55 protein-coding genes (2 of these 55 only partly in view) are annotated in these 56,378 nt (G+C 67.2%); 31 read left to right on the forward strand and 24 right to left on the reverse strand.

The genetic code is table 11. From position 1 onward, the window contains the following. The 10 genes from J2739_RS11110 to dctA all read left to right on the forward strand — a co-directional run. Positions 1-235, forward strand: the 3' portion of a protein-coding gene (locus J2739_RS11110; protein ID WP_309901488.1) for an amidohydrolase family protein. It extends 1,208 nt beyond the left edge of the window; the window shows 235 of its 1,443 coding nt (coding positions 1,209-1,443); its start codon lies off the left edge, out of view; its stop codon occupies positions 233-235. Next, on the forward strand, positions 232-945 hold the full coding sequence (locus J2739_RS11115; protein ID WP_309901490.1) for a TSUP family transporter: 714 nt from the start codon (positions 232-234) through the stop codon (positions 943-945). The genes J2739_RS11110 and J2739_RS11115 overlap by 4 nt, the downstream gene beginning before the upstream one ends. A gap of 298 nt (positions 946-1,243) precedes the next feature. Next, the gene (locus J2739_RS11120) at positions 1,244-2,569 is read left to right on the forward strand and encodes an MmgE/PrpD family protein (RefSeq protein WP_309901492.1); all 1,326 of its coding nucleotides are present in this window, start codon (positions 1,244-1,246) and stop codon (positions 2,567-2,569) included. A gap of 319 nt (positions 2,570-2,888) precedes the next feature. Beyond that, positions 2,889-4,382 (forward strand): aldehyde dehydrogenase family protein, encoded by a 1,494-nt coding sequence (locus J2739_RS11125; protein WP_309901493.1) that lies wholly within the window; start codon positions 2,889-2,891, stop codon positions 4,380-4,382. Positions 4,383-4,391: 9 nt separating this feature from the next. Then, positions 4,392-5,717, forward strand: coding sequence for an NAD(P)/FAD-dependent oxidoreductase (locus J2739_RS11130; protein WP_309901495.1), 1,326 nt, complete (start codon positions 4,392-4,394; stop codon positions 5,715-5,717). A 257-nt stretch (positions 5,718-5,974) separates the two neighbouring features. Then, positions 5,975-6,835, forward strand: coding sequence for an HTD2 family dehydratase (locus tag J2739_RS11135; protein WP_309901497.1), 861 nt, complete (start codon positions 5,975-5,977; stop codon positions 6,833-6,835). A 34-nt stretch (positions 6,836-6,869) separates the two neighbouring features. After that, positions 6,870-8,060, forward strand: a complete 1,191-nt coding sequence (locus J2739_RS11140) for a CaiB/BaiF CoA transferase family protein (protein WP_309901499.1) — start codon at positions 6,870-6,872, stop codon at positions 8,058-8,060. Positions 8,061-8,070: 10 nt separating this feature from the next. Beyond that, a complete protein-coding gene (locus J2739_RS11145; RefSeq protein ID WP_309901501.1) occupies positions 8,071-8,901 on the forward strand; it encodes an HpcH/HpaI aldolase/citrate lyase family protein in 831 nt (276 codons plus the stop codon). A gap of 38 nt (positions 8,902-8,939) precedes the next feature. Continuing rightward, a complete protein-coding gene (locus tag J2739_RS11150) occupies positions 8,940-10,286 on the forward strand; it encodes a class-II fumarase/aspartase family protein (protein WP_309901503.1) in 1,347 nt (448 codons plus the stop codon). Between the two features lie 76 nt (positions 10,287-10,362). Continuing rightward, positions 10,363-11,697, forward strand: a complete 1,335-nt coding sequence (gene dctA / locus J2739_RS11155) for a C4-dicarboxylate transporter DctA (protein ID WP_309901505.1) — start codon at positions 10,363-10,365, stop codon at positions 11,695-11,697. Positions 11,698-11,737: 40 nt separating this feature from the next. Here the strand turns inward: dctA and J2739_RS11160 are convergent, their stop codons facing one another. Beyond that, entirely contained in the window at positions 11,738-12,667 is a 930-nt protein-coding gene (locus J2739_RS11160; protein WP_309901507.1) for a LysR family transcriptional regulator, read from the reverse strand. Positions 12,668-12,825: 158 nt separating this feature from the next. On the opposite strand from J2739_RS11160, the gene J2739_RS11165 reads away from it, so the two are divergent. After that, positions 12,826-13,797: a Bug family tripartite tricarboxylate transporter substrate binding protein gene (locus J2739_RS11165; protein ID WP_309901509.1), complete on the forward strand. Its 972-nt coding sequence runs from the start codon at positions 12,826-12,828 to the stop codon at positions 13,795-13,797. A gap of 28 nt (positions 13,798-13,825) precedes the next feature. Further along, a complete protein-coding gene (locus J2739_RS11170) occupies positions 13,826-15,823 on the forward strand; it encodes a 4-oxalomesaconate tautomerase (protein ID WP_405053880.1) in 1,998 nt (665 codons plus the stop codon). Positions 15,824-15,933: 110 nt separating this feature from the next. Here J2739_RS11170 and J2739_RS11175 read toward each other — a convergent pair whose 3' ends face one another. Next, complete coding sequence (locus J2739_RS11175) at positions 15,934-16,119, reverse strand: CsbD family protein (protein WP_309901513.1); 186 nt, start codon at positions 16,117-16,119, stop codon at positions 15,934-15,936. Positions 16,120-16,428: 309 nt separating this feature from the next. On the opposite strand from J2739_RS11175, the gene J2739_RS11180 reads away from it, so the two are divergent. After that, positions 16,429-17,475, forward strand: a complete 1,047-nt coding sequence (locus tag J2739_RS11180) for an exostosin domain-containing protein (RefSeq protein ID WP_309901515.1) — start codon at positions 16,429-16,431, stop codon at positions 17,473-17,475. A 19-nt stretch (positions 17,476-17,494) separates the two neighbouring features. Here the strand turns inward: J2739_RS11180 and J2739_RS11185 are convergent, their stop codons facing one another. Genes J2739_RS11185 through J2739_RS11195 form a run of 3 tightly spaced genes read right to left on the reverse strand, consistent with a single transcriptional unit; the run spans position 17,495 to position 20,525 of the window. Beyond that, positions 17,495-18,529: a Zn-dependent oxidoreductase gene (locus tag J2739_RS11185; RefSeq protein ID WP_309901517.1), complete on the reverse strand. Its 1,035-nt coding sequence runs from the start codon at positions 18,527-18,529 to the stop codon at positions 17,495-17,497. Positions 18,530-18,572: 43 nt separating this feature from the next. After that, a complete protein-coding gene (manD, locus tag J2739_RS11190) occupies positions 18,573-19,781 on the reverse strand; it encodes a D-mannonate dehydratase ManD (protein ID WP_309901519.1) in 1,209 nt (402 codons plus the stop codon). A 24-nt stretch (positions 19,782-19,805) separates the two neighbouring features. Next, positions 19,806-20,525 (reverse strand): GntR family transcriptional regulator, encoded by a 720-nt coding sequence (locus J2739_RS11195; protein WP_309902121.1) that lies wholly within the window; start codon positions 20,523-20,525, stop codon positions 19,806-19,808. A 247-nt stretch (positions 20,526-20,772) separates the two neighbouring features. On the opposite strand from J2739_RS11195, the gene J2739_RS11200 reads away from it, so the two are divergent. From J2739_RS11200 to J2739_RS11210, 3 genes are read left to right on the forward strand one after another with little or no spacing between them, the layout of a single operon-like run. Further along, positions 20,773-22,251 carry a mannitol dehydrogenase family protein gene (locus J2739_RS11200; protein ID WP_309901521.1) on the forward strand — a complete coding sequence of 493 codons (1,479 nt, stop codon included), beginning with the start codon at positions 20,773-20,775 and terminating at the stop codon, positions 22,249-22,251. 38 nt (positions 22,252-22,289) lie between these two features. Next, positions 22,290-23,309 carry a TRAP transporter substrate-binding protein gene (locus tag J2739_RS11205; RefSeq protein WP_309901523.1) on the forward strand — a complete coding sequence of 340 codons (1,020 nt, stop codon included), beginning with the start codon at positions 22,290-22,292 and terminating at the stop codon, positions 23,307-23,309. A 17-nt stretch (positions 23,310-23,326) separates the two neighbouring features. Next, positions 23,327-25,195, forward strand: coding sequence for a TRAP transporter large permease (locus J2739_RS11210; protein ID WP_309901525.1), 1,869 nt, complete (start codon positions 23,327-23,329; stop codon positions 25,193-25,195). Positions 25,196-25,303: 108 nt separating this feature from the next. On the opposite strand, the gene J2739_RS11215 is transcribed toward J2739_RS11210, so the two are convergent. Together J2739_RS11215 and J2739_RS11220 are read right to left on the reverse strand one after the other, a co-directional pair. Next, positions 25,304-25,774 carry an NUDIX hydrolase gene (locus J2739_RS11215; protein ID WP_309901527.1) on the reverse strand — a complete coding sequence of 157 codons (471 nt, stop codon included), beginning with the start codon at positions 25,772-25,774 and terminating at the stop codon, positions 25,304-25,306. 113 nt (positions 25,775-25,887) lie between these two features. Continuing rightward, on the reverse strand, positions 25,888-26,157 hold the full coding sequence (locus J2739_RS11220) for a GlsB/YeaQ/YmgE family stress response membrane protein (RefSeq protein ID WP_309901529.1): 270 nt from the start codon (positions 26,155-26,157) through the stop codon (positions 25,888-25,890). Positions 26,158-26,410: 253 nt separating this feature from the next. Here J2739_RS11220 and J2739_RS11225 point away from each other — a divergent pair, with 253 nt between their 5' ends. The 5 genes from J2739_RS11225 (at position 26,411) to J2739_RS11245 (ending at position 29,880) form a co-directional block, all read left to right on the forward strand. After that, positions 26,411-26,839: a hypothetical protein gene (locus J2739_RS11225; protein ID WP_309901531.1), complete on the forward strand. Its 429-nt coding sequence runs from the start codon at positions 26,411-26,413 to the stop codon at positions 26,837-26,839. Between the two features lie 9 nt (positions 26,840-26,848). Continuing rightward, a complete protein-coding gene (locus J2739_RS11230) occupies positions 26,849-27,052 on the forward strand; it encodes a hypothetical protein (RefSeq protein WP_309901533.1) in 204 nt (67 codons plus the stop codon). A 167-nt stretch (positions 27,053-27,219) separates the two neighbouring features. Then, positions 27,220-28,068, forward strand: coding sequence for a YihY/virulence factor BrkB family protein (locus J2739_RS11235; protein ID WP_309901535.1), 849 nt, complete (start codon positions 27,220-27,222; stop codon positions 28,066-28,068). Between the two features lie 129 nt (positions 28,069-28,197). Further along, positions 28,198-28,653 carry a carboxymuconolactone decarboxylase family protein gene (locus tag J2739_RS11240; RefSeq protein ID WP_309901537.1) on the forward strand — a complete coding sequence of 152 codons (456 nt, stop codon included), beginning with the start codon at positions 28,198-28,200 and terminating at the stop codon, positions 28,651-28,653. 12 nt (positions 28,654-28,665) lie between these two features. After that, a complete protein-coding gene (locus tag J2739_RS11245; RefSeq protein ID WP_309901539.1) occupies positions 28,666-29,880 on the forward strand; it encodes an MFS transporter in 1,215 nt (404 codons plus the stop codon). A gap of 38 nt (positions 29,881-29,918) precedes the next feature. On the opposite strand, the gene J2739_RS11250 is transcribed toward J2739_RS11245, so the two are convergent. Next, on the reverse strand, positions 29,919-30,275 hold the full coding sequence (locus J2739_RS11250) for a cupin domain-containing protein (protein ID WP_309901541.1): 357 nt from the start codon (positions 30,273-30,275) through the stop codon (positions 29,919-29,921). Between the two features lie 40 nt (positions 30,276-30,315). Here J2739_RS11250 and J2739_RS11255 point away from each other — a divergent pair, with 40 nt between their 5' ends. Further along, positions 30,316-30,957, forward strand: coding sequence for a carboxylesterase family protein (locus J2739_RS11255; protein WP_309901543.1), 642 nt, complete (start codon positions 30,316-30,318; stop codon positions 30,955-30,957). 10 nt (positions 30,958-30,967) lie between these two features. Here the strand turns inward: J2739_RS11255 and fba are convergent, their stop codons facing one another. From fba to J2739_RS11305, 10 genes are all read right to left on the reverse strand, one after another. Beyond that, positions 30,968-31,996: a class II fructose-bisphosphate aldolase gene (fba, locus tag J2739_RS11260; RefSeq protein ID WP_309901546.1), complete on the reverse strand. Its 1,029-nt coding sequence runs from the start codon at positions 31,994-31,996 to the stop codon at positions 30,968-30,970. Positions 31,997-32,058: 62 nt separating this feature from the next. After that, positions 32,059-34,095, reverse strand: a complete 2,037-nt coding sequence (gene tkt / locus J2739_RS11265) for a transketolase (protein ID WP_309901548.1) — start codon at positions 34,093-34,095, stop codon at positions 32,059-32,061. Positions 34,096-34,105: 10 nt separating this feature from the next. Continuing rightward, the gene (locus J2739_RS11270) at positions 34,106-34,984 is read right to left on the reverse strand and encodes a phosphoribulokinase (protein WP_309901550.1); all 879 of its coding nucleotides are present in this window, start codon (positions 34,982-34,984) and stop codon (positions 34,106-34,108) included. A 38-nt stretch (positions 34,985-35,022) separates the two neighbouring features. Next, the gene (locus J2739_RS11275; RefSeq protein WP_309901552.1) at positions 35,023-36,099 is read right to left on the reverse strand and encodes a class 1 fructose-bisphosphatase; all 1,077 of its coding nucleotides are present in this window, start codon (positions 36,097-36,099) and stop codon (positions 35,023-35,025) included. After that, the gene (locus J2739_RS11280; protein ID WP_309901554.1) at positions 36,072-36,815 is read right to left on the reverse strand and encodes an HAD-IA family hydrolase; all 744 of its coding nucleotides are present in this window, start codon (positions 36,813-36,815) and stop codon (positions 36,072-36,074) included. Before J2739_RS11280 ends, J2739_RS11275 begins: the two co-directional genes overlap by 28 nt. Beyond that, positions 36,812-37,498: a ribulose-phosphate 3-epimerase gene (rpe, locus tag J2739_RS11285; protein ID WP_309901556.1), complete on the reverse strand. Its 687-nt coding sequence runs from the start codon at positions 37,496-37,498 to the stop codon at positions 36,812-36,814. The genes J2739_RS11280 and rpe overlap by 4 nt, the downstream gene beginning before the upstream one ends. A 22-nt stretch (positions 37,499-37,520) precedes the next feature. Next, complete coding sequence (locus J2739_RS11290) at positions 37,521-38,321, reverse strand: HAD-IA family hydrolase (protein ID WP_309901558.1); 801 nt, start codon at positions 38,319-38,321, stop codon at positions 37,521-37,523. After that, a complete protein-coding gene (cbbX, locus tag J2739_RS11295) occupies positions 38,318-39,295 on the reverse strand; it encodes a CbbX protein (RefSeq protein ID WP_309901560.1) in 978 nt (325 codons plus the stop codon). The genes J2739_RS11290 and cbbX overlap by 4 nt, the downstream gene beginning before the upstream one ends. A gap of 19 nt (positions 39,296-39,314) precedes the next feature. Further along, the gene (locus tag J2739_RS11300; RefSeq protein WP_309901562.1) at positions 39,315-39,734 is read right to left on the reverse strand and encodes a ribulose bisphosphate carboxylase small subunit; all 420 of its coding nucleotides are present in this window, start codon (positions 39,732-39,734) and stop codon (positions 39,315-39,317) included. 24 nt (positions 39,735-39,758) lie between these two features. Further along, positions 39,759-41,225: a form I ribulose bisphosphate carboxylase large subunit gene (locus J2739_RS11305; RefSeq protein WP_405053871.1), complete on the reverse strand. Its 1,467-nt coding sequence runs from the start codon at positions 41,223-41,225 to the stop codon at positions 39,759-39,761. A 110-nt stretch (positions 41,226-41,335) separates the two neighbouring features. Here J2739_RS11305 and J2739_RS11310 point away from each other — a divergent pair, with 110 nt between their 5' ends. Next, positions 41,336-42,310 carry a LysR family transcriptional regulator gene (locus tag J2739_RS11310; protein WP_309901564.1) on the forward strand — a complete coding sequence of 325 codons (975 nt, stop codon included), beginning with the start codon at positions 41,336-41,338 and terminating at the stop codon, positions 42,308-42,310. A 76-nt stretch (positions 42,311-42,386) separates the two neighbouring features. On the opposite strand, the gene J2739_RS11315 is transcribed toward J2739_RS11310, so the two are convergent. The 6 genes from J2739_RS11315 to J2739_RS11340 are packed head-to-tail and all read right to left on the reverse strand — an operon-like array spanning position 42,387 to position 49,490. Further along, positions 42,387-44,681, reverse strand: a complete 2,295-nt coding sequence (locus J2739_RS11315; protein ID WP_309901566.1) for a TonB-dependent receptor — start codon at positions 44,679-44,681, stop codon at positions 42,387-42,389. Between the two features lie 13 nt (positions 44,682-44,694). Then, entirely contained in the window at positions 44,695-45,687 is a 993-nt protein-coding gene (locus tag J2739_RS11320) for a tripartite tricarboxylate transporter substrate binding protein (RefSeq protein ID WP_309902125.1), read from the reverse strand. Next, complete coding sequence (locus tag J2739_RS11325) at positions 45,687-46,589, reverse strand: ABC transporter permease (RefSeq protein ID WP_309901568.1); 903 nt, start codon at positions 46,587-46,589, stop codon at positions 45,687-45,689. The genes J2739_RS11320 and J2739_RS11325 overlap by 1 nt, the downstream gene beginning before the upstream one ends. Continuing rightward, the gene (locus J2739_RS11330) at positions 46,571-47,749 is read right to left on the reverse strand and encodes a type 1 periplasmic-binding domain-containing protein (RefSeq protein WP_309901570.1); all 1,179 of its coding nucleotides are present in this window, start codon (positions 47,747-47,749) and stop codon (positions 46,571-46,573) included. Before J2739_RS11330 ends, J2739_RS11325 begins: the two co-directional genes overlap by 19 nt. Next, positions 47,746-48,729, reverse strand: coding sequence for a PQQ-dependent catabolism-associated beta-propeller protein (locus tag J2739_RS11335; RefSeq protein ID WP_309901572.1), 984 nt, complete (start codon positions 48,727-48,729; stop codon positions 47,746-47,748). Before J2739_RS11335 ends, J2739_RS11330 begins: the two co-directional genes overlap by 4 nt. 47 nt (positions 48,730-48,776) lie before the next feature. Further along, entirely contained in the window at positions 48,777-49,490 is a 714-nt protein-coding gene (locus J2739_RS11340) for an ATP-binding cassette domain-containing protein (protein WP_309901574.1), read from the reverse strand. A gap of 574 nt (positions 49,491-50,064) precedes the next feature. On the opposite strand from J2739_RS11340, the gene J2739_RS11345 reads away from it, so the two are divergent. From J2739_RS11345 to J2739_RS11380, 8 genes are all read left to right on the forward strand, one after another. After that, complete coding sequence (locus tag J2739_RS11345; protein WP_309901576.1) at positions 50,065-51,837, forward strand: methanol/ethanol family PQQ-dependent dehydrogenase; 1,773 nt, start codon at positions 50,065-50,067, stop codon at positions 51,835-51,837. Positions 51,838-51,924: 87 nt separating this feature from the next. Next, positions 51,925-52,329, forward strand: coding sequence for a c-type cytochrome (locus J2739_RS11350; RefSeq protein WP_309901578.1), 405 nt, complete (start codon positions 51,925-51,927; stop codon positions 52,327-52,329). Further along, on the forward strand, positions 52,326-53,216 hold the full coding sequence (locus J2739_RS11355) for a substrate-binding domain-containing protein (RefSeq protein WP_309901580.1): 891 nt from the start codon (positions 52,326-52,328) through the stop codon (positions 53,214-53,216). The genes J2739_RS11350 and J2739_RS11355 overlap by 4 nt, the downstream gene beginning before the upstream one ends. Positions 53,217-53,228: 12 nt before the next feature. Then, positions 53,229-53,912, forward strand: a complete 684-nt coding sequence (locus tag J2739_RS11360) for a hypothetical protein (RefSeq protein WP_309901582.1) — start codon at positions 53,229-53,231, stop codon at positions 53,910-53,912. Positions 53,913-53,916: 4 nt separating this feature from the next. Then, entirely contained in the window at positions 53,917-54,300 is a 384-nt protein-coding gene (locus tag J2739_RS11365) for a hypothetical protein (RefSeq protein WP_309901584.1), read from the forward strand. A 9-nt stretch (positions 54,301-54,309) separates the two neighbouring features. Continuing rightward, positions 54,310-55,305 (forward strand): YncE family protein, encoded by a 996-nt coding sequence (locus J2739_RS11370; protein ID WP_309901586.1) that lies wholly within the window; start codon positions 54,310-54,312, stop codon positions 55,303-55,305. 63 nt (positions 55,306-55,368) lie between these two features. Beyond that, positions 55,369-55,911: an SRPBCC family protein gene (locus J2739_RS11375; RefSeq protein ID WP_309901588.1), complete on the forward strand. Its 543-nt coding sequence runs from the start codon at positions 55,369-55,371 to the stop codon at positions 55,909-55,911. Positions 55,912-55,930: 19 nt separating this feature from the next. Further along, on the forward strand, positions 55,931-56,378 hold the beginning of the coding sequence (locus J2739_RS11380) for an AAA family ATPase (protein ID WP_309901590.1). The gene runs 572 nt beyond the window's last position; the window shows 448 of its 1,020 coding nt (coding positions 1-448); the start codon lies at positions 55,931-55,933; its stop codon lies beyond the right edge, outside the window.

Here is a 56,378-nt window from a genome sequence, read left to right on the forward strand (position 1 = left end):
GACCTGGGACCTGGTCAGACTGGGCAACCGTGACCAGATCGACGCTGTCTTCGTCGCGGGGCGCCTGCGCCTGTGGAAGGGCTGGCCGACCGACTGGGATGCGCGCGCACTGATGCGAGAGGTCTCGCGCATGGCCGGGGAAGCCATCGCACGTGCACCGATCCAGCGCCTTCATCCGACGGCAGCGCAACATCGCACGCTCGGCGCCATGGTGGCAGGCGGGGCCGCGCAGTGAGCATCGAGCACCTCGTCCTCATTTCGCTGGCCGTGCTCTTCGCCGCCTTCGTCCAGGGCGCGACCGGCGTCGGCTTCGCGCTGATCGTCGCCCCGGTGATCGGCATCCTGCGGCCGGAGCTCTTGCCCGTGTGCGTGCTGGTGCTGATGTTGCCCCTGAACTTCTACGTGGCGTGGCGCGAACGCGCGGCGGTCGATCGCATCGGTGCGAGCTGGATCACGGGCGGGCGCATCCTCGGGACGGCGGGCGGCCTGTGGGTGCTGGCGGCGCTGAGCGCGAACCACCTGGCCATTTTCGTGGGCCTGTCGACGGTTGCCGCGGCGCTCGTCACGCTGATGATGCCGGCCTTCGCGCCCGGTCGACGCGCCTTTGTCGCGGCTGGACTCGTCACCGGTGTCACGGAGACGGCCACGGGGATCGGCGGGCCACCGCTGGCATTGGTCTACCAGCACCAGGCGCCGCCGACCATGCGCTCGACGATTGCCTTGTGCTTTCTCGCTGGCGAACTGGTATCGCTGGCCACCTTGCTGGTTGCGGGCCGCATCGGATCATCCCAGCTCATCGCCGCGGCGAGCTTGCTGCCGGCGCTGCTCATCGGCGCCTGGCTCAGCCGGGTGGTGCATCACCGCATCGGCGGGCGCTTCCTCCGGGCCTTCGTGCAGGTGTTCGCCATCGTCTCAGGGGTCGCCTTGCTGGTGCATGCGGCCTGAGATCGGCGGGGCCACGAACGGGCCCCAGCCGCCGCTGCATTTGCACCCACCGAAGCAGGCCCGAACACAGCGCTGGCGCCGGCGTCTGCAACCCCAGGTCGATTTCCAATGAGTGGAATGGGTGGGGTTACTCTTCAGCCAATTCTTCCTAAGCTTCGGACGCGGTGAAGCGCCGCAATACTGCGGGCCCAAAGAGCCCTGACCTGCCCACCGGTCACCGGCGCGCCTGCCTGAGGCTGGCCGGAAGGCCCGCCCCGCCACCACCACGCACCGAACCCTCATCGCAGGAAACACCGCCATGCACGCCACCGACGTATTCGGCCGCTACGCCCAGGACTACCACCAGACCGCCCTGCCCGACGAGGTCGTCCACCACGCCAAGCGCGCCGTGATCGACTGGTACGCCTCGCTCTTTCCTGGCCTCGCCGCGAACCCGCTGGCCCAGTTGCAGGACGTGCTGGCCGAGGACCTGGACCGCGGCCGCGCACGCCTGGGCAACGGGCGCAGCGCCACGGCGCGCGCTGCCGCGCTGTTCAACGGGACGGCGGCCCACGCGGCCGAGGTCGACGACAGCTTCCGCGACGCCATGTACCACCCCGGCGCCGCCACCATCGCCGCCGCACTGGCGGCCAGCCAGGACGCCGGTGCCGATGGAATGGCGTTCCTGCGTGCGCTGGTGCTCGGCTACGAGGTGTCCACGCGCATCGGCGTGGTCATGGGCCGGCCGCATTACCGCTTCTGGCACAACACCGGCACCGTTGGCACCTTCGGCGCGGCGGCCGCCGCAGCCGGCGTGCTGCAACTGCGCGCCCGACCCTTCGCGCACGCGCTGGCCACGGCGGCCACGTTCGCGGCGGGGCTGCAGCAGGCATTTCGCATGGATTCGATGTCCAAGCCGCTGCACGCCGGTCGTGCAGCCGAGGCCGGCCTGCTCGCGGCGCAGATGGCGGCACGCGGCGTGACGGGCTCGCTCGACGCGCTGGACGGCGAGGCCGGCCTGGGCCAGGCCATGAGCAACGGGCCCGATTGGTCGCAGGTGGGCGCCACGCTGGGTCGCGACTTCCACATCACACGACTGACCTTCAAGGACCACATCGGCTGCGGCCACACCTTCGCCGCCATCGACGCAGCGCTGGCGCTGCGCGCGCAGTACGCGCTGCAACCCGGCGACATCGCGCACGTGCAGGTCGACACCTATCGACCCGCGCTCGACATCGCCTGCTACGAACGGCCCGCCACGGCCAACGAGGCCCGCTTCAGCCTGCATTACGTGGTCGCCACTGCACTCGCGCACGGCAGTGTGCGGCTGGCAGCCTACGAGCCGGCGCAGTTGGATGACAAACGCACGCGCGAACTCATGGCCCGCGTCGACGTGCGGGTCGACCCCGCGATCGATGCGGCCTTCCCGGGCCAGCGCGCGGCGCGCCTGGAGATCACCACGCACGCCGGCGCCAAGCTCGTGCACCTGCAACCCAATCGCAAGGGCGATCCGGAACTGCCGCTGTCCGATGCTGAACTCGAGAGCAAATTCCTGGAGTTGTCGGGACCGGTGATCGGTGCTGCGGGCGCCAAGGACCTGTTGGCGCGCCTGTGGACGCTGGAACGGGCAGTCGCGCTGCCCTGAGCACGCATCCATCGATAGCGTGTCGATCCGCAGGGGCGCTGGTGCACGAACTGAGCGTGCCCCCTTCAGCTCAGCCTGCTACCCGTGACCCATGGCCTATGCGCGTGGCAGGATCTGCTGTAGCGACTCGCACAACCGCAGCCTGCTTTGAGAAAGGCCCTCATTGCAGCACCGGCGCGAAGTGCAGGCGGCCTAGACTTTTGGTCATCCAAAGGCCGCCACATCATGACGCACTTCACCGTATTGCCCAGCATCCATGGCCACGCTTCGAGGGATGGCCATGCGCAACCCTGACGCCATTTTCAAAGGGACCCACGCCGTGAACTCCTCCATCGTCGAGCACCTCCGGAGCGCGGGCCGCCTGGATCGCATGTTCGTTGACGGCGAGTGGGTCGTGCCCGACACGCAAGCTCGTGCCGCCGTTGTCGATCCCTCGACCGAAGCGCCTGTCGCGGAGATCGCGCTCGGCAGTGCAAGCGATGTCGCCGCAGCCGTAGCGGCGGCGCGGCGCGCCTTCCCGACCTGGTCCGTGAGTTCCGCCCAGAGCAGGGGCCTGTTTCTCGATCGCATCCACACCCTGATCCTCGAACGCGCAGAACTGTTCGCTCAGGCGATCTCGCTGGAGATGGGCGCTGCCATCGGCTTTGCGCGCAGCACACAGGTGCCGTCTGCGGCACAGCACATCCGCGTGGCGCGGGACAACCTCGCAAGCTACGCGTTTCTCACCCATCGCGGGGACATGGCCATCCTGCGCGAAGCCATCGGCGTGTGCGGCCTGATCACGCCATGGAACTGGCCGCTCTACCAGATCACCGCCAAGGTCGGCCCCGCCCTGGCAGCGGGATGCACGGTCGTCTTGAAGCCCAGCGAGCTGTCGCCCCTGAGCGCCTTGCTGTTTGCCGAGGTGATGCAAGACGCCGGCATCCCGCCGGGTGTGTTCAACCTGGTGAACGGCAGCGGACCGGAAGTCGGCGCTGCCTTGGCGGGGCATCCTGACGTCGACATGATCTCGATCACCGGTTCGACGAGGGCCGGCGTCCTGGTGGCCCAGGCGGCGGCGCCGACAGTGAAGCGCGTGGCCCAGGAACTGGGCGGGAAATCGCCCAACCTCATCTTGCCGGATGCGGACCTGGCGCGTGCCGTGCCGCCAGGCGTGGCGGCCGCCTTTCGCAACGTCGGCCAATCCTGCAGCGCGCCGACTCGCATGATCGTGCCCCGCGCGCGCCTCGAGGAAGTTGAACGCATCGCGCTCGAAGCGGTGTCCAGGATCGTCGTGGGCGATCCGCGCTCCGAGCGGACGACGCACGGTCCGGTGGCGAATCGCGCCCAATTCAATCGGGTTCAGGAAATGATCGGCGTCGGGATCGCCGAAGGCGCGCGGCTCATCGGTGGCGGCCTCGGGCGGCCAGAGGCTTTGAGCCGTGGCTTCTACTGCCGTCCGACCCTCTTCACCGCGGTGCATCCTCACATGCAGATCGCGCAGGAGGAGATCTTCGGACCGGTGCTCGCGTTGATCCCCTACGACAGCGTGGACGAGGCGGTGGAGATTGCCAATGGCACTGTCTACGGCCTGGGCGCCCACGTGCAAGGCGAGGACCTCGGCGCTGCGCGCGCGGTCGCGGCACGCATCCGCTCCGGGCAGGTGCACATCAACTATCCGGCCTGGAATCCCCATGCCCCGTTCGGCGGATACAAGCGCTCGGGAAATGGCCGCGAATACGGAATCGAAGGGCTCGAGGAGTATCTGGAAACCAAAGCCATTCTTGGCTTTCAGGATGCCTCGACTGCGCCGACGCGAAGTACCGCTTGCTGAGTTTTCGTCATGTCCCCTCCGCTGCACCCTATCCACACCTCCCCGACGCCGCCGACTTCCGCTGACGTCGTCGTGATCGGCGGCGGCATCGTCGGCGTCTTCAGCGCCTACTACCTGGCCCAGCGCGGCCTCTCGGTCGCCCTGGTCGAAAAGGGAAGGATCGGCGCCGAGCAATCGAGCCGCAACTGGGGCTGGTGCCGACAGCAGAACCGCGATGCGCGCGAACTGCCGATGGCGAGCAAGAGCCTCGATCTCTGGGAACGGTTTGCCGCCGAAAGCGGGGAAGACACGGGTTTTCATCGCTGCGGGCTCTTGTATCTCAGCAACGATGAGGCAGAGATTTCGCGTTGGGCCCAATGGCGTGAATTTGCGAAGACCGCCGGCGTGACGACCCACATGCTGAGCAGCCGCGAGGCCGCTGAGCGGGGGCATGCGACCGGCCGCGCCTGGAAAGGCGGCGTCTTCTCGCCCACCGATGGCACCGCCGATCCTGCCAAGGCTGCGCCCGCGGTGGCAGCCGCGCTCATCAAGCTTGGCGGCAGCGTCCACCAGAATTGTGCTGCCCGTGGCATCGAGACCGAAGGCGGACGTGTCAGCGGCGTCATCACCGAAGCCGGGGTCATCAAGACCAGGACGGCCGTGCTCGCAGGCGGCGCCTGGGCGTCGTCGTTCTGCCGCCAGCTCGGCATCCGTTTTCCCCAGGCCTCGGTTCGCCAATCGATCCTGAGCGTGTCTCCTGTGGAACATCGCTTGCCCGATGCCGTGGTGAGCGCGAACGTGTCCGCCACGCGCCGCAACGACGGACGCTACGCACTGGCCATCAGCGGCCGCGCGCGCGTGGACGTGACGGGCCAGTTCATGCGATTCGCCCCGCAGTTCGTGCCGATGTTCGCCAAGCGCTGGCGCAACCTTCGTCCGGGCGGCCTGGAAGGCGTGCGGGGTGGCCACGAAACGCTGGCGCGGTGGCGGCTCGATGCGCCGACGCCCATGGAGCGGGTGCGCATCCTCGACCCGAAGCCCGATCTGCCGACGATCAGGGAGACCCACCGCCGCGCCATCGAACTGCTGCCCCAACTTCGCGACGCAAGGATGACGCACGCATGGGCCGGCTACATCGACAGCACGCCGGACGGTGTGCCCGGCATCGGCGAACTGGCATCCATACCGGGCTTCATCCTGGCTGCGGGCTTTTCCGGACACGGCTTCGGCATCGGCCCTGGCGCCGGCCACCTCATCGCGGATCTTGCCAGCGGTGCCGAACCGATCGTCGATCCCGCACCTTACAGCCCGGAGCGGTTCAGCGGCTCGGCATGGGGCAAGGTCGCCGATTTCTAGGCCGCGCCGGCGACGGGTGGAGCGGGATCGGAGGCCCCCATGTTCTCGCCAGGCGTTCGAGCCGGATCTCGCTGCGCATGGGGCTCCTCGCTGGAGGGCGGTGGCCGGCTGGCCTTCGAGGCATTTGAAAAGCCTCCGGTCTATTGCGCTGCATGCATCAATATGACCAAACATTGCAATTCCGCTAAGGCTTCCTGAGTCGCAAACTTGCTCTCCAGAACTGCAGCCGTTTGGCGCAGTCGACCAAGGAGACGCCAGTGGAAGCACAGAGAGACCCGTTGCAGTCGTGGATCGGACGCAGCGAGACATTCGAAGACACCATCAACCCCACGCCGGTCATCGCACTGACCGCGACGCTGGACCACCCGGCGACGCCGGTCAGTGCCGGCACCCCTCTTCCGCCCCTTTGGCATTGGCTCTATTTCCTGCCGATGCATCGGCAGAGCGAAATCGGCGCCGATGGCCATGCCAAGCGCGGCGGCTTCCTTCCGCCGGTTCCCCTCCCCCGGCGCATGTGGGCCGGTAGCCAGTTCGAGTTCCGCTCCCCGATTCGCGTGGGGGATCGCGTCGTGCGAACCTCGACCATCGATGACGTCACGACGAAGACGGGCCGCACGGGCAAGCTCGTGTTCGTGAAGGTGCGCCACGAGGTGTTCTGCAACGATGCCGCCGAGCCGGCGTTGGTCGAGTTCCACGACATCGTCTACCGTGAAGCTCAAGGTCCCGACGATGTGGTGCCGCCGCCCCAAGCCGCACCGGTGGAAGCCGCGTGGCGCCGCCAGATCGTGCCGGACGATGTGCTGCTGTTTCGCTATTCGGCGCTGACGTTCAACGGCCACCGCATCCACTACGACCGCCAGTACGTGACGCAGGTCGAAGGCTATCCGGGCCTCGTCGTGCACGGTCCGCTGATCGCCACGCTGCTGATGGACCTCCTGCGCCGCAACCTGCCCGATGCCGACGTGGCGAGCTTTCGCTTCAAGGCCATTCGCCCGACCTTCGACCTGAACGCATTTCATGTGAGCGGCCAACCGCAGGCGGACGGCAAATCGATCCGTCTCTGGGCTTCGGACCACGAAGGCTGGCTGACGATGGATGCCACCGCGGTGCTGCGCTGAGGCCCTCCCCCACAACATCGAAAGAGAGCCAAGCATGCAACCCCTCAAGGGAATCACCGTCGTGACGCTGGAGCACGCGATCGCCGCGCCCTTCGCCACGCGCCAGTTGGCCGACCTCGGCGCCCGCGTCATCAAGATCGAGCGTCCCGGGACGGGCGACTTCGCCCGCGGTTACGACGAACGCGTTCGCGGTCTCGCGTCGCACTTCGTCTGGACCAATCGCTCCAAGGAAAGCCTCACGCTCGATGTGAAACACCCCGAGGCTGCCCGCGTGCTCGAGCGCTTGGTGATGGAGAAGGCCGATGTCGTGGTTCAGAACCTGGCACCAGGCGCTGCGACGCGCCTCGGCCTGGCCCATGACAAGCTCTCCGTCTCAAAGCCAGGCTTGATCGTTTGCGATATTTCCGGCTACGGCGACGACCCGCAACGTCCCGGCCCCTACCGCGACAAGAAGGCCTACGACCTGCTGATCCAAAGCGAGGCCGGCTTTGTCTCCGTCACGGGCACGCCCGAAGAGCCTTGCAAGGCCGGCCCGTCGATCGCCGACATCGCCGCCGGCATGTACGCCTACAGCAGCATCCTGGCGGCGCTGTTGCAGCGCGGCCAGACCGGCAAGGGTCAACGCATCGACATCTCGATGCTGGAGTCGCTGGCGGAGTGGACCAGCTATCCGCTGTACTACGCCTTCGAGGGCGCCGCGCCGCCGCCGCGTACCGGCGCCAGCCACGCGACGATCTACCCTTACGGCCCGTTCCCGGCCGGCGACGGCGCCACGGTGATGTTGGGCCTTCAGAACGAGCGCGAATGGGTCAGCTTCTGCGACAAGGTGCTGGAGCAACCCGGTCTCGCCAAGGACCCGCGATTCACCGCCAACTTCAAGCGTGTGGCGGAGCGGGTCGCATTGCGCCAGATCATCGTGGACGCTTTCAAGCCGCTGACCGGCAGGCAGGTGGTCGAACGGCTGGAGCTCGCGCAGATCGCCAACGCGCAGGTCAACACCATGAAGGAAGTCTGGGCCCATCCGCAGCTCGAGGCACGCGGGCGCTGGACCGAGGTCGGAACCGCCGTTGGACCGGTGCCTGCCATGCTGCCGCCGGGCACCTGGGACACCGGGCCGCGGATGGATCCGGTGCCCGCACTCGGTGAACACACGGACGCGATCCTGGCCGAGCTCGGCTACAGCGCGGCCGAGATCGCCGGGCTGCACACCTCCAACGCCGTCTGAGGCCGTTGTCATGTCCGCCGAATCGCTGCATCCTGCTCGCACCTACCTCTTCGTGCCCGGCACGCGCCCGGAGCGTTTCGACAAGGCCCTGGCCAGCGGCGCCGACAGGGTCGTGCTCGACCTCGAGGACGCCGTGGCCGCCGACGACAAGGCCACCGCGCGCGGCGCGATCGCGACGTGGCTGCAGGGCGCAATGCCCGCCGACCGGTCGCGCATCGTCGTGCGCATCAACGACGCCGGCTCGCCCTGGTTCGCCGCCGATCTGGCTGCGCTGGGCGGCGCGCAGGGCATCGACGTGCTCTTGCCGAAGGCCGAGCGGGCCTCGCAGATTGCCGAGACCCGGGCTGCGTTGCCGAATGCCGGCATCCTCGCGCTCATCGAGAGCGCACGCGGTGTGTCCGAAGTGGACGGCATCGCGGCCGCCGGAGCACAACGCCTGGTGTTCGGCACGCTCGATTTCGCACTCGACCTCGACATGGACATCTCGACGGATGCCTGCGGCCTCGGCTATGCCGCCAGCCGTATCGCGATCGCGTCGCGCCTGGCCGGCCTGCCGTCCCCGGTCGCAGGTGTCACGCCGCAACTCGAGGACGAGGCACGCCTGCTGTCGGATCTTGCAGAGGCTCGACGGTTCGGCTTCGGCGCCAAGCTGTGCATCCACCCCCGCCAGGTCCGGCCGATCCACGCGGCGTTGCATCCGAGTGCGCAAGCGCTGGACTGGGCCCGGCGCGTCCTGGCCGCCGATGCCGCATCGCCCGGCGCCGCCCGGCTCGACGGCCGCATGGTCGACCGGCCGGTCGTCCTGCAGGCGCAGCGCACGCTGGACCTGGCTCGCCACTGAGCTCATTCATCACTTCCACGCAGAAAGAGACAAACACCATGGCCTCCACCATCATCGACTCACGCATCTTCGGCGACATGTTCAGCGACGCACGCATGCGCGACGTCTGGTCCGACGAGAACCGTACCGCCAAGTACCTGGACATCGAGCGTGCGCTCGCCAAGGTCCAGGGTGAACTCGGCATCATCCCGAAGGAAGCGGCGGACGAGATCGTCCGCAACTGCAACCTTTCGCAGATCGATTGGCCCAAGTTGAAGGCCAAGACCGAGCAGATCGGCTATCCCATCATTGCCGTCGTCAACCAGATCAATGCCAACTGCCGCGACAAGCTCGGCGAGTTCTGCCACTGGGGCGCCACCACGCAGGACATCACGGACACGGCGGCGGTGCTGCAGATGCGCGAAGGCCTCGCGCTGGTCGAGCAGGATCTGGACGAGATCGGCGATGCGCTCGCCGCGCTGGCAAAGAAATACCGCGATACGCCGGTCATCGGCCGCTCCAACCTGCAGCAGGCCACGCCGATCACCTTCGGCTACAAGATGGCGAGCATCCTGGCCGGCATCGACCGCCATCGCGAGCGCCTTCAACAACTCAAGCCGCGCGTGCTGATGGGAGAGTTCGGCGGTGCGTCGGGCACCTTGTCCTCGCTCGAGAAGGGTGCCATGGAAACCCAGGCCGGGCTGATGAAGGAACTGGGACTGGCCCAGCCGCCGATCTCGTGGCACACGGTGCGCGACACCATCGCGGAGGTCGGGGCCTTCCTCGGGCTGGTCGGCGGCTCGCTCGGGAAGATCGCGATGGACGTCAAGCTGATGATGCAGACCGAAGTGGCGGAGGTCTTCGAGCCCTTCGCGCCGGGGCGCGGCTCGTCGTCGACCATGCCGCAGAAGCGCAATCCGATTTCCTGCCTCTATATCCACGCCAACATCTCGGTGGCGCGGCAGCATGCCGCCGCCCTGATGGATGCGATGGTGGCCGACCACGAACGCTCGACCGGGCCGTGGGAAATCGAGTGGGTGTCGCTGCCGGAGATCTTCTGCCTGATGTCGGGCGCGTTGAAGCAGACCAAGTTCATCCTCAAAGGCCTGGAGGTCGACGCCAGCCGCATGCGCGCCAACATCGACATCACCAATGGACTGGTGATGTCCGAGGCCGTCATGATGGGCCTGGGCCCGCACATCGGCCGCGAATATGCCCACGACCTCGTCTATGACCTGTGCCGCCAGGCGCTGGCCGACAACCGCCCCCTGATCGAGATCCTGGTCGCCCACCCGGAGATCAATAAGCACGTGACACGGGCTCAACTCGAGGCCATGTGCGACCCGGCCAACAACCTGGGCCAGGCCGGCGTCATGGTCGACCGCGTGCTCGGCGCGCGCAGCTGAGCGCAGCCTCTTCCCACGCTTTCGGCCGAACCGGCGCAGACCGGGACGCACTCGTGCCCCTCAAATGGAGACAACCGTGAACATCCGCAAACTTCTGAAACTGCTCTACGTACAGGTCCTGATCGGCCTGATCCTCGGAATCATCGTGGGCCACTATGGTCCCGAATTCGGGGCCGCGCTCAAGCCTCTCGGCGACGGCTTCGTCAAGCTGGTCAAGATGATGATCGCGCCGGTCGTGTTCTGCACCATCGTGAGCGGCATCACGTCGCTGGGCGACTCCAAGGAGATCGGCAAGACCTTGCTCAAGGCGATGGGTCTCTTCTACGCTCTGACGATCCTCGCGCTCATCACGGGCCTGGTCACGGTATTGCTGATGCAGCCGGGCACCGGGATGCACATCGATCCGAAGAACCTGGACGCCTCGGTGGCGACGCGCTTCGCCAATCAGGTGCATATCCACGGATTCACGGACTTCGTCATGCACATCATCCCGAACGCCTTCGTCGGCGCATTCGCGGAGGGCGAGGTGTTGCCGGTGTTGCTGCTCGCGGTGCTCTGCGGATTCGGCCTCACGAAGATCGGGGCCGCCGCCAGGCCGGTGCTCGAAGGCATCGAAGGCTTCTCGCACATGCTCTTCGCGGCCTTCGGCATCATCATGCGGCTGGCGCCGATCGGCGCCTTCGGCGCGATGGCTTTCACGGTGGGGCGCTACGGCATCAAGTCGATCGGATCACTCGGATTGCTGATCGGGACTTTCTACGTGGCCTGCATCTTCTTCGTGGTCGTCGTGCTGGGGGTGCTCTCGCGATTGCACGGGTTCAAGCTGTGGCAGCTGATGCGCTACATCAGGGAAGAGCTGCTGGTCGTGCTCGGCACCTCGTCCAGCGAACCCGTGCTTCCCCGTCTCCTGCTCAAGCTCGAACGGCTCGGCTGCAAGAAGGGCGTGGTCGGGCTGGTGCTCCCGACCGGCTATTCGTTCAACCTCGACGGCACGGCCATCTACCTCACGCTGGCGTCGATGTTCATCGCCCAGGCCTGCGACATCCATCTGTCATGGCTCCAGATCGGCTCGATGCTGGGCATCATGCTGCTCACGTCCAAGGGGGCGGCGGGTGTGACAGGCAGCGGTTTCGTCGCGTTGGTCGCAACGCTCACGGTCATGCCCGATCTTCCGGTGGCCGGCGTGGCGCTGATCGTCGGGATCGATCGCTTCATGTCCGAGGCGCGGGCGCTCACCAGCACCATCAGCAATGCAGTGGCCTGCGTCGTGGTCTCGATCTGGGAGAACGCTTGCGACCGGGACGTGCTGCAGCGCGAATTGGCCGCGAACTACGCCAACACCGAGCACGATCTCGAAGAGGGCTCCGGGGAGCTCCCTGCGCCGCTCGGCCACACAGGTCCGGCGCACTGAAAGCAAGGGTCGGGCTCGGGACCCGACCACTTCCGGCTATTCAGCTCACCGCGCGGCGGCCTTCCGGCTTGCCGCGCTTTGCCTTCATCCCGGAGAAGAAGGCGTAGAGCTGCTGCGCGGCGGGGGACAAGGTCCGGCCCTTGCGCCGGATGAGGCCGATCTTGCGGGTGATCACCGGGTCATGGAGCGGAACGCTCACGAGCAGGGGATGGTCCGCGTCGGGCATGGCGATCGAAGGCACTGCAGCCACGCCGAGGCCAGCCTCCACCAGCCCGAGCATCGTGGTGACGTGCTGGGTCTCGTAGATGCTCTGCGGACGGCCGGGCAGGCTGGAAAGCGCCTGGTCCAGCAGCAGCCGGTTGCCCGAGGACTTGCTGACCGAGATGTAGTCGTACTGCGCCAGTTCGGTCCAGCTCACGCGGCGCTTCCTGGCGAGCGGATGGTCGCGCCTGCAGGCGGCGACGAAACGTTCCTCCAGCAAGGGTTTGAACTCGATGTCCGGCTCCTTGACGCCGACGAAGTTGAGCCCGAAGTCGGCCTCGCCGCGCGACACCGCCGAGAGCACCTCGTTGGCGCTGGCGTCGAAAACCTTGACCCGGATCTTCGGGTAGCGCTCGTGGTAGCGCGAGATCACCTGCGACAGGAAGTAGTAGACGGTCGAAGGCACGCAGGCGATGGTGACCTCGCCCATGCGCGTGGCGGCCACGCCGCGGATGCCCAGCAGGGTGTGATCGAGGTCGTCCAGCAACTGCTGCACCTTGCGATCGAAGTCGCGTCCTACCGAGGTCAGGCTCACGCGCCGGGTGGTGCGGTCGAGCAGGCGCACGCCGAGTGCTTCCTCGAGCTTTTCGATACGTCGGCTGAAGGCGGGCTGGGACACGTGAAGCGCCTCGGCCGCCTTGCGAAAGCTGCTGAGCTCAGCCACCGCCCGGAATGCCTGCAGATCGTTGAGATTGAAGTTGATGGCCATGACGAGAGCTCCTGACGACGCCTCAGTGATCGACAGTGTGCATCAATCGATCATAAACATGCAATTCACAGAAGTCTTCGAAGAGCGGAACATTCAATTCCGGGCCGAGCAAGAGCCTTCCGAACATCCAGATTTCGATCATCCACCGGAGTAGACAATTGAAGTTCCAGAAAACCCATCTCGTTGCCGCCGTCGCGCTGGCGGCATCCCTGGCATGCGGGAACGCAGCCGCCGCTTTCCCGGAAAAGTCGATCACCCTCGTGGTTCCGACAGCGGCAGGGGGTGCGAACGATGCCATGGCGCGCGTCATCGGCCAGGGCATGTCGGCCATCCTCAAGCAGCCCGTCATCGTCGACAACAAGGCGGGCGCCAATGGTTCGATCGCCAGCGAGTACGTGATGCGGGCCGCCCCGGACGGCTACACGCTGATGTTGGGCTACATCGCCACGCATGCCATGAACCCGGCCCTGCAAAAGCTTCGGTACGACCCGGTCAAGGACTTCGAACCTGTCGGCATGGTGGGCTCCTCGGCCACGGTGATGGTGCTCAATCCCGCCGTCAAGGCCGGCAATGCGAAGGAGGTGGTGGCCATGCTCAAGGCGGCGCCCGAAAAGACCAGCTACGCTTCGGCCGGCAACGGGACGGCCCCGCATTTCGCCGCGGAGATGTTCAAGCTTTCCACGGGTACCAGCATGCTGCATGTGCCTTACAAGGGTTCAGCGCCGGCCATCACCGACACCATCGGCGGCCAGACGCAAGTGATGTTTCCCAGCCTCTTCACGGCCATGCCGTACGTCAAGGCCGGCAAGCTGAAGGCCGTGGGGGTCGCGGGCGCCAAGCGCTCGGCGCTCATGCCGGACGTGCCCACACTCCAGGAGCAGGGCATCGCCGACGTCGATGTCTCGCAGTGGTATGGCATCTTCGCGCCGGCGAAGACGCCCAAGCCCGTGATCGAACAGCTCAACAAGGTCCTCAACGAGGTGCTGGCCGACAAGAGCGTGATCAAGCGCCTCGAGGACCACGGTGCCGAAGTCTCGACCATGACGACCGACCAGATGCGCACCTATGTGGCACAGGAGCAGGTCAAGTGGAAGAAGGTGGTCCAGGCCGCCAAGATCACCGCGGATTGAGATGAAGCGCTCGATCCCTTGCGTGCTGATGCGCGCCGGTACTTCGCGCGGCCCCTTCTTTCTGCGCGAGTGGTTGCCCGACGGCGACGAGGCGCGTGACCAGGCGCTGATCGGCGCCATCGGTGCCTCGGACCCGCTGCAGCTGGACGGCGTGGGCGGCGGAAGCACGCTGAACAGCAAGGTCGCCATCGTGTCGCGCTCGTCGCACCCCGGGTGCGACATCGACTATCTTTTCGCGCAGGTAGGCGTCGGCCACCGGTCGGTCGACACGCGGCCGAACTGCGGCAACATGCTCTCTGGCGTCGCGCCCTTTGCGATCGAGCAGGGGCTGGTACCTGCGGCGGATGGCACGACCAGCGTGCGGGTCTACAACGTCAACACCGGATCGCGTATCGACATCACGGTGCTCACGCCCGGCGGCCGCGTGACCTACGAAGGCGACGCGCGCATCGATGGCGTGGCCGGCACGGCGGCGCCCATCCTTCTCAACTTCCTCGACGCATGGGGATCGGTCACGGGGAAGGTCTTCCCGACCGGCGAGCGGATCGACACCATCGACGGCGTCCAGGTGACCTGCATCGATGCGGCCATGCCGCTGATGATCGTTCGCGCCGCCGATCTCGGCGTGACCGGAGGAGAAAAGCCAGCGGCGCTGGATGCGAACATCGCGCTGCTCGAGCGGCTGGAAAGCCTGCGTCTGGAAGCCGGCCGCAGGATGGGTCTCGGGGACGTCTCCAACAGCGTCATTCCGAAGCCGGTGCTGATCAGCGTGGGCCCGTCGAATGACAGCATCAGCTCACGCTACTTCACGCCGCACAAATGCCATGCATCGCACGCCGTGACGGGAGCCATCGGCGTCGCCAGCGCATTTGCATTGCCGGGAACGGTCGCCAGCGGAGTGGCGCGCGAACCGGGCGCCCACAAACTGGTCGTGCTGCATCCGGCCGGACAGATCGATGTCGAAGTCGAACTGAAAGGCAGGGCCGGCGCCGCCACCGTGGAACGCGCCGCGCTCGTTCGCACGGCAAGAAAGATCATGCAGGGCGAACTGCACCTGCCTGACTATGTTTTTTCACCGCCGCAGGCAGGGGACGCCGGGTCGTCGACCTTTCCGCGCCGAACCATGACCCTCATCGTGCCGACGCGCGCCGGGGGCGGCAACGACACGATGGCGCGCATCATCGCCGCCAAGCTGGGGCCGCTGCTCGGCCAGGATGTGGTGGTCGACAACCGGGCCGGGGCGAACGGCGCCATCGCCAGCGAGTACGTGGCACGCGCTGCGCCGGACGGCCACACCTTGATGTTCGGCTATCTCGGTACGCACGCGATGAATCCGGCCCTGCAAACCCTGGGCTACGACCCCGTGAGCGATTTCGAGCCTGTCGGGCTCGTGGGTTCTTCGCCGACCTTGATGGTCACCCATCCTGGAAAGGGCGCCCCCGACGTGCACACGCTGATCGCCCGGTTGAAGGCCGCGCCTCGCTGCTTCAGCTACGCATCCGCAGGCGATGGGACGCCGCCGCACTTCGCAGCCGAACTGTTTCAGCTCAGCAGCGGCACGTCGATGGCCGGCGCCACGTTCGAAGGGGCCGCACCTGCGATTGCCGACACGGCCAGCGGCCGATCGCAAATCATGTTTCCCAGTCTCTTCACGGCATCCCCTTTCATCCGTGCAGGACAGTTGCGTGCCCTGGCCGTGGCAGGACCGAAGCGGCTGGATGACCTTCCTGCCCTGCCCACGCTTGCCGAGTTGGGCTTTCCGGCGGTGGACGTCGTGCAGTGGTACGGGCTCTTTGCGCCGGCCGGCACGCCGGCAGCCGTCCTCGATCTCCTCAACCGGGCGCTGAACGAGATACTGGCCGATCCACAGGTCGTCGACCGCTTCGAGAGCCATGGCGCTCACCCCGAACCGGGAGGCCGCGACGCGCTGGCGCAGCGGGTGAAGGCGGATCTTGCCCGCTGGCGCGAGGTCGTGGCGCGGGCAAAGCTTGCACCGAAGGAGTCGCGCAGTCTTGTCCTGGATTGACTCGCTGCCTGCAACCGAACTGCTGCAGGCGCGCGAGGAAGCGCAGCGAGGCCTGAGACCGGGGCCCGGTGTCTGCCTCAAGTCGCGAGTCGGCGGTGCCCTTGCGCCACTCAAGGCTTCTTTGTGATGTTCTTGGCCGCTTCCTTGACGTCGCCGACCTTCTTCTGGACCGCCCCGGCTGTCTTGTCAGCAGCGCCCTCGGTCCGCAATCTTTCGTTGCCCGTCGTCTTGCCGACGCTTTCCTTGACACTTCCCTTGGCCTTCTCGAGGCCGCCTTTGACTTGATCCTTGTTCATCTCGGTTCCCCTTCAAGTTGCCGGGCCGCGGGTGCCGAAGCACCCCCGTACCGTTGCCACTGCCGCTGCCATCTGGCAGCAGTCGATATGTCAACCCCCGGTGGGGCGGAAAAGGAACTCCTTCGCCCCGTTTTCCTGTAGTACACGCCTGACTTTCCAGGGGGCCCGCGTCCGTCCCTTCCTCGGAAGCAACTCAGTCGATCGTCAAGAAACTCCAGCGTCACTTCCTGGAGAAACTTGAGCTCGGCCGAATCGATGCTAGTCTGGGTTACAGCAGTCCCATGATGTTTCGCATGTAAAGGAAACTCGATGGCCAAGGTGTTGCTGTATTCCGTGACCTTAGACCCCGCTTTCCCCGGCCGTGAACCCGTCCATCCTGACGATCCCCATCAAGGCAAGTTCACGCAGGGAGCACAGATGTTGTTTGCGCAGAGCGCAGCTTCCGATTCCTTTGGCGTTCACACCCTCACGGATGATCCCGAGCAGGCGGACCTGATTGTCTTTGCCGAACTGGGGGCCGAAGGCCTTTTCTCCGAGTGGGTTCGGCATCACCCCTGGGTGAAAAGGTATCGCGAAAAGACTTTTATTTTTGACGTGGGCGATTCTTCCCTGCCTTTTCTTCCCGGGCTGTATGCATCCTTGCGGAAGAGCTATCACAGCGAGGGACGAACCCGTACCGGCTACTACCTGCGACTTGACGAGAATCCCCACATCGATTTTCGCCCGCCTCCGGAGGAGTATCGCTACCTGGCCTGCTTCGTCGGCTCCCTGGCCAACCACTCGGTCCGAGCGCAGTTCAGGCAAATCGCATCCGACAGGATGTTCATCCAGGACACTTCCGAGTTCGCGCAACGGATGCTCTACATGTCGCCGCAGGAGAAGCAGCAGGGTTTCTGGCCCGATTACGCGAACGTCATGGCCTCCGCGGCATTCGCACTCTGTCCGCGCGGACGGGGGCCCGGCAGTATCCGGCTGTTCGAAGCTTTGCGCATGGGACGGTGTCCGGTCATCATCGCGGACGAGTGGATCTATCCCCGGCGTGTCGACTGGCCTGCTTGTAGTCTCTCGGTGGCCGAAGCAGACATTCCGCATCTGGGCGAGATCCTGGAGAGCAACCTGGAAAGAGCGCCCGAACTCGGGCTGCAGGCACGGAAAGAATGGGAGAAATACTATTCTCCCGAAGTGCGTTTCCACTGGCTGGTCGAAGACTGCCTCTCCATCTTGCAAGCGCGGCGCCTGCCGGAAGCAATCGCCGGCCGATGGGCATGGCGGCATCTGTTGAACAAGAGCAATCTCAGGATGTACTGGCTGAGCAAGAAGCAGATCTACAGACGATCCCGCCGCATCGTGTTCTGAAGGCCCATCGGTCGCGTGCCTACGAATCGACGCCGAAGTCCAGGAGCACCTTGCAGCTGTAGCGCGGGTTGCGCTCGGTCTGTTCGAAAGCGCCGGCCACATCGCGGAAGTCGAACTTGTGGCTGATGATGCGGCCGGGGTCGACCAGCCCTCGGGTGATCCAGTCGATCACCGTCGGGAACATCGCGCAGTTGAGCCGCGATGCATACAGCGTCAGCTCCTTCTTGGTGAGCTCCTGCTGGGGAATGGCCGATGGTTTGGCCGAGAAGCCGAGGATGCCGATGCGTCCGGCAGGCGCCGCGATGCGCACGGCTTCCTCGATGATCGACGGATGGCACACCGCGTCGTAGACGAGCGTCGGGCCGCCCTCGACACCGCGCGCGGCCAGGGCCTCGGGCAGTGATTCGTTCAAGGTGTTGATGGTCTCGTCCTCGGCCGCACCGCACGCCCGCGCCAATGCCAGGCGCTCGTCGAAATGGTCGGTGATGAAGGCCCGGATGCCGTAGACGCGCTTGAGCACCTGCATCAGGTTGAGGCCGACGGGGCCGGCACCATAGATGAGTGCCACATCGCTCGGGAACACGCCGGTGCGATGCGTCACGTTCGCCGCAACGGCAAAGGGCTCGATCACCGAAGCACTGGCGTGCGCGAGTCCCTTGGGAATCACATAGGCGTTTTTCGCCGGCGCGCACGCATACTCGCTGAAGCCGCCGTCGCGATGCACGCCGATGACCTGCAGCCGGCTGCAGACGTTCTGCCGGCCGATCAGGCAGGCATGGCATTCACCGCAGCTGATGACCGGGTCGACGACCACGGTCTCGCCCACACGCGACGAGCTCACACCCTCGCCGACCGACTCGATCTGGCCGACGAACTCGTGCCCGATGACACGAGGGTAGGACACGAACGGGTTCTGGCCATGAAAGATGTGCAGGTCCGACCCGCAGATGCCCGCGAAGCGCACGCGCACGCGCACCTCGCCGGCGGCAGGCTCGGGCATGGGCCGCTCGACGACGGCCATGCTGTTGGGTTGATCGACGACGACGCTCAGCATTCGCATATTCCTTCGTTTGAGATGAGGCAGCGCAAGCGCGCGCCTACCAGTTCCACATCGAGCCGTCGGCGAGTCGTGCGACCGGCAGGTAGGCTCTCTCGTAGGGATACTTTGCGGCCAGCACCTCGTCGATGTCGACGCCAAGGCCGGGCACCTCGTCCATGACCAGGTAGCCGTCCTGGTAACGGTAGTTGTGCGGAAACACCTCGTCCGTGAGCGCGCTGTGGGGCATGAGTTCCTGCACGCCGAAGTTGGGCACCCACATGCCGAAGTTGACCGCCGCCGCCATGCACACGGGCGACAGGTCGGTCGCGCCATGAAAGCCGGTGCGCACCTGGTACATGGCCGCGAAGTCGGCAATGCGACGCACGTGCGTGATGCCGCCCGCATGCACGATGGTGGCGCGGATGTAGTCGATGAGCTGTTCGCTGATCAGCTCCTTGCAGTCCCAGATCGAGTTGAAGATCTCCCCGACCGCAAGCGGTGTGGTCGTGTGCTGGCGGATCAGTCGGAAGGCCTCCTGGTTCTCGGCCGGCGTGGCGTCTTCGATCCAGAACAGGTTGAAGGGCTCGAGTTCCTTGCCGAGCCGAGCGGCCTCGATCGGCGTCAGGCGGTGGTGGGCGTCGTGAAGCAGGTGCGGACCGAAGCCCACGGCCTCACGCACCTTGCGGAACAGCTCGGGCGTGTGGCGCAGGTAGAGCGAGGTGTCCCACGGCTCCTCGGGCGGCAGGCCTTTTTCTGCAGGTTCGTAATGGCCCTGGGTCTTGCCGACGCCGTAGGTCTTCGCCAGGCCGGGCACGCCCGACTGCACGCGGATGGCCTTGTAGCCTTGCTCGATGTGCTGCTGCACCGCCTCGATCGCCTCGACATGGTCGCGTCCGTTGGCATGGCCATACACCATCACCCCGTCACGGCTCTTGCCGCCGAGCAACTGGTACACCGGCATGCCGGCGAGCTTGCCCTTGATGTCCCACAAGGCCATGTCGATGGCTGCGATGGCGGTCATGGTGACCGGGCCGCGACGCCAGTACGCACCGCGGTAGAGGAACTGCCAGATGTCCTCCAGGTTGCGCGGGTCGCGGCCGATGAGGCACGGGATCGCGTGCTCGTCGAGGTACGACTTGACGGCCAGCTCGCGACCGTTGAGCGTGGCGTCGCCGAGGCCGTACACCCCGCTGTCGGTCACGACCTTCACGGTCACGTAGTTGCGACCCGGGCAGGTCACGATGGTTTCGATGCGTTCGATCTTCAAGCTTGTCTCCATGGCGTGCGCCGCTCAGGCAGCGAAGTAACTGTCCGGCGCCTGCTCGCGCAGGGCGGCGATGTGCGCCGTGATGTGATTGATGTGGGATGCCACGCTCGCGCCCAGGCCCGCGACGTCGCGTGCGGCCATCTGCGCGAGCATCTGTTCGTGTTCCTGCAAGGCGCGATCGGCATGCCCCGCGACGTGGCCCAGCAGCAGCCAGCGCACACGGTCGAACTGGCGCTTGATCGGTTCCAGCATGGTCCACACGTGCTCGCGACCGGCAAACTCGAACAGCCGCCGATGCATGAGCTCGTCGAGCTCGGAGAACTGGTCGATCTGGCCGCTGCTCACCGCGTCGCGCTGGCGTTGCACGATCTGCCCGAACTCCTGCAGCTGCGCGGGCGTGATGCTCAAGGCCAGCTGCACATGGCTCGCGCATTCCAGCGTGCTGCGCACGAAGCGCCCTTCTTCCAGCAATGACAGCCGGACCGGCGCCACCAGCGTGCCGACCTGCCGATAGATCACGACCATCTGCTCCTCGGCCAGCTGGGCCAGCGCCTCGCGAACGGGCGTGCGACTCACGTTGATGAGCTTCGAGATGGTCGCCTCGGACAAGGCAGTGCGCGGCGGCAGCTTGCCGCGCACGATGGCCTCGAGCAACTGATCATGGACCTGGCCGGCATACGACTGCGCGGGATCGAGCTTGAACTGCGCCAGCGCGCTGACGAGCGGGTTCTCCGCGGCAGGCATGGATTGACCGTCCATGGGCTGGCCGGTGGGGAGGGCGTTGGACGCCAAGGCTTGGGTGGACATCGATGAGGGCCTTTTGTGCGCTGGAGCGACTTTATCACCATGGTAGTGCCCTGCAAAATGAACCGAACCTAGGGGTTTGTACTGGCTCAAGGCGGCCATCCGAGCCCATAGACTCCCCCGGCAGTTGATTACTACCATGGTAGATGCCCATTCACAGGCCCGGCAAAGATCCGAGCCAACGAACATGCCAGAGACAGACACGTGCCTTCCCCCCCTTTCGGCTAGCGCCTTGCGTGGCTTGCCGCCGAGCGTCGCGACACCGGCCTACGACCGCTCGCGCCTGGTGCCGGGCATCGTGCATCTGGGCCTGGGCGCCTTCCACCGTGCACACCAGGCGCTCTACACGGAAACGCTGATCGCGCACGGTGACATGCGCTGGGGCATTCTGGGCGTGAGCCTGCGTGACGCCGGCGTGCCGCGGATGCTGGCGGCACAGGATCACCTCTATTCGGTCACCGAGCGCCACGGCGAGCAGGCCCGCACGCGCGTCGCCGGCGCGCTTCGCGGTGCCCTGCATGCACCCAGCGAATTGCAGGCGGTGCTGGCGGCCATCGCCCATCCGGCCGTCTCCATCGTCACGATGACGGTGACCGAGAAGGGCTACAGCCAGAACCCGGCGAGTGCCGAGCTCGACATCGACGACCCCGCCATCCGCCACGACCTCTCGGCGCCGAACCAGCCGCAGAGCACGCTGGGCGTCATCGCCGCCGGCATTCGGCTGCGCCCTGCGTCGGCGCCGCTGACGCTCGTGTGCTGCGACAACATGGCAAGCAACGGCGACACGCTGCGCAAGCTGCTGGTGCAGTACGCATCGCAGGTCGACGTGCCACTGGCCAACCGCATCGCATCGGACGTTGCCATGCCCAACAGCATGGTCGACCGGATCGTCCCTGCCGCCACGCCGACATCGCTCGACTGGGCGGCGCGGCGGCTCGGCGTGCGCGACGAAGCGGCCGTCGTGTGCGAGCCCTTCACGCAGTGGGTCATCGAGGACCGCTTCGCCGGTGTGCGTCCGGCATGGGAAGACGCCGGCGCGCTGCTCACCAGCGACGTCAGGCCCTACCAGGCGATGAAGCTGCGCCTGCTCAACGGCACCCATTCCGCCATTGCCTACGCCGGCCAGCTGCGCGGCCTCGACAGCGTGTCCGATGCCATGGCGGACCCGCTGGTCGGTGGCTTCGCGCGCCGGCTGATGCTCGAGGACCTGCGTGCCACGGTGGCCGCACCGGCGGGCTACGACGTCCTTGCGTACTGCCACGATTTGCTCGCGCGCTTCGAGAATCCGACCCTGGGCCACCGAACCCGGCAGATCGCCATGGACGGCACGCAAAAAGTGCCCGTACGCTGGCTGCCTGCGCTGCGCGAGAGCCTGGCGCAAGGCATCGAACGCCCCTTGCTCGAACGCGCCCTGGCCGCGTGGCTGCACTACCTGCGCAGCGGCGTGTCCGACAGCGGCACGGCGCTCGTGATCGGCGATGCCGGTGCGCCGGCGCTGGCCGATCGCCTGCGCCAGGCCGCCAACGACACCGATGCGGCCAAGGCTGCGCTGGCGCATGCGAGCGTGTTCGGCAGCGATGCATGGCCGTCCGCCTTCGTCGAACGGCTCGCGTCTCACCTCTCGAAGCTTCGTCAAGGTGGCATGACATTGCTCCTGGCCGGCTGACCTTTCGAAGAACCCTCAAGACCCAACGGAGACCCACCATGATCTTTCAGCCCACCCGCCGCCAGTTCGCCGCCACACTCGCCGGCGCCGGCGTTGCCGCCACCCTGCCCACCCGTTTCGCATTTGCGCAAAGCGAGATCAAGCTCAAGTACGGGACGGCCTTCCCGGCCGATCATCCGGGAACGCTGCGCATCAAGGAAGCCGCCGAAGCCATCCGCAAGGACACCGGGGGCAAGGTCGACCTGCAGGTGTACCCCACCAGCCAGCTCGGCAGCGAGCCCGACATGATTTCGCAGACCCGTGCCGGCGCCATCGACTTCATGTCCACGGCGGGCACGAACCTGCAGACCCTGGTGCCGACCGCCGGCATCAACGGCGTTGCGTTCGCATTCAAGGACTACGACACCGTCTGGGCTGCCATGGACGGCGAACTCGGCGCGTACGTGCGCGCGGCGCTGAGCAAGGTCAACCTCTACGCCTTCGACAAGGTGCTCGACAACGGCTATCGCAACATCACGTCGGCCAGCAAGGCCGTCAACTCGCCGGACGATCTCAAGGGCTTCAAGATCCGCGTGCCCGGCATTCCGCTCTGGATCTCGATGTTCAAGGCGCTGGGCGCGTCGCCCACGGCCATTCCGTTCGGGGAGCTGTACTCGTCGCTGCAGACCAAGGTGGTCGATGGCCAGGAGAACCCGCTGGCCCTCATCCAGAGTGCCAAGCTGTATGAAGTTCAGAAGTTCTGCTCGCTCACCGCTCACACCTGGGACGGCCACTTCATCTTCGGCAACGGCAAGAAGTACCAGGCGCTGCCCAAGGAAGTGCAGGAGGCCTTGAACAAGCACTTCAATGCCGCGGCACTCAAGGAACGCGAAGACATCGCCAAGCTCAACGCCGACGCGCAGGCCCAGCTCACCAAGCTCGGCATTGTCTTCAACAAGCCCAACCCGGCGCCCTTCCGCGACCTGCTCAAGAGCGCTGGCTTCTATACCGAATGGAAGGCCAAGTACGGTGAGGAGGTCTGGGCCAGGCTCGAGAAGTACTCGGGCAAGCTGGCCTGAACGATCAGGGCCGCGCCATGGAATCGCTCGTCGACCCGATCCAAACGATGCCGACCGCCCGATCGCCCGCGGGGCGGTGGATCGACCGCTCGCTGGCCTGGATCACGGAAGTGCCGGCCGCCGCCATCGTGGTGGCGGAGATCTTCATCCTCGGCGGCGGAGCCTTTGCGCGCTACGCCCTGCACGAGCCGCTGACCTGGACCGACGAGCTGGCGAGCATCCTGTTCCTCTGGCTGGCCATGCTCGGCGCCTGCATCGCCTTGCGGCGCACGGCGCACATGCACCTGACAACGTTCGTGAAAGGCATGGCACCGGATCGGCGCGCATGGATCGATGCGCTCGGCATGTGCCTGGTGGTCGCTTTCCTGGTGATGCTGTGCCCGCCCGCATGGGAGCACTGGCAGGAGGAGATGGCCGTGACCACGCCCGTGCTGGGCATCAGCGAAGGCTGGCGCGCGGGTGCCGTCTGCGCCGGAGCCATCCTCATGCTGGTGACCGCGGTCGCGCGCCTGGTCGACACCGCCAGCTGGAAGCAGATCGCCGTCACGGGTGGCGCCGTGGCCATCGGCGGCGCAGCGCTGTGGATGCTCTCGCCGGTGCTCGCGAACCTGGGCAACCTCAATCTGGTGATCTTCTTCCTGCTGATGCTGGTGGGCTGCATCGTCATCGGAGTGCCGATCGCCTTTGCCTTCGGCCTGGCAACCATGTGCTACCTGAGCTTCTCGACCACGACGCCGATGTCGATCATGCCCAACCGCATGCAGGAAGGCATGTCGCACCTGATCCTCCTGGCGGTGCCGCTGTTCGTGTTCCTGGGATCGCTGATCGAGATGACCGGCCTCGCGCGGGCCATGATCAACTTCCTGGTCAGTCTCATCGGCCACGTGCGTGGCGGGCTTCAGTACGTGCTGCTCGGCGCGATGTACATCGTGTCGGGCATCTCGGGCGCCAAGGCGGCCGACATGGCGGCCGTGGCGCCTGCGCTCTTCCCGGAGATGAAGAAGCGCGGCTCGAAGGATGGCGACCTGATCGGCCTGCTGTCGGCATCGGGTGCGATGTCCGAGACCATTCCGCCGAGCATCGTGCTGATCACCGTCGGCTCCGTCACCGGTGTGTCGATCACCTCCCTTTTCATCGGCGGCCTGATGCCCGCCGTGGTCGGGCTGGTGCTGATGGCGGGGGTCGTCTGGTGGCAGACGCGTCTCGAGGACATGACCGGCGTGACCCGGGCCACCCGCCGCGAAATCGGCAAGCTGCTGCTCGTGTCCTTGCCTGCACTGGCCCTGCCGGTGATCATCCGAACCGCCGTCGTCGAGGGTGTGGCAACGGCGACCGAGGTGTCGACCATCGGCATCTTCTACACGCTGATCGCCGGCATCTTCATCTACCGCCAGTTCGACTGGCGCCGCCTCTATCCGATGCTGCTGGACACGGCATCGCTGTCGGGCGCCATCTTGCTGATCGTCGGCTGCGCGACCGCGATGGCCTGGGCGCTCACCCAATCGGGCTTTGCGCAAGACCTCGTCAAGATCATGACCGCGGTTCCGGGCGGCAAGATGGGTTTCCTGCTGGTGTCGGCATTGGCCTTCGTGGTGCTCGGCAGTCTGCTCGAAGGCATTCCGGCCATCGTGCTGTTCGGCCCCCTGCTCTTCCCGATCGCCAAGCTCGTGGGCGTGAACGAAGTGCACTACGCCATGGTCGTGATCTTCGCGATGGGCCTGGGGCTGTTCGCACCGCCCTTCGGTGTCGGCTTCTATGCGGCCTGCGCCATTGGCCGTGTTTCGCCCGACGTGGCCATGCCGCGCGTGTGGCCGCACATGGCGGCACTCTTTCTCGCCTTGCTGCTGCTGGTGTTCGTGCCGTGGTTCTCGGTCGGATTCCTGTGACTCGGGCCATGACGTCATTCCAGCGCCATTGCCGCACGCGCCGGAACTCCCTCGGGATCAGCTTCCGGTAGCGGCGCTGCAACGGAGCGCGCCCGCGGGCACCGATCATCAATCTGTACGGGCTGTCGCAGATCTCGGAGGCGCCGGGGACAAGCTCTCGAAGCCCGGCAGCGACTGGAGCAGTGCAGTCATCGACTTCGCGGCCAGCGCCGGAATCTCGGCGACGTCGACCCACCTGAACCGGTCCACTTCCGGGATCATCGCGCCTGATTTGCGGTGAGGAAAGAAGCTCGTGCACCTGCAGGCAGCGATGTCACAGTCTCGCGTCAGAAGGTCGACACGGAACAGGTGCAGGTCCTTGCGGGAAAGATAAGGCCATCGCCCGAGCTCCTGCAAAGAATCCGCGGCCAGTTCGATTCCCGTTTCTTCCCGCACTTCGCGGATGGCCGCCTCGCGCGCAGACTCGCCTTCTTCCGCGCCACCCTTCGGGATGTCCCAGTGCTTCTGTCCCGTGGCGTGCGCGAGCAGCAGTTGCCCTTGCTCGTTGAAGATGAGCACCCCATAAGAAACGGTCTTCATGCCCACTGGATTCTCGTTGAAGGAGCCAGACCCGGACGCTGCCTGAAGCGCAGCGTATGGATGGCCAGGCCTCCCGCCGCCGAGCCCGGGTCCGCAGGCTCGGAGTCCGTTGCTCAGCGGACGCGGCCGCGGCGCACCAGGTTGACGATCGCGAGCAGGATCACGGCGCCGATGAGAGATGCCGCCAGCCCGCGGATGCTGAAGTCGTTCTGATTGACCGTCCCGGCCCCAAGGAGCGGCGCCACGAACCAGCCGCCCAGCATCGATCCGATGATCCCGACCACGACGTTGAGGAACATGCCCTGCTGAGCATCGGTCCTCATGATCATGCTGGCGACCCAGCCGATCAGTCCGCCCACGACAAGCCAGATGATGAGATTCATGACGTGCTCCTTGGTTGAGATGGCTCAGAGTGGTGCGAGCGGCAAGGCGCCCGTATAGGACAACACCTCCAGTGGAGCGAGGTAAATACGGCGATGCCGACACTGGCCAAATGCCGGCTCGCGCGAGTCGCGGACTACATCGAATCGGCCCCTCGGCTGATCAACCCGCAGGGCGGCAGGAACGACACCTGTCTGGGTTGCGCGATGGCAACCCGAAGTCAGCCCTCTGCCCAATTTCTTCAACGGAGACACCATGGAAACGAACGCATCCAACTCGAGGCCCACCGAGGATCAGACAGACGCCGGCGGGTCCATCGGCGTCGCCGCGGAGGGTACCCCGGCGGCCGGGCCGTCCACCCAGCTCGGCCAGGCCAACACCGGCGATCCGGCGTCGACGCGCAGGAGCACGGAGGACGGCGACAGCGCCGGTGCTGCCGAGGGCTATTTGCAGGAAGCAAAGGCCAAGGCCGCTGGCGCAGCCCAGGCAGCCAAGACCTACGCCAAGGACGCAGTCAACGCTGCCGGCCAGAAAATCGAAAGCATGAAAGGCCAGGCTTCCGAGCTGCGAGAGCGAAGCACGGCGTACGTGAGCGAGGAGCCGTGGAAGGCGGTCGTCTACGCCGCGGCCGGAAGCGCAGTGCTCACCGCGCTGCTGCTGCTCTTCATGCGCGGGCGCCGCTAGCGAGCGACGATGGCGACGACCACCAAGCCGCCGCGCGGCCCACAGGGGGACGGCAAGCGCGCCTCGCGCTGGCTTGCGATCGTCATCGCCCTTTTCATCCTCGGCTGCATCGCCTTCAACCTGCTGTGGGGCCACATCCGTGCGGCAAGCGCAGACATCGCGCCATGGCCTGGGCAGAGCGGGCCGGCCTCGCAGCAACGATCCGTCGCCTAGCGAAGATGTGCAGGACGTCCGGCGCGCCGGCCGATGACCCTGGCGCCGATCCGGCGCCGCCGTCCCCGCTGCGCGTGCAATGACCAGCGCGCCCGCCCATGAGCCGCCTCGGAAATGCCTGGCGCCGCGTCCGACGGGATGCGATGGCGGCGCCAGGCTTGCGCGTCTTGCTGCTGGCCATCCGCAACTACGTCTTGCACCAGAGCGCGAATCAGGCCGGTAGCCTGGCGTTCTCCTCGGTGCTGGCGATGTTTCCACTGTTGATCCTGCTCTCCGCCGGCGCGGGCTTCGTCGGGCAACCCGGCGATGCGGCTGCACTGGCGGGCCGCGTGATGGGCTACGCGCCTCAGGCGGTGCGCGACGCATTGCAGCCGGTCGTCGACCAGGTGCTGGCGCAGCGAAACCAGGCGCTGCTCGCGATCGGCGTGATGGCGACGCTGTGGACCGCTTCTTCGGGCATACAGGCCGTGCGCACAGCGCTGAACCGTTCGTACGGCGTCGATCGGGGCCTGCCGTTCTGGAAGGCGCGCATGAAGGTCGTGCTGTTCACGTTGATCGCGGGCACCGGCATCTTTGCCACCTTCAGTTCGGTGATCATCATGCCGTACCTGTGGCAGTTCCTGGAGATCAGCCTGGGCGAGGGTCAAGAGGCGCCCTGGCTACGCAACACCGTCCGCTACGGCAGCGCATTTCTGGTGCTCACCGCGCTGTACGCGATGCTGTACGGCTGGTTGCCCGATGTGCGGCAGCGGGTGCGCACGGTAATGCCCGGCGCCCTGGTCGGGGCGGCCCTGTGGGTGGCGGCGGCCGCCACGCTGTCATACACCCTGCGCACCGCCGGCAAGCTGGCCCTCGTCTACGGCAGCTTTGCGGGGGTCGTCGCGACCTTGGTCTTCCTCTACATCAGTGCGACCACACTGATCTTCGGCGCCGAAGTCAACGCGGTGCTGCGCCCGAAGGTCCCACCGGCGACGCCTCCGCCGCCACCGGGCGTTCAGCAGGACCCGCTTGGCTGAACGCCGTCCTGCGACGGCGGAGCGCCCCGCAGTGAATTGAACGCCGTGCATTGTGCGAGTGCAGCTTTATCAGTTCCGCCGAGGTGACTTCCCCTGCATGATTGCATCCCAATCATTCAGGAGTGAAAGATGAGCAAGCGTCTCGACTACAACGAGATCGCACCGGTCGGCATGAAGGCGCTGGGCGGGGTCTATGGCTATGTCATGCAGAGCAGCCTTTCGCCTGTTCTCGTCGATCTGGTCTACCTGCGCGTTTCACAGATCAACAACTGCGCCTACTGCCTGGACATGCACACGCACGACCTGCTGAAGAAAGGGCAGAAGATCGAGAAGCTTGCGTTGGTGCAGGCATGGGCAGAAGCCGGACCGCTCTTCGACGAGCGCGAGCGTGCGGCCCTGGCGTGGGCCGAATCCGTCACGCGCGTGGCCGAAACCGGCGTGCCCGAACAGGCCTACCAAGCCGCGCGAACGGTGTTCGACGAACGCGAACTCGTCGACCTCACCATCGCGATCGGCCTGATGAACACCTACAACCGCATCGCCATCAGCTTCCGGAACACGCCGCAAGCTGCGCTGGCGCTCTGAGAGATCATCCCGATGGACCGTCGACTGCTCATGCTCGCGCTCGGGATGTTCGCGATAGGGACGGACAACTTCGTCGTCGCCGGCATCCTTCCCGGCGTCGCTGAATCGCTCCACACCTCCGTCAGCCTCGCCGGCCAGATGGTCACCGTGTACGCGCTTTCCTATGCCGTGATGGCGCCGGTCATGGCGGCCGTGGCCGGCAGCTGGCCGCGCAAGCTTCTGCTGGTTTCCGCGCTCGGCATCTTTGTCGTCGGCAACGTCGTCAGCGCCTTGGCGACCGACCTGAACACGGTCCTCCTCAGCCGCGCGCTCGCCGGTCTTGGCGCTGCGATGTTCGCGCCGACGGCCTTGGGAGTGGCCGCGCTGCTCGCCGATCCGGCAAGGCGAGGACGCGCCCTTTCCACCGTGACCGCGGGCCTGGCCGCCGCAACGGCACTGGGAGCACCACTCGGTACCTTCATCGGCGGTTTCGGCGGCTGGAGGAGCACGCTCTGGTTCGTCGCGGCCCTGGGGCTCGTCTCGATGATCGGCGTGTGGACGATGCTGCGATCCGTTCCTCAGCCTGCAAGCTTCACGCTCCGGGAGCGGGTGGCGCCGGTCCGCGACATCCGCATTGCGCTGACGCTCCTCACGTCGATGTTCGCCTTCGGCGGGTTCCTGATGGTCTATACCTATGCCGGCCTGGTGCTGCGTGGCGTGACCGGCGGCGATGAACGAATCCTCGCCGGCATGCTTCTGGTCTGGGGTGTCGCCGCGACGGCAGGAACCGTGGTGGCCGGCCGCCTGGTCGATCGCTTCGACAGCCGCAGCATCGTCAATGCGGCGCTGGGCGTGGCCATCCTCAATTTCTGCGCCCTGCCCTGGACATCCGTTCACCTGGCCAGCGCCACCATCGCACTGACGATCTGGGGGCTGATCGGCTGGGGACTGATCGTGCCTCAACAGCACCGGCTGGTGAGGATCGCTCCCCAGGTGGCGCCCTTGGTGCTCGCTCTCAACAACACGGCGACCTACACCGGTCTTGCCTGCTCCGGCGTGCTCGGAGGCCTGGTGCTTCTGTTCGTCGATGCAAGATACCTGAGCCTCGTCGGCGCCTTACTCATCGCGATCGCCCTTGTGCTCGCCGCGATGACGCCCGAATCGTCCGGCAGGCGGTCCGTGCAGCGCGAAGGCCGCCAACCGGCGTCGCCACTCGGGTCCCGACAGTCAAGAGCCCGCCACCCCTGATCGGTTCGACCGCGGTGCCTCGGCATGCCCTGCGTTGTTCAGGCCATGACCCACACCTTGCGCACGGTTTCAAGCGTGCGCCAGGTGCCGGTGTAACCGGGCTTCATGATGAAGCAGTCGCCGGCCTTGTAGGTGACGGGGCTGTGTCCGTCTTCCGTGATCTCGACCAGGCCCGACAGGATCAGGCAGAACTCCCAGGTCTCGCCCTTGATGGAGCGGTTGACGCCGGGGGTCGACTCCCACACGCCGGCGCGCACCTTGCCGTCCTTGGAATCGTCGACGTCCCAGTTGCGGCACACGATGTCGCCTTCGATGACGCGTTCGGCCGGCGGCCTGTATTCGCGCGCTTCGCCGAGTTGGTCGAGGTTGAACGTGACGAGCAGATTGTTTGCCATGAAAAAGTCTTGGAGTGGAACAAGGGAGCCTCATGCTAAGTTGGAGCACTCCCATGCCGGTGCCGAAGTCGATGCCGAAAACGGTGGCAAATGCGCGATTGGCGACTCGCCGCAGTGCGATCTGCCTGCCTCATCAAGCGTCCCCCGATCACTCGTGCGCAAACGTATCATTGCAGCGGTGCAACGCTGCATGCTGCCGCGGCCCTTACGGACAGACGCCGCGCTGCGCTGGCTGCAAGCCAACATCGCGGCATTCGGTGGCGACCCCTCCCGCGTGTGCGTGGTCGGGCAATCGGGCGGCGCGATGCACGCGGCCATGCTGGCGCAGAACCCAGCCTATCGCCGCACCTTCCAGAAAGCCGTGTTGCTCAGCCCATCTTCGCTGGTGCCGCCGCCTTGCGCGGACATTCCGTTCTTGTTCGGCACGAACGGGCTCGACGATTACCGCGACGAGGTGGGATCAGGCGCTGACGAAACGAGCCTGGCGAACCAGTTCGCCAGCGCGACCGTGTCGTTCGCAGGCGATGCGCAGCCGAAGCTGGCGAGCGGCGCCGCCTGGCCGGTCGCCGGGCACCGCCACGTCGCTGCGCTGGGGCGAGAGCTCGGGATGCCGTGCTGGGTACAGTCCCGAAGCTGGGCCAGATGGCCGTGTGGGATGCGATCCTGGGCTATTGACCGGTGACCGAGGCCGCTCATTCCCCTGCGATCGCCACCGATTGCCTCGCCATGCGGGTCCCCATGCCGGCGCTGCCGAAGGCCTCGAAGCGATCGACGCAGAGATCGCGGGCGGCTGCGGTCGCCTCCTTCAAGAACTTGCGGGGATCGAACTCGCCGCGATCGCGGCCCATGGCGCGGCGCATCGCGCCCGTCATGGCCAGCCGGATGTCGGTGTCGATGTTGATCTTGCGCACGCCGTGCCGAATGCCCTCCTGGATCTCCTCGACCGGCACGCCATAGGTCTCCTTGATCTCGCCGCCGAATTCGCGAATCACCGCCAGCCATTCCTGCGGCACCGAGGAAGAGCCGTGCATCACCAGGTGCGTCTGCGGAATGCGCGCATGGATGTCCTTGATGCGGTCGATCGCCAGGATGTCGCCGGTCGGCTTGCGGCTGAACTTGTAGGCGCCGTGCGAGGTGCCGATGGCGATTGCGAGGGCATCGACGCCGGTGCTCGCAACGAAGTCCGCCGCCTGCTGCGGATCGGTCAGCAGCTGGTCGTGCGAGAGCAGGCCCTCGGCGCCGCTGCCGTCTTCCTCGCCGGCCATGCCGGACTCCAGCGACCCGAGGCAGCCCAGCTCGCCTTCGACCGAGACGCCCACCGCGTGCGCCATCTCCACCACCCGGCGCGTCACGTCGACGTTGTAGTCGTAGCTGGCCGGCGTCCGGGCGTCTTCCATCAGCGAGCCATCCATCATGACGCTGGTGAAGCCCGAGCGGATGGCCTGCATGCACATCGACGGACTGGCGCCGTGGTCCTGGTGCATCACCACAGGAATCTCGGGGTACATCTCCACCGCGGCCTCGACCATCTTGCGCAGGAAGGCCTCGCCCGCATACTTGCGCGCGCCGGCCGAGGCCTGCAGGATGACCGGGCTGTCGGTCTTCCTGGCGGCCTGCATGATGGCCTGGATCTGCTCCAGGTTGTTGACGTTGAAGGCGGGCACGCCATACCGATGCTCGGCGGCGTGGTCCAGCAATCGGCGCAGTGAAATCATGGCCATGTCAGGCTCCAGTGGGGGTGGGACGGAAACGGGAACGCAGCGTCAGCGCGGGTCGTCGAGCCTCATGCGGGCTCCTTCGCGCCGGCGCGCGTGGCGCCCGCGAGCAGGCGGCGGGCGCGCTCGGCCACCGCCTCGGCCGTGATTCCGAAGAGCCGGAACAGCTCGCCGGCCGGCGCCGACTCGCCGAAGCCGTCGAGCCCGACCACGTCGCCGTGCTCCCCGACGAGCTTCCACCAGAGGCCGGTGCTCCCGGCCTCCACCGCCAGCCGCGGCAGATGGCGCGGAATGACCGCATGGCGCCAATCCGCGCTCTGGCGTTCGAACACGTCGAGGCAGGGCACCGACACGACGCGAGCCGCGATGCCGTCCTCCGCCAGCATCGCCGCGGCGACCAGTGCGACACCGACCTCCGAGCCGCTCGCCAGCAGGGCCACGCTTTCTGCTTCCGGACGCTGCAGCACATAGGCGCCCCGCGCGATAGCTTCGATGCGCTCGCCCCCGCCGGCGTGCGGCAAGGCCTGGCGCGACAGCAGCAGGCAGCTCGGCCCGTCCGTGCGGCGCAGCGCCTGCCGCCATGCCACGGCCGTTTCGGTGGCATCGGCAGGACGCCACACATCCACGTTCGGAATCAGGCGCAGGCTGGACGCATGCTCCACCGGCTGGTGCGTCGGGCCGTCTTCGCCGAGGCCGATCGAATCGTGCGTGAAGACGTAGATCACCGGCAGCTTCATCAGCGCCGACATGCGCACGCCGTTGCGCGCGTAGTCGGAGAAGGTCAGGAAGGTGCCGCCGAAGGGGCGCAGTCCGCCGTGCAGCGCCAGGCCGTTCATGACGGCCGCCATGCCGAACTCGCGCACGCCGTAGTGCACGTGGTTGCCCGTGCCTGCTCCCTTGAGCGCGCGGTGCCCTTTCCAGTCGGTGAGGTTCGAGCCGGTGAGGTCGGCCGAGCCGCCGATCAGCTCCGGCATCGCGGGGCCCACTTCGTCGAGCACCTGCTGCGAGGCCTTGCGGGTGGCAACGGCCGCCTGCCGCTGTTGCGCTGCCGCTGCGGCCGACGCCAGCGCCGCCTCGGCTTCTTCAGCGAGCGGTGCGTCGCTGCGGTGACGGCGCAGCAGCTCGCGCGCAAGGGCCGGGTATTCCTGCGCATAGGCATCGAAGCGCGCCTGCCACGCCGCGTGCAGCGCGGCGCCCGACTCACGTGCCGACCAGGCTTGCGCGACCCGCGCCGGCAGCTCGAAGGGCGGCGCACTCCAGCCCAGCGCCTGGCGCGTGAGGGCGATCTCGGCGTCCCCCAGCGCTTCGCCGTGCGCCTTGGCCGTGCCCGCGCGGTTCGGCGAACCCTTGCCGATGCGCGTCTTGCAGCACACCAGCACCGGGCGATCGGCGGTGGTGGCCTGGGCGATGGCGGCGTCCAGAGCCTGCGCGTCGTGGCCGTCGACATCGCGCAGCACGGTCCAGCCGTAGGCTTCGAAGCGCCCCGGCGTGTCGTCGCTGAACCAGCCGCGGACCTCGCCGTCGATGGAAATGCCGTTGTCGTCGTAGAAGGCCACGAGCTTGTTCAGGCGCCAGGTGCCCGCCAGGGAGCAGACCTCGTGGCTGATGCCTTCCATCAGGCAGCCGTCGCCGAGGAAGACATAGGTGCGGTGGTCGATCACCGAATGGCCGGGCCGGTTGAACGCCTCGGCCAGCAGCTTCTCCGCCAGCGCCATGCCGACGGCATTGCCGATGCCCTGCCCCAGCGGGCCGGTGGTGGTCTCGACGCCGGGCGTGACGCCGGTCTCGGGATGCCCCGGCGTGCGCGAATGCAGCTGGCGGAAGCGCCGCAGCTCGTCCATCGGCAGCGCATAACCGCTCAGGTGCAGCAGCGCATACAGCAGCATCGAGCCGTGGCCGTTGGAGACGACGAAGCGGTCGCGGTCGATCCACCGCGGGTCCGCCGGATCGTGCCGCAGGCGATGGCGCCACAAGGCTTCGGCGATGTCGGCCATGCCCATCGGCATGCCGGGGTGGCCGGAGCCGGCGGCCTGCACGGCGTCCATCGCGAGGACGCGGATGGCGTTCGCGCACTGGGCGCGCAAGACGAGGTTTTCGGCTGTCATGGCGTGCTTCCTAGATGGCATAGGCCTTCTTGCGCCGCTCCATGAGGCGCAGGATCATCGGCGTGAAGATCAGCTGCATCGCCAGGTCCATCTTTCCGCCCGGCACCACCACCGTGTTGGCGCGCGACATGAAGGAGTCATGCAGCATGCTCAGCAGGTAGGGGAAGTCGAAGCCGGCCGGGTTGGCGAAGCGGATCACCACCAGGCTTTCGTCCGGCGTCGGAATGGTGCGCGCGATGAACGGGTCGGAGGTATCGACCACCGGCACCCGCTGGAAGTTGATGTGCGTGCGGGTGAACTGCGGACAGATGTAGTGCACGTACTCATTCATGCGCCGCAGGATCACGTCGGTCACGGCCTCAGTGGAGTAGCCGCGGGTGCTCTTGTCGCGGTGCAGCTTCTGGATCCATTCGAGGTTGATCACCGGCACGACGCCGATCAGCAGGTCGACGTGGCGGGCGATGTCGACCTTGTCGGTGGTGACGCCGCCGTGCAGGCCCTCGTAGAACAGGAGCTCGCTGGCCGGCAGGGTTTCCCACGGCGTGAAGGTGCCGGGCTCCTGCGCATAGGGCGCCGCCTCCTGCGCGTCGTGCAGGTACTTGCGGCTTCGCCCGACGCCCGCCTCGCCGTAATCGCGAAAGAGCGCCTCCAGTTCCTCGAACAGGTTGGCGTCCTCGCCGAAGTGGCTGAAGTTCCGGTTGCCGGCGGTTTCGGCTTCGGCCATGGCCACCTTCATGGACGTGCGGTCGTAGCGGTGAAAGCTGTCGCCTTCGACGATCGCCGCGTTGACGCTTTCGCGGCGGAAGATGTTCTCGAAGGTTCGCGTGACGGACGTGGTGCCCGCGCCGGAGGAGCCGGTGATGGCAACGATGGGGTGTTTGGCTGACATGGTGGCCTCGAAGATGAAGGATTCGTGCGAAGCCGGATTCAAGCCGCGGTCGCGAACAGGCCGCGCTTGCCGAACAGCGGCGCCTGGTAGGTGTCCTGTGGCGCCTCGGCGTGGTAGGCCTCCACGCGCGCCACCTCTTCGGACGAGCCGAAGACCAGGCCGATGCGCTGGTGGATCGACTCCGGCTCCACCGTCATCAGGCGCCGGCGGCCGGTGCTGGCCATGCCGCCGGCCTGCTCGATCAGGAAGGAGATCGGGCTGGCCTCGTAGAGCAGCCGCAGGCGCCCTGCCCGGCCCGACTCCTTGCTGTCGCGTGGATACATGAACACGCCGCCGCGCATCAGGATGCGGTGCGTCTCGGCCACGAGCGAGGCGATCCAGCGCATGTTGAAGTCGGTGCCGCGAGGGCCTTCCCGGCCGGCCAGGCATTCGTCGACATAGCGCTTCACCGCCGGCTCCCAGAAGCGGCTGTTCGAGGCGTTGATCGCGAACTCGCGCGTGCGCGCCGGGATGCGCAGGTTCGGATGGCTCAGCACCCATTCGCCCAGCTGCGGGTCCAGCGTGAAGGCATGCGTGCCGTTGCCCAGGGTCAGCACCAGCATCGTCGAGGGCCCGTAGATCGCATAGCCGGCGCCGACCTGCTGCACGCCGGGCTGCAGGAAGTCTTCAGGCCTGGCATCGCGCTCGGGCGTGGGCGCCCGCAGGATCGAGAAGATGCTGCCCACGGCCACGTTGACGTCGATGTTGGACGAGCCGTCCAGCGGGTCGAACAGCAGCAGGTACTTGCCGCGCAGCTGCGGCTGCGGCGGGGGCAGGTAGGGCGCCTCCATCTCCTCGGACACCATGCCTGCCACGTGGCCACCCCACTCGTTGGCGCGCAGGAACATGTCGTTGCTCAGGACGTCGAGCGTCTTCTGTTCCTCGCCCTGCACGTTGTGGCTGCTGGCGCTGCCGAGCATGTCGCCCAGCGCGCCAAGCGCCACCTTGCGCGAGATCGCCTTGCAGGCGAGCGACACGTCCGTGATGACGGCATTGAGCGCCCCGGTGGCGCCCGGATGGCGGCGGCGTTCCTCGATGATGTACTGGGTCAGCGTAGCCTTGCCTGCGATTGGCATGTCGATCTCCTGGTTTTGACGATCTCTTCGCTTTGCCGGGCGCCCGGCTCGATGGCGCTCAGCAGCAGTTGCTGCGGGGTCGCGAGGCGCCACGCCCGCGGCATTGCATTCGCGGCCGCGTGCCCGCCGTAGCCCCAGGCCACCAGCGCGGCCGGGCATCCGGCCGCCTCGGCGGCGAGCAGGTCGGGCAGCGCATCGCCGACCATCAGCAGCCGCGCCGACGCGACCCCGAGCCGATCCGCCGCGGCGCGCAGCAGAGAAGGCGAAGGCTTGCGCTGGGCGACGGTATCGGCGCCATGCACCCCGGCCAGAAAAGGCAGCAGTCCGGCGGCATCCAGCACGGCGCGTGCCAGGGGCGTCGGCTTGTTGGTGACCACCACCATCGGCAGCCGCCGGCGCAGGCCGGCGAACAGCTCGGCGATGCCGTCGAACACGCGGCCGGATCGCAGGGGCGCGGCCAGCGTGTGCGCATCGAAGGCCTGGCGCAGGCGGGCGCGGGCGTCGTCCCCGGCGTCGATGCCGTGCCGGCACAAGGCCTGTGCGATCAATGCGTCCGGGCCGTCGCCGATCCACGCGCGTACCGTGTCCAGGTCAAAGTGTTCCAGCCCCGCGTCTTCGAGCGCGGCATTCAAGGCATGCCGGATGTCCGGCGCGCTGTCGACCAGCGTGCCGTCGAGATCGAAGGCAATGGCCTCGATGCCGCGCAGATCCTTCATGCCGCGCGACCCGCCAGCGCTGCGGAGCGGATGGCCTGGATGGCTTCGCGGTAGCGCCCGCCGGCGAACACCGCCGAGCCTGCCACCAGCGTGTCGGCGCCCGCGGCGCCGATGCGCCGGGCGTTGTCGGCCTTGACGCCGCCATCGACCTCGAGCCAGATGTCGCGTCCGCTGGCGTCGATGCGGCGGCGCGCCGCCTCGATCTTCGGCAGCACGCTTTCGATGAAGCTCTGCCCGCCGAAGCCCGGGTTGACCGACATCAGCAGCACCAGGTCGAGCTGGTCCAGCACATGGTCGAGCACCTGCAGCGGGGTCGCCGGGTTGAGCACCAGGCCGGCCTTGCAGCCGCTGGCCCGGATCAGGCGGATCGTGCGGTCGACGTGCTCGCTGGCCTCGGGGTGAAAGGAGATGATCGACGCGCCGGCCTCGGCGAACATCGGGATCAGCGCATCGACGGGCTTGACCATCAGGTGCACGTCGATGGGCACCGTGGCATGGGGCTTGATGGCCTGGCACACCAGCGGCCCCACGGTCAGATTCGGGACATAGTGGTTGTCCATCACGTCGAAATGGATCAGGTCGGCGCCGGCTTCGATGACCGCCCGCACCTCCTCGCCCAGGCGTGCGAAGTCGGCCGACAGCAGGCTGGGCGCGATGCGCAGGGTCGAAGCGGACGTGGCCATGGCGGCTTTCTCCTTCTGCATTTCACGGCTCCCGGTAAAGCGCCTGCACCGCGTTCAGCGGCGCCACGGCCGTCGCCCTGCGCGTGAGCTCGTCGACACTGAGCCAGGCCTGCGACTGCAGCCGCTCGCCCGGCTCGCCGGCGAGCGGCTGGTCGCGATCGCCGAGGCTGGGCAGGACCAGCCCCGCGCCGCTGAAATCGCCGCCCTCGCTCCAGTAGGTGGGCGTGACCAGGGTCCACAGGCCGGCGCCGAGGGCCGAGCGCAAGCCGTTGGCCGAGTCCTCGACCGCGATCGCGCGTTCGGGCGGCACGCCCATCGTGTCGATGGCCAGGCGGTAGATGTCGGGTGCCGGCTTCTTCGCGCGCACCTGGTCGCCGCAGGCGATCACGTCGAACATCGACAGGCCGGCCGGGCCCAGCGTGGCCAGCAGCAAGGCGTCGATGTTCACGGCCGTCGTGGTGCTGGCGATTCCCAGGCGCAGGCCGGCGCCGATCGCCTCGTCGAGCAGGCGCGCCACGCCGGGACGCAGTGCGAGGCCGCCCTGGCGCGCGATCTCGGTGTAATGGCGCGTCTTCGCGGCGTGGAGCTCCGGCACGCGCTCCTGCAGGCGCTTCTTCTCGGAGCCGCCAAGGGGCAGGCCGGCGATGTAGGCCTTCAGCCGCTCCTTGCCGCCGGTCACTGCGAGCAGGGCCCGGTACTCGGCGCGCTCCCAGCGCCACCCCATGCCGAGCTCTTCGAAGGCCAGGTTGAAGGCGCGTCGATGCACCTCCTCGGTGTCGGCCAGGGTGCCGTCGACGTCGAACACCAGCGCTTCGATGCTCATCGGGAAACCTCCGTGCTTCGCATCGCGGTGCGAACGCCCTGGGAGCGGCCGGGCGCCGCGGCTTGCGCCCCCTCTGCTGGCGCCGGCGAAGCGAAGACGCGGCTCGCCAGGATGTCCTGCGCTTCCAGCGTGCAGAGCTGCTCGCGCGACAGCGCCTGCTCGCTGCCGAACAGGCGCGTGGCGTGGCGCAGCCGGATGCGGTCGAGCGCATTGCGCACCGACCGTGCATTGGCAAAATGCGGCTGCCGCCGGCGCAGGCTCACGTAGCGCGCGAAGCTGGAGGCCGCGCCGTCGTCGAAGCTGTAGTGCAAGCGCGTGAGCATCAGCTGCGCGATCTGCATCAGCTCGGACTCGCTGTAGTCCGGGAAGTCGATGTGATGCGCGATGCGCGACGCCATGCCCGGATTGCTGCCGAAGAAGGTCTCCATGCGATCCTTGTAGCCCGCAAGAATCACCACCAGGTCGTCGCGCTGGTTCTCCATGACCTGCAGCAGGATCTCGATCGATTCCTGTCCGTAGTCGCGTTCGTTCTCCGGCCGGTACAGGTAGTAGGCCTCGTCGATGAACAGCACGCCGCCCATCGCCTTCTTGATCACCTCGCGGGTCTTGGGCGCCGTGTGGCCGATGAACTGGCCGACCAGGTCGTCGCGCGTCACGGCCACCAGATGGCCCTTGCGAACGTAGCCCAGCTGCTTGAGCACCTCGGCCATGCGCATCGCCACCGTGGTCTTGCCGGTGCCGGGATTGCCGGTGAAGGACATGTGCAGCGAGGGCGGCTGCGATTGCAGGCCCTGCGCCTGGCGCAGCTTGTCGATCAGCAGCAGCGCCGCGACGTCGCGGATGCGGCCCTTGACCGGTGCCAGGCCGATCAGCTCGGCATCGAGCTGGTCGAGCAGGGCCTTCACCCCCGAGGACTCGAAGAGCTGCCTCGGTGCGGTGGCGGTATCGGTGGCGATCGGCGCGGCGCTGTCCATGCGGGTGCCTCGCTTCGCCTCAGTACCGCGCGCCTTCGGGCCGCGCCTGCACGGCGTAGCTCTCGATGCTGTAGCGCATGGTGCGCCCCGCCTCCTCGGTGCGGATCAGGCGGAAGCCCGGCTCGTTCGCCGGCCGGTTGACGATGAAGGACATCACCACCGACTCGGTCCCGTGGGTGGAGTCGAAGGCCGTGACGCGGATGTACTGCTGCGCGAAGGTCTTGCGGCAGGCCGCGAGCTCGAGCATCACTCCGGCCGGGTCCTGGATGTCGAACATCGGATTGCCGAACATTTCCCAGAAGGTGTTGCGCGGGTGCGGGTCGTCGGTGTGCTCGATGCCGATCGCCCAGCCCTTGCCGAGGCAGTACTCGACCTGCCGTCCGATCTGCTCGTCGCTCAGGTCGGGCAGGAATGAAAAGGTACCTTGCGTGATTCGCATGTCTGTTGCTCCTCGTGAACCGGTTCAGGCCACCGACGGCGTCGGCACGTAGTCGGACGTGTCGGTGGAGGCGTAGTTGAAGGAGATCTCGCCCCAGGTGTCGAGCGCGGCCGCGAGCGGCGTGCACCAGCGGGCGGCGTCGCGCAGGATCTGCGGCCCCTCGTTGGCGATGTCGCGGCCCTCGTTGCGCGCCAGCACCATGGCTTCGAGCGCCACGCGATTGGCCGTGGCCCCCGCCTGAATGCCTTGCGGATGGCCGATGGTGCCGCCGCCGAACTGCAGCACCACGTCGTCGCCGAACAGGTCCAGCAGCTGATGCATCTGGCCGGCGTGGATGCCGCCCGAGGCCACCGGCATCACCTTGCGCAGCGCGCCCCAGTCCTGCTCGAAGTAGATGCCGCGCGGCAGGTCGACTTCGGTGTGCGTATCGCGGCAGACGTTGTAGTAGCCCTGCACCGTCATCGGATCGCCCTCGAGCTTGCCGACCGCGGTGCCCGCGTGGATGTGGTCTACGCCCGCCATGCGCATCCACTTGGCGATCACGCGGAAGCTCACGCCATGGTTCTTCTGCCGCGTGTAGGTGCCGTGGCCGGCGCGGTGCAGGTGCAGGATCATGTCGTTCTGCCGGCACCAGTTGCTCATCGACTGGATGGCCGTGTAGCCGATCACCAGGTCGACCATCACGATCACCGAGCCGAGCTCCTTGGCGAACTGGGCGCGGCGGTACATCTCTTCCATCGTGCCGGCGGTGACGTTCAGGTAGCTGCCCTTGACCTCGCCGGTGGCGGCGCTCGCCTTGTTCACCGCGTCCATCACGAACAGGAAACGGTCGCGCCAGTGCATGAAGGGCTGCGAGTTGATGTTCTCGTCGTCCTTCATGAAGTCCAGGCCGCCGCGCAGGCCCTCGTACACCACGCGGCCGTAGTTGCGGCCGGACAGCCCCAGCTTCGGCTTGGTGGTCGCACCCAGCAGGGGCCGCCCGAACTTGTCGAGCCGCTCGCGCTCCACCACGATGCCGGTGGGCGGCCCGGCGAAGGTCTTGACGTAGGCCACCGGGAAGCGCATGTCCTCAAGCCGCGCCGCCTTGAGCGGCTTGAAGCTGAAGACATTGCCGATGATCGAGGCGGTGACGTTGGTGATCGAGCCCTCCTCGAACAGCGACAGGTCGTAGGCCACGTAGCAGAAGTACTGGCCCGGGTTGTTGGGCACCGGCTCCACCCGGTAGGCCTTGGCGCGGTACATGTCGCAGGCGGTGAGCCGGTCGGTCCACACCACGGTCCAGGTTGCCGTGGACGACTCGCCGGCCACCGCGGCGGCGGCTTCGACGGCGTCCACGCCTTCCTGCGGCGTGATGCGGAACAGCGCCAGGATGTCGGTGTCCTTCGGCTGGTAGTCGCCGTCCCAGTAGCCCATCTGCGCGTACTTCAGCACGCCGGCCGAGTAGCGCTTCTTGGCGTCGGTGATCTGGATCGATTCGTTCATGTTGCCCATCGGATTCGCCTTCGAGATGAGTGGCTGGTGAAGCGAATGTAGGCGGCTTCAATGATTAGGAAAAATCAAATCTTTTGACATTGGCATTTGGCAAATCTAATATCAGTCCCATGCCACTTTCCAAGCACGCAAGCTTTCGGCAGCTCACCACCTTCCACGCCGTGGCCCGGCTCGGCAGCGTGTCCCTGGCCGCCGACGAGATGCACCTGACGCAGCCCGCGGTGTCGATCCAGATCGGCACGCTCGAGGAATCGGCCGGCACGCCGCTGCTGCAGCGCACCGGCCGCGGCATCCGGCTGACCGAGGCCGGCGAGCTGCTGGCCGGTTATGCGGGGCGCATCCTCGACCTGTGGCGCGAGGCCGGCGAGGAGATGGCCACCCTGCGGGGGGTCTTCTCCGGCACGCTGCGGGTCGGCGCCATCACCACGGCCGAATACCTGCTGCCGCCCATCCTGGTCAACTTCGCAAAAGAACATCCGAAGGTGAAGCTCAAGCTGCAGGTCGGCAATCGCGACGAGATCGTCCGCATGCTCGCGGGCCAGGAGATCGACATCGCCATCATGGGCCGCCCACCCGCCGAGCTGAAGACCGATTCGAGCGCCTTCGCCAAGCACCCGATGGCCTTCCTTGCGGCGCCCGGCCATCCGCTGATGTCGGCGCCCAAACCCAGCCTGGCCCTGCTGTCGGACACGCGCATGCTGGTGCGCGAGCGCGGCTCCGGCACGCGCACCACGGTCGAACGCTTCTTCAAGGACAACGGCCTGCCCCTGCGCATCGGCTCCGAGCTGTCGAGCAACGAGGCGATCAAGCAGATGTGCGCCGCGGGCTTCGGCATCGCCTTCCTGTCGATGCACACCTGCGTGCTCGAGATGAACGCCGGCCTGCTGGGGCTGCTGCCGGTGCCGGACAATCCGATCGTGCGCGACTGGTACGTCATGCACCTCTCGTCGCGGCAATTGCCGCAGGTGGCGCTGGCCTTCGAGGACTACCTGCGCGCCCACGGCCAGGCCCAGATCGAGCAGCAGCTCGGCCGCATGCCGGCCGTGCGCAAGCCGGCGCGCAAGCGCAGCGCGCAGCGGGCCTGAGCCCAGCCACGCTCACGAGGCAGGGTGCGTGCTTCGCTCGGCCGTGCGAGGCCCTCCGCAATGCCCCGGCGCAGAGTCAGGCGCCAAGCTGCATCCGCACCCCGACCCACACGCCGCGCGGCGCGCCCGGGGCCACGAATTGCTCGTTGACCCATGCAGCGGGCAACGCCAGGGCCCCGCTGGCATCGAAGCCGTTGCGCCCGAGCTGGCCGGCGCTGGCATAGCGGCGGTTGAACACGTTGGCCACCTTGGCGAAAAGCTCGAAGTGCGGGCCCAGTTTCCAGTTCGTCGTGAGGTCGAGCAGCGCATAGCCTCCGAGGTGGCCGCTGCCGTTGAAGGCGATGCCGTCGGGCACCTGCGCGCCGTTCTCGTTGCCGCGCACGTTCTGGCGCGAGTAGGCGCGGTACTGCGCCCCGACGCTCCACGCCGGCGTGACCCGCCAGTCGACGTTGAGCTTCAGCTGGTGCGCGGGCAGGCCGGGCAGCCGGTCGCCGCGGCGCACCGCGATCTCGCCCTCGCCGGTGCAGGCCGGGCTGGTCTCGGCACTGCTGTTCGATTCGGACACCAGGCAGGCCGGGGAGTCGTACCGGGCGCGCAGGTAGCTGTAGGAGAGCGACCAGTCCAGGCGCTCTCCTTTCTGCCCCAGCCCGAGTTCCACTCCCTGGCGCAAGGTGCGCCCGAAGTTGCTGAAGTAGCCGCGCGACAGGCCGCTGCTGACGAACAGCAGGTCGTCCTTGTTCACGGTGCGGAACACCGAGGCGTTCCAGCGCAGGCCGGGCGCGAGCGTGCCTCGCAGCCCGGTCTCGAAGGTTTGCGAGACCACCTGCTTCAGCGGGGGATCGGACTGCATCGCATTCGGCAGCAGGCAGGGGTTCAGCGGATCGGAGCAGCCCAGCTCGATCGGGCTCGGCGCGCGGTTGCCCTGGCTCCAGCCGCCATAGGCCGTGAGCTGCGGCGTGGCCTGCCAGGTGAGGCCGGCCGCCGGATTGAACTTGCGGTAGCGCCCCTCGCTGTCGAGCTGGGTGGGAAGCCCGAGCTGGGCCCGCCCCTCGTCGCGCGTCGTGACGCGGGTGTCGTTGTAGCGGCCCGAGAGGCTGAGCTGCAGGTCGGGCCGGAGCATGACCAGGTCGTGGACGTAGAGGCTGGCCGTGCGGCTCTTGCCGGCCAGCAGCGCATCGACCTCGGCCTCCTCCTGCGGCACCACCGCGCGGGTGGCGTCCAGGAAACCGCCCGCTTCGGTCTGCATGAAATGCGTGCGGGCGCGATCCACCGAAGCGCCGAAGGTGAACCGGTGAATGCCGGCGCTCAGGGTCGACTGCAGCGCCACCCCTTCGCCCTGCTGCCGGGTGTGCGTGCGGTTCTCGAGGGCCGAAGCCTCGACCTCGGGCGGCGCGAAGGCGTTGTTGAGGTCGCCGTTCAGCGTCGCATAGCGCGAGCGTCGCGTGTACGCGGTCATCGAAAGGGTCTGCAGCTCGCTCACCTGGTAGCTGGCGTTGAGCGTCAGCATCGACATCCGGTTCTCGGTCCGGTCCGGCCGCGTGTAGACCTGCCTGCGGTCCTGCAGCAGCATGGACTCGGGCAGCAGGCCGTTGCCCACCAGCGTGTTGTCGCCATGGGTGAAGCTCAGGTCCCAGGAGAGCCTGCCGCGGTCCTGCCCCACCTTGGCGAAGAGCTGGCGCACGCGCGACGGCGAATCGTCGCGCCAGCCGTGTTCGTTCAGGCCGCCCAGCGCCAGGAACAGGTGGCCATCCTCCCCCAGCTTGCGGCCGTGCGTGAGCTCGGTGCCGACCCGGCCGAAAGAGCCGGCCTGCAGTTCGAGCTCGGTGCCCGGATGCGTGTCGCCGCGCTTGGTTTGCAGCGACAGGGCGCCGCCCAGCGTGTTCAGGCCGAACAGGGGGTTGGAGCCAGGCAGGAGCGTGATGCTGGAGATCGCCGCCTTCGGAATCAGGTCCCAGTTCACCACGTCGCCGAAGGGCTCGTTGATGCGCACGCCATCCTGGTACACCGACAGGCCTTGCGGCGTGCCGAGCAGCGGACTGGCGGTGAAGCCGCGGTAGTTCACGTCGAGCTGGAACGGATTGCCCTGGATCTCGTTCACGCTGACGCCGGGCAGCTGGCTCGACATGAAATCCGGCAGGTTCAGGCTTTGCGCGCGGCGCAGCTGCACGTCGTCGGCTGTCTGCACGTTCGACGGAATCTGGTCCCTGGGCAGCTCGGTGCCGGGCACCGGCATGGTCCCGACCACTTCCACCGTCGGCAAGGCGCGCTCCTGCGGGGCTTGCGCCAGCGCCTCGGCCTGCAGGGGGCAGGTCACGGCGGCGACGGCCAGCCCGAGGAGCCGGCGGGTGGTCTGGCGGTTCGATGGATTCAAGCGCGCGCTCCTGTCAGGTGCCGGTACGGGCCAGCCCCATCTTTTCGACGATGGCGCGCTCCTGCGCGAAGATCTCGCGGCACGACTGCGCATAGTCCTCGGGGCCCAGGTAGTCGACCTCCTGGTCGTACTTGGCCAGCTCGTCCTTGAAGCGCTGGTCGAACATGGCTTTCTTGAACGCGTCGTGCAGCACCGACAGCACCCGCGGCGGCAGGCCGCGCGGTCCGGCCAGGCCATACGGCGACTTGGCCACGATGTCGAAGCCCAGCTCGCGCAGCACCGGCACCTGCGGCCAGCGCTTCGAGCGCTCCGCGGTGAAGATCACCAGCAGCCGGAGCGTTCCGGCATCGACCGCCGGCCCGAAGCCGGTGGAATTGACGCCGGCCATCACCTGCCCGGAGGCGATCGCGTTCAGCTGCTCGGACGTGCCCTTGTACGGCACGTGGATGTAGCGCAGCCCGCGCGCGGTGAACAGCTCCTCGAGCACCACGTGCGGCGTGGTGCCGATGCCGTTGGTGGCGATGGTCAGCTCGCCCGGCCGCGCGCGCGCGAAGGCGAACAGGTCGTCGAGCGAACGCAGGGGGCTGCCGGCCGCGACCAGCACGCCGAAGGTGAGGCTGGAGACCTGGATGATCGGGGTCACGTCGCGGATCGGGTCCCACAGCACCTTCTGCGTGTGGGGCGCGCGGAACACCGGTTGCGGCATCTGGGCGATGGTGTAGCCGTCGGGCCGGGCCTGCTGCAGCACCGGCATCGCCAGCGTGCCGCCCGCGCCGCCGCGGTTCTCGGTCGTGACCGGCTGGCCCAGCCAGGGCGACGCCAGGTCGGCCAGCACGCGCAGCGAGATGTCGGTGGCGCCGCCGGCCGGCCAGGGCACCCACAGCGTGACGGGCCGTGAAGGAAAGGGTTGCGAGGACGCGATCGCCCGGCCCAGCGGCAGCGCGCCGAGCGCCAGCGCGGCGGCCTGCCGCAGCCAGCGGCGCCGGCCCGGCGGGCTGCATCGCATCACGCCCCCCCTCCCCGCTTGGTCAGTCCGCCGAAGCCGCGCTGCGGGTCGTAGCCCCAGCAGGCCAGGCCGAAGAAGACCACCAGGCAACCGAGCACGACATAGGGGGCGAGCCCCGGGTCCTTGCCGTAGAGCGCGAAGCGCATCCACTCCACCGCGTAGGTGAAGGGATTGAAGCGCGCCAGCTGGTACACCCAGCCGGCCCCCGACTCCTCCAGCTTCCAGAGCGGGTAGAGCGCGGTGGACAGGAAGTACATCGGGAAGATGACGAAGTTCATCGTGCCGGCGAAGTTCTCCAGTTGCTTGATGTGCACCGACAGCAGCAGCCCGAGCGCGCCCAGCATGAGCGCGCCGGCCGCCATCGCCGCGAGCGCGTGCAGGCCGGCGAGCGAGAGCAGCGGCAGATCGGTGCCGATCAGCACGGCGACCACCACGAAGGCGATCGCCTGCAGCACCGACAGCAGCGCGGTGGCGCACAGCTTGGAGAACAGCAGCCACGGCCTCGGCAGCGGCGCCGTGAGCAGCAGGCGCATCAGGCCCATCTCGCGGTCGTAGACCATCGCCAGCGAAGACTGCATCCCGTTGAACAGCAGCACCATGCCGACCAGCCCGGGCACGATGTACACGTCGTAGGGAATGTAGGTGTCGTAGGGCTCGACGATCGCGACACCGAAGACGTTGCGAAAGCCCGCGGCGAAGACGGCGAGCCACAGCAGCGGTCGCACCAGTGCCGACACCAGCCGCCCGGTCTGCTGCGAGAACTTGTACAGCTCGCGCAGCATGATCGCGCGCATCGCCTGCAGGGCATGGGCCAGGCCGCGCCGCGCCATCGGCTCGGCGCTCGCGCCTTCCGGCACCTGTTCCGGCGCTTTCTTCGAGATCTTCAGCGCGCGTTCGGACATAGCTTCTCCGGCGCATCCGCGCCCAGCGTGTCGAGCACGTTGCGCGGATGCAAAACCCCTTCGGCCGGCGCGAGCGAGATCACGCCCTGCCCGTCGCTCAGCAGCATGGGCTGGCGCAGCTGGCCGTCCCAGGCGCGGAAGCTCAGGCCGGTGCCCTTGGAGCCGTCCAGCGCGTTCTTCGCCAGGGCCTCGGCCCAGGCCGCATTCGGCCCCTTGGGCGCGGCGATCGCGGCGGCCGTCAGCGCCTTGCCGGCCATCCACGCCGCCCAGTCGGTCGCCGTCATCGGCCGCTTCGCGGCCTTGGCGAAACGCCGCGACACCTGCGGTGCGCCGTAGCGCTCGAACTGCGCGTGCCAGGCCAGCGCCACCAGGCCGCCATCGCCCACGACCGGGCGCGGCAGCACGGTGCGGTAAGGCAGCGTGCGGGCGAACTCGCCGTCGCTGTCGACCACCCAGACCGCGTCGTAGCTGCTGCCGGCGGTCAGCAGCAGCGGGTTGGCCAGGTCACGCTCGCGCGGGTCGGCCGAGAGCTTGAAAGGCTTGGTGCCCACCACCTGCAGTCCATAGCGCTTGATCGATGCCTGCACGGTGGCGGCACGCGTGGCGTCCTGCGCGCTCGTGCCCACCAGCAGGAGCAGCTTGCTCCACTTGCGGGACACCAGCGTCTGCGCCATCGCATCGCTGCGCATGCGCTCGCTCGGAATCAGATGGAACAGCCGCGCGCGGCAGTCCTGCTGGCGCAGCCGGTCGGAGGCCTCGCTCAGGTTCAGCACCGGCAGCTTCACCGCATCCGCAACCGCCAGCGTCCAGTCGGCCGGCAAGTCGGTCAGCAGCACGGCGGCGCCGTTCTTCTCGGCCGCCACCGCGGCAGTGCGCGCCGCATCGATCGAAGCGGCCGGCACGCTGGCCAGCGCCACTTGCGCACCTGCGGCCTCCAGCTCGAACCCGGCCTCGTCGACAGCCATTTCCATGCCCTCCGAGAGCGGGCCGCCCGGATGCCCGAGGTAGGCGCGCTCGAGGCGCGTGCGCTCCATGCGCGCATCGTCCGCAGGCGTGATCAGCGTGGCCTTGAGCACCGCCGCGGCCGCCGGCGCAGGCGCGGCGAGAAGCGCCGCCAGCCATGCGAACGAAAGCAGGGAGACCGTGTTGCGCTTCCTCATTCGACGATCGCGAGTCCGTAGGGCACGCGTCCGACCGGGATGCTCTTGATCGCCTTGGCGCCTGCCACGTCGACCACCGTCACGTCGTCGGAGAGCCCGTTGACCACGTAAAGGCGCGCCTGCGCCTGGTCGAGCGTGACGTTCCAGGCCCGCTTGCCCACCAGCACCAGCGGGCCCACCTTGCGGCTGGCCACGTCGACGAAGGCGACGTGGTTCGCGCGCCCGAGTCCGACGAAGGCCCGCCGGCCGTCCTTCGAGATCTGGATGCCGACCGGCGTGATGTCCTCCGGGCGTGCGCCCTTCAGCTCGAACTTCACGGTGTCGATCACCTCGTGCGTGGCGGTCGAGACAATGCTGACGCTGGCACCCAGCTCGTTGGTGACCCACAGCTCCTTGCCGTCGGGCGTGATCGCCATGCGCCGCGGCCGCTTGCCGACGCGGATGTTCTTGATGACCTTGCCGCTGGCCGTGTCGATCACATGCACGAGGCTCGCCACTTCCGAGGTGACGTACAGGGTCTTGCCGTCGGCGCTCACCTTGACGCCTTCCGGCTCCGCGCCCACCTTCACCGAGCGCAGCTTCTTGCCGCTCGCGGCATCGACGAAGCTGGCCTCGCTGGCGTCTTCGTTGGAGACATAGATGACCTTGCCATCGGGCGAAAGGTCGAAGGCCTCGGGCTCGTCGCCCAGCGGAATGCGCCGCACCGACTTGCCGCTGGCGGGGTCGATCACGTCGGCCTGGTTCGAGTCGGTACAGGCGACCATCAGCAGCCGCTCGGGCGTCAGCTGGACATGGCGCGCGCGCTTGCAGGTGGGAATCGTGCCCTTCACGGCGAGCGTCGCCAGGTCGATCATCGTCAGCGCGCTGTCCTTCTCGCTGGACACATAGGCAACGCCCTGCGCCGTCGCGATCTGGGTTGCGGCTGCCATCGCCAGCGCGCCGGCGGCGCGAACCAGCGACGACAAGGAAAGTTCCGGCATGCATGTCTCCATCTCTTGTTCTTGGGGGGATTCGGTTTCAACCAGTGTCAAGCGGTGCGCGCGATAAAGCCCTCCTCCAGCGTGGTGCCGCCGAGCAGCGCGCTCACCTGCGCCGGCGTGCCGTCCGCCAGCAGCGCTCCCTTGTGCAGCACGAGCACGCGGTCGGCCTGCTCGGCTTCGTCGACCCGGTGTGTCGCCCACAGCACGCACACCCCGCGTTCGCGCACGTCGGCGCGCAGTGCGGCCAGCAGGTCCTGGCGCGATTTCGGATCGAGCCCGACCGTGGCTTCGTCCATCAGCAGGACGGCCGGGCGATGCAGGCTCGCCCGGGCGAGCTCGACCTTGCGCCGGTTGCCGCCCGACAGCTCGCGCACCTTGCGGTTCAGGTCGGCATCGATGTTCAGGCGCTCGCAGGCCGAGGCGATGCGCGCCTGCGCCAGCCGCCGCGGCAGCCCGTGCAGGTCGGCCTGGAACAACAGGTTGCGCCGGATGCTGAGATCGAGATCCAGCGACATCTGCTGGAACACGACGCCGATGTGACGGAGCGCCGCGGTCGCCGAATGCCGCAGCGAATGACCGGCCACTTCGACCTCTCCCGCGTCGGCGGCGAACATGCCCGTCAGGACCTGGAACAGGGTCGACTTGCCGGCGCCGTTCGGCCCCAGCAATGCCACGAACTGGCCCGCGGCCAGATGCATGGACAAGGACTGCAGTGCCGTGCGCGTGCCATAGCGCTTGATGAGGTCGATGGTTCGCAGCATGGAGGCCGGTGGGATGCGTCGGGCTGTCGGTTATGGAGGGTTGATGGTATTGGTGGTTCGATGAAAGTCCGCAACTTTCGTGCCCCTGCGTGCCCCCGGGTTTTCACGGTGATGCATCCGTCCCCATGGACCCGTGCAATGGCTGTGCCGCCCACGGGGCACTCGTCATCCTTTCATGAGGCGAGACACTTTGCGTCAAATTTGGATGCGCACGCGGCGCGCGGTGCGGCTGCGGTGCTCGATGCGGCGCACGCGAAGGCATCGAACGCCCGGGATTTCCCTAGGTCCGATGGCCTTGCGCGGCCCGCGCGGGTTCGCGCACGAGGGCCTCTCGAAAGGCTCTTCGCCGGAGAGAGCCCGCGGACCGGGCGCACCGCACGCGCATCGACATGCCGGGTGTCCACCTGCGACCCAAGGTGGGCATGGATGTTGCGGTCCGCTGCTTTCGCCGACGTTCGAAAGACCCGAAGGCGGCCATGATCGATGTTCGATACCCACTGTCAAATGTGAGGAGACATTTATGCGATTTTTGAAGCAGATCGTCAGCCGTCTCGTACGGCATGTCGGCTTAGCGATGCTGGTTCTTCCGGCCTTGGCGCATGCCAATGCCGACGTGGAGAAGAACATCGCCAACTCGAAGAACTGGGCGATGCAAGCGGGCGACATGTACAACCAGCGCTACAGCAAGCTGAACCAGATCACCAAGAGCAACGTCGGCAAGATGCAGGTCGCGTGGACCTTCTCGACCGGCGTGCTGCGCGGTCACGAGGGTGCGCCCCTGGTGATCGACGGAACGATGTACCTGCACTCGCCGTTCCCGAACAAGGTCTTCGCGCTGGACGTGGAAACCCAGAAGATCCTCTGGAAGTACGAGCCCAAGCAGGACCAGTCGGTGATCGCGGTCATGTGCTGCGACACGGTGAACCGCGGCCTGGCCTATGCCGAGGGCAAGGTCTTCCTGCAGCAGGCGGACACCACCCTGGTCGCACTCGACGCCAAGACCGGCAAGGTCGTGTGGACGGTGAAGAACGGCGATCCGAAGGTCGGCGCCACCAACACCAACGCGCCCCATGTCTTCAAGGACAAGGTCATCACCGGCATCAGCGGTGGCGAGTTCGGCGTGCGCGGCTTCCTGGCGGCCTACAACATCAGCGACGGCAAGCTGGCCTGGAAGGGCTACAGCACCGGGCCGGACGAAGAGATGCTGATGGACCCGCAGAAGACGATGACCTGGACCGACGGCAAGATGGCGCCGGTCGGCAAGGACTCCTCGCTGAAGACCTGGCAGGGCGACCAGTGGAAGATCGGCGGCGGCACCACCTGGGGCTGGTACAGCTTCGACAAGGCGACCAACGCCGTGTACTACGGCAGCGGCAACCCCTCGACCTGGAACCCGGCGCAGCGCCCCGGCGACAACAAGTGGTCGATGAGCATCTGGTCGCGCGACGTGGACACCGGCAAGGTCAACTGGGTGTACCAGATGACGCCCTATGACGAGTGGGACTTCGACGGCATCAACGAAATGATCCTGGCGGACATCAACGTCAAGGGCAAGCCGACCAAGGCACTGGTGCACTTCGACCGCAACGGCTTCGGCTACACGCTGGACCGCGTGACCGGCGCGCTGCTGGTGGCCGAGAAGTACGACCCGAAGGTCAACTGGGCCACGCACGTCGACATGAAGACCGGCCGGCCGGAAGTGGTGGCCAAGTACTCGACCGCCAAGAACGGCCCCGACGTCAATACCAAGGGCATCTGCCCCGCGGCTCTGGGCAGCAAGGACCAGCAACCGGCTTCCTACGACCCCAACACCAAGCTCTTCTACGTGCCGACGAACCACGTCTGCATGGATTACGAGCCGTTCAAGGTCGAGTACACCGCCGGCCAGCCCTACGTGGGCGCCACGCTCTCGATGTATCCCACCCCGGGAAGCCATGGCGGCATGGGCAACTACATCACCTGGGACGCCGGCACCGGCAAGATCGTGCAAAGCAAGCCCGAGAAATTCTCGGTGTGGAGCGGCGCGCTGAACACCGCGGGCGGTATCTCCTGCTACGGCACGCTGGAGGGTTACCTCAAGTGCGTCGACTCCAAGGACATCACCAAGGAGCTCTTCAAGTTCAAGACGCCCTCGGGCATCATCGGCAACGTGTTCACCTACGAGAACAAGGGCCGGCAGTACATCGGCGTGCTCTCGGGCATCGGCGGCTGGGCCGGCATCGGCATGGCGGCGGGCATCGATCCGGACAAGAGCACCGAAGGACTCGGCGCTGTCGGCGGCTACAAGGATCTGGCCCAGTACACCGAGCTCGGCGGTTCGCTGACGGTGTTCGCGCTGCCGCGCTGAAACGCGATCCGCACCGTGCGGCCGGGAGAGCACTCGTGAGAGGGCTCTCCCCTCTACTTTCCTCAAGTTATCGGAGACCCAGGAGCCATGAAATTTCGTCTGTCAACGTTGTTGCCTTCCTTCGTACTGATCGCCGGCGTGGCCTGCACCCTGGCTGCCGCTGCGACCGACCCCGCGCCCTACAAGGTGAAGGACGGCTACAAGGTCGATTCCGAAACCATGAAGGGATTCCGCGCCTGGCGCTCCGCGGCCTGCGATCGCTGCCACGGGCCCAACCAGGAAGGCCTGGTCGGCCCATCGCTGATCAACAGCCTCAAGACCATGAAGAAGGAAGATTTCATCAAGACCGTGCGCGACGGCCGGCTCGACAAGGGCATGCAGAGCTTCGGCAACAACCACGGCGTGATGGACAACATCGACCAGCTCTACGCCTATCTCAAGGGCCGGTCCGACGGCGCGATCACCCGCGCCCGCGTGGAAGAAGACAAATGATCCGGACGCGGCGTGCCGGCCAGGCCTTCGCCATCGGTGCCCGCCTGCGCGCGGGCGTCCTGGGTGCGGCATGCTGTTGCGCGCTGGTTCCCGCCATCGCCCAGGACACGCCGCCGCGCACGGCGCTGCGCGTGTGCCAGGACCCCAACAACATGCCCTTCTCGAACACCAAGGGAGAGGGCATCGAGAACCGGATCGCCGAGCTGTTCGGCAAGGCGCTGGGCCTGCCGGTCACCTACTACTCGTTTCCGCAGCGGCTGGCCTTCTTCCGCAACACGCTGCGCTTCAAGCTGCCGGGGCAGGACTATCCCTGCGACATCGTGATGGGCGTGCCCGTCGGGCTCGACGAGGTCTCGGTCACGAAGCCCTACTACCGCTCGACCTATGCCCTCGTCTTCCCCAAGGGCAAGGGCATGGACCAGGTCGCCTCGGGCGAGGATTTCCTCAAGCTCGACCCGGCCAAGCTGAAGTCGCTGCGCATCGGCATCTACGACCGCTCGCCGGCCTCGCAGTGGCTCAATCGGCATGGCCTGCTCGAACAAGGCGTGCCTTACAAGATCATGAGCGCCGATCCGGCGCAGTATCCGGGCGAGATCGTCGAGCACGACCTGGCCGAGGGCAAGCTCGACGCCGTCGTCGTCTGGGGCCCCATCGCCGGCTACTTTGCCCGGCGGGTCAAGACCCCGAGCCTGACCGTGGTGCCGCTGAAGTCCGAAAAGGGAATTCGCCTCGACTACCAGATGGCCATGGGCGTGCGCTACGGCGAACGCGAATGGAAGCAGCAGGTCGAGGGGCTGATCGAATCCAAGGCGGCCGAGATCCAGGCGATCCTCAAGGAGTACGGGGTCCCGGTGGTGGATGCATCGTTCGGGGCGCCGACCAACTGAGCGGGTGTTTTCATGCGCTTCGCCCTCACTGCTTCTCTCTGCGCCCTGCTGGCCACGGCCCCGGTCTCCTACGCCGAGGCCGACAAGCAGGACTACTCGACCGCGGAGCGCCTGCTGTTCATGACGCAGCAGCTGCAGAACCTGCAGCCGCCCACCCTGCTGCGCTACACCTTCGGCAAGACAGGCAGCCTGGAAGAGGCCTTCACCGACAACGTCACCGTGGCCCTGAGCGCCAAGGCCGACGGCGGCTGCTGCGATGCCAAGGGCTCGTTCCTGAGCGGAGCGCGCAAGCAGCCCGCGCCCGACGTGGCGTCAGCCGAAGGCAACCCCGTGATCCTCTATTTCCTCGAGCACGACGTGCGCGAGATGAAGCGCCTCACCGGGGGCGCCGAGAACCATTTCCGCAAGCGCTTGCGCATGGCGATCTACCAGAACGCCGAGGTCCGCGACGTGACGCTGAGCTACCAGGGGCACGCGGTGAAGGGCAAGGAGATCGTCTTCAGCCCCTTCCTGGACGACCCGAACCGACCGCGCTACGAGCGCTTCGCGAAGAAGAACTACAGCTTCCTCCTCTCGGCCGCCGTGCCGGGGGGCGTCTACGGCATCCGGACGCAGATCCCCGGCGAAGGCCTGGCCGCCAAGCCCGTGATGGTCGAGGAGCTCCTCATCGACGGCGCCAAGGCGCCGCCACGCTAACTTCATGACAAGAACCCTTCGCCTTCTCTGCCTGCTCGCCCTGCCGATGGCCGCACACGGTGCTGCCCGCCACGCTGCCGCGCCCGTGAACGACTTCCCCACCGTGGACCGCGTGCTCTACGTGCAGGAGTGCATGGCTGCGCATCCCGGCGCGAGCACCTTCGAGATGATCAACAAGTGCTCCTGCGCGCTCGACGCGCTCGCCAAGGAGATCAAGTACGAGGACTACGTGGAGATGAGCACCGCCAGCAAGGCGACCACCATCGGCGGCGAGCGCGGCGGCTACATCCGCGATTCGGAAAAGCTGCAGGCCGAGATCAAGCGCTACCGCGCGCTGCAGGCCAAGGTGAACAAGGGCTGCTTCATCGGCCCGGCCGACGCGCGCTGAACGGCGCCCATGCGCAGCGCCATGTGGGGCCCCTCGACACCCCTGCGCAGCGGATGCCTCGCCGCCCTGATGCTCTGCGCCCCGGCCTGGGCCGCGCCCTTCGCCTACATCACCAACCAGGGCAGCCATGACGTGTCGGTGATCGACCTGGCGTCGCAGCAGGTCGTGGCCACCGTTCCGGTCGGCCGCTCCCCGGCGGGCGTGGTGGCTTCCAGCCAGGCGGGCCGCGTCTTCGTATCCAACCCCGACAGCAGGACCATCTCGGTCATCGACATGCGGCAGCAGAAGGTGGTCGACACCCTGCCGGCGGGAGAGGGGCCTGTAGGCCTGGACGTCTCGAGCGACGGCCGCCACCTGTACGTCGCCGACTGGTACGCCGGTCAACTGCTGGTGTTCGACGCGCGCGGCACCGGCGCCGCCGCGCCGCTGGCGTCGATCCCCGTGGGCCGGGCGCCCGCCGGAGTGGCCGTGCACGACGACGGGACCACCGTGTTCGTGGCCGAGCGCGACGACGACAGCGTGGCGATCGTCGACACCGCGAAGCAGCGGGTGCTCGCGCGCGTGCGCGTCGGCAGCCATCCCTTCGCGCTGCTCTACGACGCAGCGCGCACGCGGCTGTATGCACTCAACGTGCAAAGCAACGACGTCTCCGTGATCGACATGCGCGACACGCGCCGGCCGGCGGTCATCGCCACCGTGAAGGTCGGCAAGGCGCCGTATGGCGCGGCGCTGGCGCTGGGCGGCGCGCTGCTGTACGTGACCAACCAGCACGACGAGAGCGTGAGCGTGGTCGACGCCGAGTCGCTGCGGGTGCTGCGCACCCTTCCCGGCTTCGCCTATCCCGAGGGCGTCGCCGCGCACGGCGACCGCGTCTACGTCGTGAACTGGATGGACGACAACGTGCAGGTGCTGGATGCCGAGAGCGGACGCAAGCGCCAGACCATTGCCACCGGCAAGAACAGCCGCGGCTTCGGCGCCTTCATCGGCGCGCCGATCGATCACTGAGCACCGCCGCAGCCGCCCCTTTTCCCTTCCCCCATTCCCCCGTCAATCCATTTCAGAACCTCCATGACCCATGCTCCCAGCCGAAGGGCCCTCACGATCCTCGCCGCGTCCCTGCTTCTCGCCGCATCGGCGCCCGCCCTGGCCCACGGCCCGACACGCCAGAAGGTGACGGAAAAAGTCGTCATCGAGGCGCCCGCCGAGACCGTCTGGGCCGTGGTCAAGAACTTCGATGCGCTGAAGGACTGGCATCCCGCCGTGGCCGAAAGTCCCGCCGACAAGGGCAACACCGAAGGCTCGGTGCGAACCCTCAAGCTCAAGGGCGGCGGCACGATGATCGAGGCGCTCGAAAACTACGACGGCGCGCAGAAGAAGTACAGCTACCGCGCCAAGGACGGCGGCGCGCTGCCGGTGACGAACTACACCTCCACCCTCTCCGTCGTCGCCGACGGCGGCAAGTCCGTGGTCGAGTGGCGCGGCGCCTTCTACCGCGGCTACCCGAACAACAACCCGCCGCCGGAGCAGAACGACGAAGCCGCGCTGAAGGCCATCACCGGCGTGTACCGCAGCGGGCTGGACAACCTGAAGAAGCTGATCGAGTCGAAATAGCAAGCCCGGGACCGGGACCATGAGCTCGCAGGAACAACTCGAAGACTGGCGCCAGCTCGCGCTTCGCGTCGAGACCGAAGTCGCGAAGGCCGTGATCGGGCAGACGCAGACCATCCGGCTCATCAACGTCGCGCTGTTCGCGCGTGGCCACGTGCTGCTCGAAGGCGACGTCGGCGTCGGCAAGACCACCGTGCTGCGCGCCTTCTCGCGCGCCATCGGCGGCGATTTCGAGCGCGTCGAGGGCACCGTCGACCTGATGCCGGGCGACCTGGTCTATCACACCTACGTCGATGCCCAGGGGCGACCGCGCATCGATCCGGGGCCGCTGCTGCGCCACGGCGAACGCCTGGTCACCTTTTTCTTCAACGAGATCAACCGGGCCCGGCCGCAGGTGCAGTCGCTGCTGCTGCGCGCCATGGCCGAGCGCACCGTCTCCGCCTTCGACCGCGAATACAGCTTTCCGCACA

This window comes from Variovorax soli, from assembly GCF_031454625.1.
Lineage (GTDB): Bacteria > Pseudomonadota > Gammaproteobacteria > Burkholderiales > Burkholderiaceae_C > Variovorax > Variovorax soli_A.

Excerpts from the sequence above, each read along its gene's own strand:
- J2739_RS11120 (WP_309901492.1), top strand. The coding sequence starts at position 1,244 with ATGCACGCCACCGACGTATTCGGCCGCTACGCCCAGGACTACCACCAG.
- J2739_RS11130 (WP_309901495.1), top strand. The coding sequence starts at position 4,392 with ATGTCCCCTCCGCTGCACCCTATCCACACCTCCCCGACGCCGCCGACT.
- J2739_RS11140 (WP_309901499.1), top strand. The coding sequence starts at position 6,870 with ATGCAACCCCTCAAGGGAATCACCGTCGTGACGCTGGAGCACGCGATC.
- J2739_RS11145 (WP_309901501.1), top strand. The coding sequence starts at position 8,071 with ATGTCCGCCGAATCGCTGCATCCTGCTCGCACCTACCTCTTCGTGCCC.
- J2739_RS11150 (WP_309901503.1), top strand. The coding sequence starts at position 8,940 with ATGGCCTCCACCATCATCGACTCACGCATCTTCGGCGACATGTTCAGC.
- J2739_RS11160 (WP_309901507.1), bottom strand. The coding sequence starts at position 12,667 with ATGGCCATCAACTTCAATCTCAACGATCTGCAGGCATTCCGGGCGGTG.
- J2739_RS11170 (WP_405053880.1), top strand. The coding sequence starts at position 13,826 with ATGCGCGCCGGTACTTCGCGCGGCCCCTTCTTTCTGCGCGAGTGGTTG.
- J2739_RS11175 (WP_309901513.1), bottom strand. The coding sequence starts at position 16,119 with ATGAACAAGGATCAAGTCAAAGGCGGCCTCGAGAAGGCCAAGGGAAGT.
- J2739_RS11180 (WP_309901515.1), top strand. The coding sequence starts at position 16,429 with ATGGCCAAGGTGTTGCTGTATTCCGTGACCTTAGACCCCGCTTTCCCC.
- J2739_RS11185 (WP_309901517.1), bottom strand. The coding sequence starts at position 18,529 with ATGCTGAGCGTCGTCGTCGATCAACCCAACAGCATGGCCGTCGTCGAG.
- J2739_RS11195 (WP_309902121.1), bottom strand. The coding sequence starts at position 20,525 with ATGCCTGCCGCGGAGAACCCGCTCGTCAGCGCGCTGGCGCAGTTCAAG.
- J2739_RS11200 (WP_309901521.1), top strand. The coding sequence starts at position 20,773 with ATGCCAGAGACAGACACGTGCCTTCCCCCCCTTTCGGCTAGCGCCTTG.
- J2739_RS11205 (WP_309901523.1), top strand. The coding sequence starts at position 22,290 with ATGATCTTTCAGCCCACCCGCCGCCAGTTCGCCGCCACACTCGCCGGC.
- J2739_RS11210 (WP_309901525.1), top strand. The coding sequence starts at position 23,327 with ATGGAATCGCTCGTCGACCCGATCCAAACGATGCCGACCGCCCGATCG.
- J2739_RS11215 (WP_309901527.1), bottom strand. The coding sequence starts at position 25,774 with ATGAAGACCGTTTCTTATGGGGTGCTCATCTTCAACGAGCAAGGGCAA.
- J2739_RS11220 (WP_309901529.1), bottom strand. The coding sequence starts at position 26,157 with ATGAATCTCATCATCTGGCTTGTCGTGGGCGGACTGATCGGCTGGGTC.
- J2739_RS11225 (WP_309901531.1), top strand. The coding sequence starts at position 26,411 with ATGGAAACGAACGCATCCAACTCGAGGCCCACCGAGGATCAGACAGAC.
- J2739_RS11230 (WP_309901533.1), top strand. The coding sequence starts at position 26,849 with ATGGCGACGACCACCAAGCCGCCGCGCGGCCCACAGGGGGACGGCAAG.
- J2739_RS11240 (WP_309901537.1), top strand. The coding sequence starts at position 28,198 with ATGAGCAAGCGTCTCGACTACAACGAGATCGCACCGGTCGGCATGAAG.
- J2739_RS11245 (WP_309901539.1), top strand. The coding sequence starts at position 28,666 with ATGGACCGTCGACTGCTCATGCTCGCGCTCGGGATGTTCGCGATAGGG.
- J2739_RS11250 (WP_309901541.1), bottom strand. The coding sequence starts at position 30,275 with ATGGCAAACAATCTGCTCGTCACGTTCAACCTCGACCAACTCGGCGAA.
- fba (WP_309901546.1), bottom strand. The coding sequence starts at position 31,996 with ATGGCCATGATTTCACTGCGCCGATTGCTGGACCACGCCGCCGAGCAT.
- tkt (WP_309901548.1), bottom strand. The coding sequence starts at position 34,095 with ATGACAGCCGAAAACCTCGTCTTGCGCGCCCAGTGCGCGAACGCCATC.
- J2739_RS11270 (WP_309901550.1), bottom strand. The coding sequence starts at position 34,984 with ATGTCAGCCAAACACCCCATCGTTGCCATCACCGGCTCCTCCGGCGCG.
- J2739_RS11275 (WP_309901552.1), bottom strand. The coding sequence starts at position 36,099 with ATGCCAATCGCAGGCAAGGCTACGCTGACCCAGTACATCATCGAGGAA.
- J2739_RS11280 (WP_309901554.1), bottom strand. The coding sequence starts at position 36,815 with ATGAAGGATCTGCGCGGCATCGAGGCCATTGCCTTCGATCTCGACGGC.
- rpe (WP_309901556.1), bottom strand. The coding sequence starts at position 37,498 with ATGGCCACGTCCGCTTCGACCCTGCGCATCGCGCCCAGCCTGCTGTCG.
- J2739_RS11290 (WP_309901558.1), bottom strand. The coding sequence starts at position 38,321 with ATGAGCATCGAAGCGCTGGTGTTCGACGTCGACGGCACCCTGGCCGAC.
- cbbX (WP_309901560.1), bottom strand. The coding sequence starts at position 39,295 with ATGGACAGCGCCGCGCCGATCGCCACCGATACCGCCACCGCACCGAGG.
- J2739_RS11300 (WP_309901562.1), bottom strand. The coding sequence starts at position 39,734 with ATGCGAATCACGCAAGGTACCTTTTCATTCCTGCCCGACCTGAGCGAC.
- J2739_RS11305 (WP_405053871.1), bottom strand. The coding sequence starts at position 41,225 with ATGGGCAACATGAACGAATCGATCCAGATCACCGACGCCAAGAAGCGC.
- J2739_RS11310 (WP_309901564.1), top strand. The coding sequence starts at position 41,336 with ATGCCACTTTCCAAGCACGCAAGCTTTCGGCAGCTCACCACCTTCCAC.
- J2739_RS11320 (WP_309902125.1), bottom strand. The coding sequence starts at position 45,687 with ATGCGATGCAGCCCGCCGGGCCGGCGCCGCTGGCTGCGGCAGGCCGCC.
- J2739_RS11325 (WP_309901568.1), bottom strand. The coding sequence starts at position 46,589 with ATGTCCGAACGCGCGCTGAAGATCTCGAAGAAAGCGCCGGAACAGGTG.
- J2739_RS11330 (WP_309901570.1), bottom strand. The coding sequence starts at position 47,749 with ATGAGGAAGCGCAACACGGTCTCCCTGCTTTCGTTCGCATGGCTGGCG.
- J2739_RS11335 (WP_309901572.1), bottom strand. The coding sequence starts at position 48,729 with ATGCCGGAACTTTCCTTGTCGTCGCTGGTTCGCGCCGCCGGCGCGCTG.
- J2739_RS11340 (WP_309901574.1), bottom strand. The coding sequence starts at position 49,490 with ATGCTGCGAACCATCGACCTCATCAAGCGCTATGGCACGCGCACGGCA.
- J2739_RS11345 (WP_309901576.1), top strand. The coding sequence starts at position 50,065 with ATGCTGGTTCTTCCGGCCTTGGCGCATGCCAATGCCGACGTGGAGAAG.
- J2739_RS11350 (WP_309901578.1), top strand. The coding sequence starts at position 51,925 with ATGAAATTTCGTCTGTCAACGTTGTTGCCTTCCTTCGTACTGATCGCC.
- J2739_RS11355 (WP_309901580.1), top strand. The coding sequence starts at position 52,326 with ATGATCCGGACGCGGCGTGCCGGCCAGGCCTTCGCCATCGGTGCCCGC.
- J2739_RS11360 (WP_309901582.1), top strand. The coding sequence starts at position 53,229 with ATGCGCTTCGCCCTCACTGCTTCTCTCTGCGCCCTGCTGGCCACGGCC.
- J2739_RS11365 (WP_309901584.1), top strand. The coding sequence starts at position 53,917 with ATGACAAGAACCCTTCGCCTTCTCTGCCTGCTCGCCCTGCCGATGGCC.
- J2739_RS11370 (WP_309901586.1), top strand. The coding sequence starts at position 54,310 with ATGCGCAGCGCCATGTGGGGCCCCTCGACACCCCTGCGCAGCGGATGC.
- J2739_RS11375 (WP_309901588.1), top strand. The coding sequence starts at position 55,369 with ATGACCCATGCTCCCAGCCGAAGGGCCCTCACGATCCTCGCCGCGTCC.